The organism is Pseudomonas sp. CFBP13509 (genome assembly GCF_005233485.1).
GTDB lineage: Bacteria > Pseudomonadota > Gammaproteobacteria > Pseudomonadales > Pseudomonadaceae > Aquipseudomonas > Aquipseudomonas marginalis.
The window spans coordinates 1-56,298 of the sequence record NZ_QGAA01000026.1 but is presented as its reverse complement, the minus strand read 5'-3'; the positions used below and the strand labels follow the sequence as shown (position 1 = coordinate 56,298).

General features: G+C 62.1%; 47 protein-coding genes and 1 pseudogene (1 of these 48 only partly in view). 29 read left to right on the top strand and 19 right to left on the bottom strand.

Going from position 1 to position 56,298, the window contains the following annotated elements:
* The 8 genes in view from PspCFBP13509_RS28730 to PspCFBP13509_RS28695 are tightly spaced (at most 51 nt apart) and all read left to right on the top strand, a layout consistent with a single transcriptional unit that may run on beyond the window.
* A protein-coding gene (locus PspCFBP13509_RS28730; protein ID WP_065949048.1) for a DUF2341 domain-containing protein crosses the window boundary here: on the top strand, positions 1-1,192 show its 3' portion. 608 nt of this gene lie to the left of the window's left edge; 1,192 of the gene's 1,800 nt are visible here — the last part of the coding sequence; the start codon falls outside the window, past its left edge; it ends in the stop codon at positions 1,190-1,192.
* Between the two features lie 11 nt (positions 1,193-1,203).
* On the top strand, positions 1,204-1,629 hold the full coding sequence (locus PspCFBP13509_RS28725; protein WP_010211136.1) for an ExbD/TolR family protein: 426 nt from the start codon (positions 1,204-1,206) through the stop codon (positions 1,627-1,629).
* A 3-nt stretch (positions 1,630-1,632) separates the two neighbouring features.
* Positions 1,633-2,337 carry an energy transducer TonB family protein gene (locus PspCFBP13509_RS28720; protein ID WP_065924370.1) on the top strand — a complete coding sequence of 235 codons (705 nt, stop codon included), beginning with the start codon at positions 1,633-1,635 and terminating at the stop codon, positions 2,335-2,337.
* 47 nt (positions 2,338-2,384) lie between these two features.
* Positions 2,385-4,085 (top strand): putative porin, encoded by a 1,701-nt coding sequence (locus tag PspCFBP13509_RS28715; protein ID WP_074846269.1) that lies wholly within the window; start codon positions 2,385-2,387, stop codon positions 4,083-4,085.
* A gap of 18 nt (positions 4,086-4,103) precedes the next feature.
* Entirely contained in the window at positions 4,104-4,730 is a 627-nt protein-coding gene (locus PspCFBP13509_RS28710) for a DNA repair protein (RefSeq protein WP_065924372.1), read from the top strand.
* Between the two features lie 20 nt (positions 4,731-4,750).
* Positions 4,751-5,212: a YbjN domain-containing protein gene (locus PspCFBP13509_RS28705; protein WP_074846272.1), complete on the top strand. Its 462-nt coding sequence runs from the start codon at positions 4,751-4,753 to the stop codon at positions 5,210-5,212.
* Positions 5,209-6,150 (top strand): peptidylprolyl isomerase, encoded by a 942-nt coding sequence (locus PspCFBP13509_RS28700; protein ID WP_074846275.1) that lies wholly within the window; start codon positions 5,209-5,211, stop codon positions 6,148-6,150. Before PspCFBP13509_RS28705 ends, PspCFBP13509_RS28700 begins: the two co-directional genes overlap by 4 nt.
* 51 nt (positions 6,151-6,201) lie before the next feature.
* The gene (locus PspCFBP13509_RS28695; protein WP_065939816.1) at positions 6,202-7,182 is read left to right on the top strand and encodes a LysR family transcriptional regulator; all 981 of its coding nucleotides are present in this window, start codon (positions 6,202-6,204) and stop codon (positions 7,180-7,182) included.
* 92 nt (positions 7,183-7,274) lie between these two features.
* Here the strand turns inward: PspCFBP13509_RS28695 and PspCFBP13509_RS28690 are convergent, their stop codons facing one another.
* On the bottom strand, positions 7,275-12,335 hold the full coding sequence (locus PspCFBP13509_RS28690) for a dermonecrotic toxin domain-containing protein (RefSeq protein ID WP_137213017.1): 5,061 nt from the start codon (positions 12,333-12,335) through the stop codon (positions 7,275-7,277).
* A 165-nt stretch (positions 12,336-12,500) separates the two neighbouring features.
* Here PspCFBP13509_RS28690 and PspCFBP13509_RS28685 point away from each other — a divergent pair, with 165 nt between their 5' ends.
* Genes PspCFBP13509_RS28685 through PspCFBP13509_RS28675 form a run of 3 tightly spaced genes read left to right on the top strand, consistent with a single transcriptional unit; the run spans position 12,501 to position 14,587 of the window.
* On the top strand, positions 12,501-13,055 hold the full coding sequence (locus PspCFBP13509_RS28685) for a histidine phosphatase family protein (RefSeq protein WP_065924377.1): 555 nt from the start codon (positions 12,501-12,503) through the stop codon (positions 13,053-13,055).
* A gap of 45 nt (positions 13,056-13,100) precedes the next feature.
* Positions 13,101-13,856, top strand: a complete 756-nt coding sequence (cobF, locus tag PspCFBP13509_RS28680) for a precorrin-6A synthase (deacetylating) (RefSeq protein WP_065924378.1) — start codon at positions 13,101-13,103, stop codon at positions 13,854-13,856.
* Between the two features lie 11 nt (positions 13,857-13,867).
* On the top strand, positions 13,868-14,587 hold the full coding sequence (locus PspCFBP13509_RS28675) for an alpha/beta hydrolase (protein ID WP_074846284.1): 720 nt from the start codon (positions 13,868-13,870) through the stop codon (positions 14,585-14,587).
* Positions 14,588-14,822: 235 nt separating this feature from the next.
* Here PspCFBP13509_RS28675 and PspCFBP13509_RS28670 read toward each other — a convergent pair whose 3' ends face one another.
* From PspCFBP13509_RS28670 to PspCFBP13509_RS28660, 3 genes are all read right to left on the bottom strand, one after another.
* The gene (locus tag PspCFBP13509_RS28670; protein ID WP_065924380.1) at positions 14,823-15,377 is read right to left on the bottom strand and encodes a hypothetical protein; all 555 of its coding nucleotides are present in this window, start codon (positions 15,375-15,377) and stop codon (positions 14,823-14,825) included.
* Positions 15,378-15,449: 72 nt separating this feature from the next.
* Positions 15,450-17,258, bottom strand: coding sequence for a monovalent cation:proton antiporter-2 (CPA2) family protein (locus PspCFBP13509_RS28665; protein WP_065949041.1), 1,809 nt, complete (start codon positions 17,256-17,258; stop codon positions 15,450-15,452).
* Positions 17,259-17,384: 126 nt separating this feature from the next.
* Positions 17,385-18,242: an EamA family transporter gene (locus PspCFBP13509_RS28660; RefSeq protein ID WP_137213016.1), complete on the bottom strand. Its 858-nt coding sequence runs from the start codon at positions 18,240-18,242 to the stop codon at positions 17,385-17,387.
* A gap of 104 nt (positions 18,243-18,346) precedes the next feature.
* Here PspCFBP13509_RS28660 and PspCFBP13509_RS28655 point away from each other — a divergent pair, with 104 nt between their 5' ends.
* From PspCFBP13509_RS28655 to PspCFBP13509_RS28645, 3 genes are all read left to right on the top strand, one after another.
* The gene (locus PspCFBP13509_RS28655; protein WP_065924383.1) at positions 18,347-19,129 is read left to right on the top strand and encodes an AraC family transcriptional regulator; all 783 of its coding nucleotides are present in this window, start codon (positions 18,347-18,349) and stop codon (positions 19,127-19,129) included.
* Between the two features lie 93 nt (positions 19,130-19,222).
* Positions 19,223-20,776 carry a DUF726 domain-containing protein gene (locus PspCFBP13509_RS28650; protein WP_065924384.1) on the top strand — a complete coding sequence of 518 codons (1,554 nt, stop codon included), beginning with the start codon at positions 19,223-19,225 and terminating at the stop codon, positions 20,774-20,776.
* A gap of 41 nt (positions 20,777-20,817) precedes the next feature.
* Positions 20,818-22,137 carry an Nramp family divalent metal transporter gene (locus PspCFBP13509_RS28645; RefSeq protein ID WP_065924385.1) on the top strand — a complete coding sequence of 440 codons (1,320 nt, stop codon included), beginning with the start codon at positions 20,818-20,820 and terminating at the stop codon, positions 22,135-22,137.
* A gap of 21 nt (positions 22,138-22,158) precedes the next feature.
* Here the strand turns inward: PspCFBP13509_RS28645 and PspCFBP13509_RS28640 are convergent, their stop codons facing one another.
* The 3 genes from PspCFBP13509_RS28640 to PspCFBP13509_RS28630 form a co-directional block, all read right to left on the bottom strand.
* Entirely contained in the window at positions 22,159-22,536 is a 378-nt protein-coding gene (locus PspCFBP13509_RS28640; RefSeq protein WP_065924386.1) for a type II toxin-antitoxin system VapC family toxin, read from the bottom strand.
* Positions 22,533-22,892 carry a type II toxin-antitoxin system Phd/YefM family antitoxin gene (locus PspCFBP13509_RS28635; RefSeq protein WP_235865582.1) on the bottom strand — a complete coding sequence of 120 codons (360 nt, stop codon included), beginning with the start codon at positions 22,890-22,892 and terminating at the stop codon, positions 22,533-22,535. The genes PspCFBP13509_RS28640 and PspCFBP13509_RS28635 overlap by 4 nt, the downstream gene beginning before the upstream one ends.
* Before the next feature lie 116 nt (positions 22,893-23,008).
* Positions 23,009-23,941 carry a LysR family transcriptional regulator gene (locus PspCFBP13509_RS28630; protein ID WP_137213015.1) on the bottom strand — a complete coding sequence of 311 codons (933 nt, stop codon included), beginning with the start codon at positions 23,939-23,941 and terminating at the stop codon, positions 23,009-23,011.
* 117 nt (positions 23,942-24,058) lie between these two features.
* Between PspCFBP13509_RS28630 and PspCFBP13509_RS28625 the strand changes: the two genes are divergently transcribed.
* The 3 genes from PspCFBP13509_RS28625 (at position 24,059) to PspCFBP13509_RS28615 (ending at position 25,263) form a co-directional block, all read left to right on the top strand.
* Positions 24,059-24,547: a DMT family transporter gene (locus PspCFBP13509_RS28625; RefSeq protein ID WP_027607513.1), complete on the top strand. Its 489-nt coding sequence runs from the start codon at positions 24,059-24,061 to the stop codon at positions 24,545-24,547.
* Positions 24,548-24,551: 4 nt separating this feature from the next.
* Positions 24,552-25,004: a DMT family transporter gene (locus tag PspCFBP13509_RS28620; RefSeq protein WP_065924387.1), complete on the top strand. Its 453-nt coding sequence runs from the start codon at positions 24,552-24,554 to the stop codon at positions 25,002-25,004.
* Positions 25,005-25,092: 88 nt separating this feature from the next.
* Entirely contained in the window at positions 25,093-25,263 is a 171-nt protein-coding gene (locus PspCFBP13509_RS28615; RefSeq protein ID WP_074846300.1) for a metallothionein, read from the top strand.
* Positions 25,264-25,307: 44 nt separating this feature from the next.
* On the opposite strand, the gene PspCFBP13509_RS28610 is transcribed toward PspCFBP13509_RS28615, so the two are convergent.
* Together PspCFBP13509_RS28610 and PspCFBP13509_RS28605 are read right to left on the bottom strand one after the other, a co-directional pair.
* A complete protein-coding gene (locus tag PspCFBP13509_RS28610; RefSeq protein ID WP_027607511.1) occupies positions 25,308-25,571 on the bottom strand; it encodes a hypothetical protein in 264 nt (87 codons plus the stop codon).
* 16 nt (positions 25,572-25,587) lie between these two features.
* Positions 25,588-25,830 (bottom strand): DUF6555 family protein, encoded by a 243-nt coding sequence (locus PspCFBP13509_RS28605; protein ID WP_065924388.1) that lies wholly within the window; start codon positions 25,828-25,830, stop codon positions 25,588-25,590.
* Positions 25,831-25,946: 116 nt separating this feature from the next.
* On the opposite strand from PspCFBP13509_RS28605, the gene PspCFBP13509_RS28600 reads away from it, so the two are divergent.
* The 3 genes from PspCFBP13509_RS28600 to PspCFBP13509_RS28590 all read left to right on the top strand — a co-directional run bounded on the left by PspCFBP13509_RS28600 (position 25,947) and on the right by PspCFBP13509_RS28590 (position 27,956).
* Positions 25,947-26,723 (top strand): AraC family transcriptional regulator, encoded by a 777-nt coding sequence (locus PspCFBP13509_RS28600; RefSeq protein ID WP_065924389.1) that lies wholly within the window; start codon positions 25,947-25,949, stop codon positions 26,721-26,723.
* A gap of 69 nt (positions 26,724-26,792) precedes the next feature.
* Positions 26,793-26,966 (top strand): DUF1427 family protein, encoded by a 174-nt coding sequence (locus tag PspCFBP13509_RS28595; protein WP_017849167.1) that lies wholly within the window; start codon positions 26,793-26,795, stop codon positions 26,964-26,966.
* 30 nt (positions 26,967-26,996) lie between these two features.
* Positions 26,997-27,956 (top strand): quinone oxidoreductase family protein, encoded by a 960-nt coding sequence (locus tag PspCFBP13509_RS28590; RefSeq protein ID WP_065949038.1) that lies wholly within the window; start codon positions 26,997-26,999, stop codon positions 27,954-27,956.
* Positions 27,957-27,972: 16 nt separating this feature from the next.
* On the opposite strand, the gene PspCFBP13509_RS28585 is transcribed toward PspCFBP13509_RS28590, so the two are convergent.
* The 3 genes from PspCFBP13509_RS28585 to PspCFBP13509_RS28575 form a co-directional block, all read right to left on the bottom strand.
* Entirely contained in the window at positions 27,973-29,001 is a 1,029-nt protein-coding gene (locus PspCFBP13509_RS28585; RefSeq protein ID WP_065949037.1) for a purine-nucleoside phosphorylase, read from the bottom strand.
* Positions 29,002-29,015: 14 nt separating this feature from the next.
* Entirely contained in the window at positions 29,016-29,963 is a 948-nt protein-coding gene (locus PspCFBP13509_RS28580) for a nucleoside-specific channel-forming protein Tsx (RefSeq protein ID WP_065949036.1), read from the bottom strand.
* A 155-nt stretch (positions 29,964-30,118) separates the two neighbouring features.
* Positions 30,119-31,057, bottom strand: coding sequence for an AraC family transcriptional regulator (locus PspCFBP13509_RS28575; RefSeq protein ID WP_065924393.1), 939 nt, complete (start codon positions 31,055-31,057; stop codon positions 30,119-30,121).
* Between the two features lie 210 nt (positions 31,058-31,267).
* Here PspCFBP13509_RS28575 and PspCFBP13509_RS28570 point away from each other — a divergent pair, with 210 nt between their 5' ends.
* Both PspCFBP13509_RS28570 and PspCFBP13509_RS28565 read left to right on the top strand, forming a co-directional pair.
* Complete coding sequence (locus PspCFBP13509_RS28570) at positions 31,268-32,578, top strand: ABC transporter substrate-binding protein (RefSeq protein ID WP_065924394.1); 1,311 nt, start codon at positions 31,268-31,270, stop codon at positions 32,576-32,578.
* A gap of 22 nt (positions 32,579-32,600) precedes the next feature.
* On the top strand, positions 32,601-33,374 hold the full coding sequence (locus PspCFBP13509_RS28565; RefSeq protein WP_137213014.1) for an L-iditol 2-dehydrogenase: 774 nt from the start codon (positions 32,601-32,603) through the stop codon (positions 33,372-33,374).
* Positions 33,375-33,539: 165 nt separating this feature from the next.
* Here PspCFBP13509_RS28565 and PspCFBP13509_RS28560 read toward each other — a convergent pair whose 3' ends face one another.
* Complete coding sequence (locus PspCFBP13509_RS28560; RefSeq protein ID WP_083381361.1) at positions 33,540-34,166, bottom strand: DUF1349 domain-containing protein; 627 nt, start codon at positions 34,164-34,166, stop codon at positions 33,540-33,542.
* 282 nt (positions 34,167-34,448) lie between these two features.
* Here PspCFBP13509_RS28560 and PspCFBP13509_RS28555 point away from each other — a divergent pair, with 282 nt between their 5' ends.
* Positions 34,449-35,231: a DUF4253 domain-containing protein gene (locus PspCFBP13509_RS28555; RefSeq protein WP_074846311.1), complete on the top strand. Its 783-nt coding sequence runs from the start codon at positions 34,449-34,451 to the stop codon at positions 35,229-35,231.
* On the opposite strand, the gene PspCFBP13509_RS28550 is transcribed toward PspCFBP13509_RS28555, so the two are convergent.
* Positions 35,157-35,387: an alpha/beta fold hydrolase gene (locus PspCFBP13509_RS28550; protein ID WP_137213013.1), complete on the bottom strand. Its 231-nt coding sequence runs from the start codon at positions 35,385-35,387 to the stop codon at positions 35,157-35,159. The two genes, PspCFBP13509_RS28555 and PspCFBP13509_RS28550, sit on opposite strands and share 75 nt — an antisense overlap.
* Positions 35,388-35,418: 31 nt before the next feature.
* Complete coding sequence (locus PspCFBP13509_RS28545; RefSeq protein ID WP_065949033.1) at positions 35,419-36,111, bottom strand: NUDIX hydrolase; 693 nt, start codon at positions 36,109-36,111, stop codon at positions 35,419-35,421.
* Between the two features lie 146 nt (positions 36,112-36,257).
* On the opposite strand from PspCFBP13509_RS28545, the gene PspCFBP13509_RS28540 reads away from it, so the two are divergent.
* Genes PspCFBP13509_RS28540 through nadE form a run of 3 tightly spaced genes read left to right on the top strand, consistent with a single transcriptional unit; the run spans position 36,258 to position 38,942 of the window.
* Positions 36,258-36,905 (top strand): nicotinamidase, encoded by a 648-nt coding sequence (locus PspCFBP13509_RS28540; protein WP_065924397.1) that lies wholly within the window; start codon positions 36,258-36,260, stop codon positions 36,903-36,905.
* A gap of 11 nt (positions 36,906-36,916) precedes the next feature.
* Positions 36,917-38,134 carry a nicotinate phosphoribosyltransferase gene (gene pncB / locus PspCFBP13509_RS28535; protein ID WP_065949032.1) on the top strand — a complete coding sequence of 406 codons (1,218 nt, stop codon included), beginning with the start codon at positions 36,917-36,919 and terminating at the stop codon, positions 38,132-38,134.
* A 1-nt stretch (position 38,135) separates the two neighbouring features.
* Positions 38,136-38,942, top strand: a complete 807-nt coding sequence (gene nadE / locus PspCFBP13509_RS28530; protein WP_137213012.1) for an ammonia-dependent NAD(+) synthetase — start codon at positions 38,136-38,138, stop codon at positions 38,940-38,942.
* 31 nt (positions 38,943-38,973) lie between these two features.
* Here the strand turns inward: nadE and PspCFBP13509_RS28525 are convergent.
* Positions 38,974-39,249: pseudogene (locus PspCFBP13509_RS28525) on the bottom strand (ABC transporter substrate-binding protein); the annotation flags it as partial.
* Positions 39,250-39,370: 121 nt separating this feature from the next.
* On the opposite strand from PspCFBP13509_RS28525, the gene PspCFBP13509_RS28520 reads away from it, so the two are divergent.
* Positions 39,371-40,726 (top strand): MATE family efflux transporter, encoded by a 1,356-nt coding sequence (locus PspCFBP13509_RS28520; protein WP_065924401.1) that lies wholly within the window; start codon positions 39,371-39,373, stop codon positions 40,724-40,726.
* Here the strand turns inward: PspCFBP13509_RS28520 and PspCFBP13509_RS28515 are convergent.
* Positions 40,710-41,297, bottom strand: coding sequence for a TetR/AcrR family transcriptional regulator (locus PspCFBP13509_RS28515; protein WP_065949029.1), 588 nt, complete (start codon positions 41,295-41,297; stop codon positions 40,710-40,712). The genes PspCFBP13509_RS28520 and PspCFBP13509_RS28515 overlap by 17 nt on opposite strands.
* Before the next feature lie 141 nt (positions 41,298-41,438).
* On the opposite strand from PspCFBP13509_RS28515, the gene PspCFBP13509_RS28510 reads away from it, so the two are divergent.
* The gene (locus tag PspCFBP13509_RS28510) at positions 41,439-42,611 is read left to right on the top strand and encodes an MFS transporter (protein ID WP_065949028.1); all 1,173 of its coding nucleotides are present in this window, start codon (positions 41,439-41,441) and stop codon (positions 42,609-42,611) included.
* 23 nt (positions 42,612-42,634) lie between these two features.
* Here PspCFBP13509_RS28510 and PspCFBP13509_RS28505 read toward each other — a convergent pair whose 3' ends face one another.
* Complete coding sequence (locus PspCFBP13509_RS28505; RefSeq protein ID WP_137213011.1) at positions 42,635-43,000, bottom strand: type II toxin-antitoxin system HicB family antitoxin; 366 nt, start codon at positions 42,998-43,000, stop codon at positions 42,635-42,637.
* Positions 42,997-43,248 (bottom strand): type II toxin-antitoxin system HicA family toxin, encoded by a 252-nt coding sequence (locus PspCFBP13509_RS28500; RefSeq protein WP_038846635.1) that lies wholly within the window; start codon positions 43,246-43,248, stop codon positions 42,997-42,999. Before PspCFBP13509_RS28500 ends, PspCFBP13509_RS28505 begins: the two co-directional genes overlap by 4 nt.
* A gap of 209 nt (positions 43,249-43,457) precedes the next feature.
* Here PspCFBP13509_RS28500 and PspCFBP13509_RS28495 point away from each other — a divergent pair.
* Positions 43,458-56,298 (top strand): non-ribosomal peptide synthase/polyketide synthase (locus tag PspCFBP13509_RS28495; RefSeq protein ID WP_137213010.1); only part of this gene is annotated, 12,841 nt, incomplete at its 3' end.

Here is a 56,298-nt window from a genome sequence, read left to right as displayed (position 1 = left end):
CACCTTCAGCGCCTGGCTGCGCCTGGACCAGGCCAGCGGTGAGCAAATCGTACTGGCCCGACGTGACGGTGCCCACAGCCTGTTGCTGGGCCTGAACCAGGGCTCGCCGTTTGTGGAGATCGACGGCCAGCGCGCGGTGTCGACCCAACCGCTGAACCCTGGCCAATGGCAGCACCTGGCGTTCACCGCCGAGGGCGACAAGGTCACGCTGTATGTGAATGGCCGTGAAAGCGCCACGCTCGCCGTGGCCATGCCTGGGTTCAACACGCAGCTGGCGGTCGGCGCCGACCTGCCGGAAGCCGGCAGCGCGCACCTGCCGTTCGCCGGGGCCATGGATGAGCTGCGCCTGTCCAAGGTGGCGCGCCCGGCCGCGCTGTTGCTGGCCGATGCGAGTGCCCAGGGCGCCGAGTCGAAACTGGTGGCCTACGGCGTGGATGAAGAACAGTCCGGCTTCGGCTTCGGCAGCCTGGGCTTTTTGCTCAACGCCGTGCCGGTGGACGCCTGGGTGATCATCCTGGTGCTGGTGGCGATGATGTTCCAGTCGTGGGTCATCATGCTGCGCAAGAACCGCCAGGTCAGCCGCCTCAGCAGTGCCAACGAAGTATTCCGCGAGCACTTCGCCCAGATCGGCACGCGCCTGGAGATGTATGCCGACGACGCGCAGTTGGCTGAGCGCCTGACCCACTCTTCGCTGTGGCGCCTGTACCTGGTGGCGGTCAAGGAGATCCGTACCCGGCGTGCCCAGGGCGCCGACACCTCGTCGGTGTCGGCGGCGACCATCGAAGCGATCCGTTGCTCCATGGACGGTGTGCGCACCCGTGAGAACCAGGCCCTGAGTTCCAAATTGTCGACCCTGTCCAACGCCATCGCCGGCGGCCCGTACATCGGCCTGCTCGGTACGGTGCTGGGGATCATGGTGGTGTTCCTCGGCACGGCCATGGCCGGCGACGTGAACATCAACGCCATCGCTCCGGGCATGGCGGCGGCGTTGCTGGCCACGGCCATGGGCCTGTTCGTCGCGATCCCCGCGTTGTTTGGCTACAACCGCCTGATCACGCGCAACAAGGAAGTCAGCGCCGACATGCGCGTATTCGTCGACGAGTTCATCACCCGCCTGGCGGAGATGCACGGCGAGAGCCAGCACAGTGAAACCGCGCACCGCCGCGACCATCACGCATCGGTTCCGGCCTGAGGAGAATCGCCATGGCTTCCGTAAATGCCTCCCACGACGATGACGATGATGCCGCCGTCGACAGCATCAACATCACGCCCCTGGTGGACGTGCTGATGGTGGTGCTGGTGATGTTTATCCTCACCGCCACCGCCCAGGTCTCGGGGATCCAGATCCACCTGCCCAAGGCCAGCGCCTCGGTGTCGCTGTCGGAGGCCAAGACCAAGGCCATCTCCGTGAATGACGGCGGCCAGGTGTTCCTCGACGCGTACCCGGTGACCCTCGGCGAACTGGAAGAACGCCTGCGCATCGAGAAAGCGCTGAACCCGGACTTCCCGGTGATCGTGCGCGGCGATGCGATGGTGCAGTACCAGAAAGTCATCGAGGTGCTCGACCTGCTGCGCCGGCTGGAGCTGTCCCAGGTCGGCCTGGTCACCGGCAAACCGAGCCAGGGCTGAGTGATGACCGCACAGATCCCGATCGCGCCATTGCCGGTGAAGAACAAACCGCCGTTGCGCCCATTGAAATGGGGCGCCGGCCTGTTGCTGGGCGCCGTGGCGGCCTGGTTTCTCTGGCAGTGGGCCAATGACATGAGTGGCGTACGCCGTGAAGCGCCGAAGGTGCCGACGATTATTCCGTTGCCGCCACCGCCGCCGCCACCCCCGGAAAAACCCAAGGAGCCCGAGCCCCAGGTTGAAGAGAAAGTCCCGGAACCGGTGCCCAGCCCTGAACCCGAAGAGGTCAAGCCGGCCGAGGAAGCACCGCCTTCACCGAATGAAGACCTGGCCAACCCGATGCAGATCGACGGCGATGCGCAGTCCGGTAACGACGGTTTCAATATCGGCGCCGGCAAGGGCGGCGGCATGGCCGGCAGTGGCGGCGGCGGGTTGGGGACCGGCACGTACAAGCAGTACCTGGCCGGTACCTATCAGCGCCTGATGCGCGAAGACCCGGAGCTGCGCAAGAAGGCCTTTGCGATACAGATAGACCTGTGGCTGGGCGCCGACGGCCAGGTGACGAAGGCGCTGGTGGCCAAGTCCAGCGGGGATGCCGACACCGACGCGCAGATGCTGGCGCTGATCCGTGCGCCGCGCGCCACCCAGAAACCTCCGGCGTCGCTGACGCTGCCCATGCGCCTGTCCCTCAAGGGCCGGCGTCCGGATTGATTGCACGAAACCTCTTACCTACGGTTTTTTACAGGAGTTGCGTACACATGATTTCCCCCGTGAATCGACTGACCCTGGCGGTTGGCATGGTCATCGCGACCCTGGTCGGGCAAGCCGCGGCAGCCCCGGTTGCGCCTTCGGAAAACGTCACCATCAACCTGATTCGCCTGCTGGTGCAGCAAGGTGTGCTGACCCAGGACACCGCCAATGGGCTGATCGCCCAGGCCGAAAAGGAAGCCCAGCAGGCCCGCCAGGCCAACGCCGCGCCGGTGGTTGCCAGCGGCCCGGCGACCGCGCCTGGGGATGTGCGCGTGCAGTACGTGCCGCAGGCGGTGCGCGACCAGATCCGCGACCAGGTCAAAGCCGAAGTCATGTCCACCGCCAAGCAGGAAAACTGGGCGCAGCCCAATACGTTCCCCGACTGGATCTCGCGCATCAGCTTTGATGGCGATATTCGTCTGCGCGACGAGTCGCGCTATTTCTCGGGCAACAACAGCAACAACATCACCGACTTCGCCAAGCTCAATGACACCGGCCCGTACGACGTCAACAAAAACTCCAACACCAAGTTCCCACCGCTGATCAACACCCGCGAGGACCGCGAGAACCTGTTCCGCCTGCGTGCACGCCTGGGCATGAAAGCGGTGATTTCGCCGGAATGGACCGCCGGCATTCGCATCGCCACCGGCTCCGACAATAACCCGGTGTCCACCACCCAGACCCTGGGCGGCGGCTTCGGCAAAAAGGACATCTGGCTCGACCAGGGTTACCTGAGCTGGAAAACCACCGACTACATGACGTTGACCGCCGGGCGCATCGGCAACCCGTTCTATTCCACCGACATGATGTATTCCAACGACCTCAACTTCGACGGCGTGGCGGCGATCTTCAACCACAGCCTCAACAGCGAGTGGGGCCTGTTCGGTACCCTCGGCGCCTTCCCGGTGGAGTACACCTCCGACACCGCCAGCACCAATGGTATCGACAAGGAAGACAGCGACACCAAATGGCTGTTTGGCGGGCAGATCGGCGCGGATTGGAAGATCAACCGCAGCAACCGCCTCAAACTCGCCGCGGCTTACTACCAGTTCCAGGACATCGAAGGCGAGCGCTCCAGCCCTTGCTCCACCTGGCAGGGCGCGGCAGGTTGCGACACCGACGGCACGCGCGTGGCCTTCATGCAGAAAGGCAACACGGTATTCAACCTGCGCAACAACACCACCAACCCGGCGGATCCTGCGCGCACACCCGACCCGCAGTACGTAGGCCTGGCGTCCAAGTTCGATGTGCTGGACCTCAACCTGGTCTGGGACAGCGAACTGCCCAGCGACTTCAAGCTGCGCAGCCAGGCCAACTTCATCCACAACCTGGCCTACGACAAGGGCGAGATGCTCAAGCGCAGCGAAGGCGAGATCGTCAACAACATCAACAGCAACGGCCAGTTTGAAAGTGGCGGCAATGCGCTGATGGTCTCGTTCACCCTCGGCAGCGCCCTGGAGATGCGCAAGCGCGGCGACTGGAATGTGTTGGCCGGCTACAAGTACATCCAGCCCGACGCCTTGCCCGATGGCTTCAACGACTCGTCGTTCCACCTGGGCGGCACCAACGCCAAGGGCTATTTCATTGGCGGCAACTACGGTATCGACAAGAACATCTACGCCAGTGCGCGTTGGTTGAGCGCCTCCGAAGTGTATGGCCAGCCGTTCGAAGTCGATGTGATGCAACTGGAACTCAACACGCGCTTTTGATGCGCAGGGAGATGCCACATGAATACACGAATCTGCGCGCTGTTACTGCTGCTGGTGAGTACCGGCGCGTCGGCCGAAGGCATGGAGGAGCGCCTGCGTACGCAACTGCGCAGCACCACCCAGCAATTGCAGGCGCTGCAAAGCGAACAGGCCCAGGCCAGTGCCGCACGGCTGGCCGCCGAAAACCAGGCCAAACAGGCCCAGGCGCACATCAAGCAATTGACCGCCGAGCTGGAAAAGGCCCGTGGCATGGCTGAGCAACTGGCCGGCCAGCAACAGAGCCTGCACAGCCAGGCGCAGGCCCAGGTGGCGGCGAGCAACGAGCAGATCGGCAAGTTCAAGAAGGCCTATGACGAATTGCTGGTGCTGGCCAAGGGTAAAGAAGTCGAGCGCGCGCGCCTGCAGGCGGCCTTAAGCGAACGTGACACACAAGTGCAGCAATGTTCAGTCAAGAATCAACAGATGTACGGCGTGGCCCAGCAGTTGCTCGCGGCCTACGAAAAAATCGATGTGGCCGAGGTGATGAGCATTCGCCAGCCGTTCGCCAGCAGCGCACGGGTCAAGTTCGAGGAACTGGCCCAGGGTTTTGGCGACGATCTGTACAAGAGCCGTTTTGATGCGCCCCAGGCAGCCGCCAATCACTGATAGACAAGGAAGAGATCACCATGAGCGAATTGATCACCAGCGTCACCGTCCAGAGCCTCACCGACCTGTTGCAGGGCGCCGGCTACCGGGTTAACCAGAGCGAACAGAACGGCATCGTGCAGTTGCTCAGCGCCAGCCAGGGCATCGGCTTTGCCGTGCGCTTCGGTAACCCGGCGGCGGAGCAGGGCAGCTATGTGGACTTCACCTACAGCTGCGCGCTGCGGGTACAGGGCGAGTTGCCCGAGGGCCTGGCCCCGGTATGGAACGCCTCGCGGCGCTTTGCACGGTTGTCGGTGCAGGGCGAGTTCCTGTTGATGGAAATGGACGTGGTGGTGGCCGGCGTTGGCGTCACGCACCTGCGCAGCCAGCTGGAATTGTGGGATCGCCTGTTGCAGGAGTTTATCGTCTACCTGCGTGAGTACAGCCAGCAGGCCGCGCAGTTGCAGGCTGCCGCGGTGGGTGAAGAGGCGGCGGTGCTGTGAAAAAGCCAACCCTGATGCTCGGCGCGGGGGCGCTGGCTGTGCTGGTGGTGGCCGTGGCGTTGAGCCTGCGACCGGGCAGCGACCCGGTGGCGGCGCAGCAACCGGCGCCGGTGATCAATCCCGCGCCGAGCGGGCCAGCGGTGGCGCGCCTGGGCAACCAGCAGATCGACCTGGTGGAGCTGAAAAGCGTGCTGGCCAGCCTGCCGGCCGAATCCCGCGAGCAACTGCGCGGCAACCGTGGCGCCCTGGAAACCTGGATCCGCTCACGCCTGGCGCAAAAAGCCGTGCTTGAACAGGCCGATGCCCAGGGCTGGCGCCAGCGCCCGGAGGTGGAGCAGCAGACCCGCGCCGCCGCCGAGCAGATCGTGTTTCGCGACTACATGCTGTCGGTCAGCCAGGTACCGGCCGACTACCCCAGCGCCGCCGAGTTGCAACAGGCCTACGACAGCGGCAAGGCGCAATGGGTGACGCCGCCGTTGTACCAGGTGAGCCAGATTTTCCTCGCGGTGAATGACCCGCAAAACCTCGATGCCGTACGGCGCCAGGCCCAGGAACTGAGCCGCAAGGCCCAGGCCGCACCGGCTGATTTTGCCGCCCTGGCCACGCAGTTTTCCCAGGACCCCGACAGCGCCGCGCGCGGTGGCGATTCGGGGATGCAGCCGTTGCAGCAACTGGTGCCGGAGGTGCGCGGCGCGGTGGCGCGGCTCAAGGTCGGTGCGGTCTCGGACGTGGTGCAGAGCCCGGCCGGGTTTCATGTGCTCAAGCTCATCGGCCAGCAACCGGCGCGCACCGCCACCCTGGACGAGCTGCGTGAACGCCTGACCCAGGCCCTGCGCGCCCAGCGCCAGGAACAGATCGCCAAGGCCTACCTGGAAGGCATGCTCAACACCGCGACCTTGAGTATCGACGGCGCCGAGTTGAACAAAGTGCTGGAGTAACACGCCTCAACCCGCATTGGATGCACAGACCAACCAGACAGGGAGTCTCCCATGGCATTTCTCGAACCGTCTGCCCCACAGGGGCCCACTGCTTACCGTGCACCTACCGAGCCACGCAGTGCCTGGCTGGCCCTGGCCAGCGAGATCGACCCGGAGGTGGCCCGCTACTTTCTGGTGAGTGCGCGCTGCGGCTGTTTCATGCAGGCCGCGCGCAGCCTGAATATCAAGGCAACCCTGTTGCGCAAGCGCCTGGCCCAGCTGGAGGAGCACCTGCGCCATGCGCTGTTCAGCTACCAGGGCAACGGCCTGGTGCTCAGCCGCGACGGCCAGCAATTGCAGGCCCAACTGATCGCCCTGGCCCATGAACGGCGCCTGCCGGTACTGGAACAGCCGCTGATTCGCCTGGCGGTGGCCGAGCCGATCCTGCACGACATCCTCGGCCGCGACCTGATCGCCTTGCTGCGCCGCAATGCCAGCGTGCGCCTGGAGATCATCTCCCTCGACAGCCACCTGTCCCTGCAGGCGGTGGACGTGGATGTGGTGCTGTGGCTGGCGGACACCGACGGCCCGGTGCCCGGCCCGAGCTTTGTCACCGAACCGCCGCGGGCGCTGGCGCGATTGCGGTACCTGCCGCATATCGCCAAGCGCTATTCACGCCTGACCACGCGCCCGGACAGCGTGGAAGACCTGGCTGACTACATGCTGGTGCAATGGCAGCCGGACGCCCAGGTCGAGGCGCTGCAGCCGTGGAACCAGGTGGTGCAACAACGCCAGGCGGCGGTGGTGCAGGTGCATGCCTATTCGCTGATGCTGGAGATGATCCGCTGCGGCGCCTGCATCGGTTTGCTGCCGCACTACATGAGCAGCTTCGACCGGGGGCTGGTGGCGTTGCCGGGGTTGTTGGCCGAGGACAGCATGCAGCGCCAGGTGTGGCTGGCGGTGAATGCGCAGGTGCGCCACCCCGAGGCGGTGCAGATGATCGTCGAGTTGATCGTCGGTACGTTCGAGGGGCGGCGGGAGTGGTTTGATTAGTGGAAACAGCTTTGCAAATCGAGCCGTTCACTGCTCTGGGAGGCTGGGCGGGCTGCCGCCACCGTTAAGGCGGCGACGGCCGTGCGCACCCCTCACTCGGGTGTGAAGGTTTTCCACTCGTTTACCGCTGGCTCCACTTCACTTCGAGAATCGCGCATCAGCCAGTACCTGCCTTCTGTGACTTCAAAGAAAGGGACGTTACCCATGGGAGCCTCTACGGTCAGGCCAGTGGCATTGGCCAGCTTCTGGGGGAAGGCCGTCTGGGCAGCCTTATCGACGAGCAATCTAAGTGAGGTGGATTTTGTTTTGTCGCGCACCGGGGCGATCAGTGTGGCAAGGCTTTCCGGCGTCTGAGAGGTGGCTTCATTCAAGGACCCTTCAAATGTGTCTAGGGTGACTTCACTCCCCACGATATTTAATCGGTTATTTGGATTTTTGCCCGATCCATCAATGAAAAATTCAAATTGTTTATTTTCAGACGGGATCATCAGAATACTCTGGGCCTTCTGTTCGGGCGCTGATAGTTTTTCAAAGTCTCGGAAGTCATCGTAGCTGCGTATCGTCGCATCTTGTCGCGTGGGGATGAAGCTGGGATCGCTGGGGGATAGTTTGACTTTTGGTGGCCCGAAACGAGAAGGTTTGTAATTTGTCTCGACTGTCGCAACCACGGGTTCTTCAGTGGTTCCGATATTTATCTGTATCGGCTTGCCGTGTGGCTTGCTCGCCGTGGCGCTGGTGTAGTCTTGGACATATTTTTGTTGCATCGTAAGGCCTGCGAGTGTGTCGACTTCATCTTTAGATAGTGCAGGAAACTCTTTTGTAAAGTCAGTTACAAAATCATTGAATACGTCTTGGGGGTGAGTGCCCAGTGCAAAGCCTGAGTACACTTTTCCTTCAAAGCCTTTGAACGGTACGCCTGTAACTTCATGTAGATCGGTAGCGAGAGCTTTATCACCTCCATTTGCGGAGTAGCAGGTGAGGATACGCGCTGCTTTATAGTCTTTAATGTCGATGCCTCGGCTCAAGAGCTCAAAATATATGTCGCTGGCTGATAGTTTTCTTCCACCTTCGCCCATTAGTTTTGTCGGTTCGCCCGGTTCTGGCTCATATCCATGCCCGATAATATTTATGCGTTTTTCACCGTTGTAGACATCTTCAAAAGTTTGAACGCCACCATCGATGGCCTTGACGTTTTCGATGCGCCCTCCCAACGCCACGATATTGTTCGTTATTGGCGATCGCGCAACTTCGGGCAACATGCCGACGGTATTGCTTGAGTTTGAATGTGCCGCAGATGCTGAGCCTGGAGAGCGTGTACGTAAGTGAAGTACCAGTATTGCGAGGTTGGTCAACAGATCGGTAACGGCGGCTTCCTTGTGGCCGTCCTTTTCATTGGCCAGGGTTTCGATATCGCCAAGGATTCCCTGAGTTTGCAACGCCAGGCCGATGACGGCTGCGGGGCCGCGAAGGGCGGGCAAGACGGCGTTGAGGACGAGAAACCCACCTTCTTTCAGGGTTGCCCAGCGACTTTCCGCGTTTGACACCGTTTGCTGTTCGGCCAGCGTTGTCACGGTCTTGGCGTTAGCCTCGTACAGGTGGCTCATCAGTTGCCCGGCTTGCAGTTTTGCCCCTATGTCATCAATCCCGGCGCCGGTGGTGGCGAGTGTGGGGGCCGCCGGTGTGCTCGGTATAGTGAAGTCATCAATAAACACTCTGTTACGGTGCAGGTGAGGTTCGCTGAAACCACCGTGGGCATAGACTGTGCGGGTCGTTTCATCGGGCATCCAGGCCAGAATATCGTTTTGTAACTTTCCGGGTTTCTGGATGGCCTCCATCAATGCCTTGCGAGAAGGAAACTGCATCAGTGGAGCATCGGCCATCAGCGGGCGATAGAGAACATGCGGACCGACGGTGCTGTCCTTGGGTTCGATCAGGTACATGTTCTCGACGATGTCAGGCGATGCGCCAGGTTCGGGCACGAATGCCAATGGGCGCATCGTGATTTCATTGCCATTGACGGACTTGGTACCGGGAGTGGGGTCAAGTACCGCTTGAAGGTAACGAAACCCCATGGCGTTATCGAAACCAGACGCGCCTTTGGCGGTCAACTCCAGCGCCTTCATCTTTAGTTCAATCGGTACTTGTTGCACAAAACGTAGCTGACGTTCTGCTTTTTTTGCAGGGTCATCCAGCAACTCGCGTTTAAGCAAGTCTGGGTAGTTCTTTCCGACGTTGACTTTTTCAATCAACGCTTTGAGGGCGCCTTCTTTGCCCAGCGCCGGTATCAGCGTTCCCGTTGGTTTGTGGCGGACCTCTATGCTACCGCCAGGTAATCCAGCAAGGTTCTGGATGAACGCGTCGCTCAGGGCCATTTTAGTGGTCTGGATGGCTCCGAATCCGAACCCGGCCCCCGTGCCGCCATACGGCGTGTGAAACAGCACTTCTACATCATTGATGTCATAAGGGACGGGGGGCGGTGACAGCGCATTCAGTTGGTTCTGGGTATACGTGCGGATATCCGGGATACCGCTGTTATAGGTGTGTTCGTTGTTGCGATGCATGTAGCCCGCCAGTTCCATGGTGAGCTCATGCAGGATGAAGCGGTTGGCATCGGAGGTATTTTTTATCCAGTCGGACATCTTGTTCTGGGGCTGCCCAGGAGGCTGCGAGTCGAGCAGTGTGGAGTCGGTGGTGACTGCATCCGCTGCTTTGCTGTTGATAATAATGCTTGCTTGGATGTAGAACGCATTCACGTCCAATTGGGTGAGGGCGGTGCTGAACGTTGTGGTCGGCTGTTGTGTTTTCAGGTTTTGGTCCCAGGCCTGTTTGACTGCGGCCAACGAGGCATAGGGGGTTACCTTGCCGCTTGGCTCGCACACCAGCACGATCGTACGTCCCGCCACCTTACGTTCCATGACCAGGTTGGGGGTTAGATATTGCGGGGTATCGGGACGACTACTGTCAGTGCTGGAGAACCTATACACGATCACTTCGGAGCCGTCAGCCAATTTGGGACGTGTCGATCCTTGGGGATACCTTACCGCCATGTCGAGGGTTTCGCGTTGCAAGTCATCCAGCCCAGGGTGTTTCAGGCTGGCCAGGCGCAGGTTGCTACGTATCAGTTCACTGAGCATCAACCGACGATCTCCGGCGAAAATGGGCGTGACACTCACCGCCGTGTCGGCGCCTAAACCAGGGGCCGGTTCGTTGAAAGGTGGCTTGCCCCAATAATCGAGTTTGGCTGTCTGAAGCGCTTCGTTCAGCTTGCCGGGTAACTGGCTGATCGCCTGTTGGAGCGCTGATTTATCGATGTCAAGCGCGGTGCCCGCAGGATCGCCTGTACGTGCCTGCACGTCCGCACGAGTGTCGACAAACTTGCCGTCACTGCTGAACACGGGAGCGTCAGCGCCGGCGATGTGGTTAATCGCCAGTTCCATCAGGGGTATTTCCAGGTATTGACCGGGATTTGCCGGGTCGGGGACGGCGAAGGCCAACTGCTGGACATCCACATTCAATGAGGGGGATGCCTTATTGATGGCGTCCTTGAGCAATCCGGCTACCACTGCTTGCATGTTCGGTTCCCCTTCAAACAGACGCTGGCCGATGGTGTTCACGGGCCCAACGGTCGGCGGGGCGGGCGGCGTGGGTATGGCCGCATCGACCAGGTTGCGTCTGAACGGCGGTGTGGGAGTGGCGAAGCTGGGAACTGGGAGTCCTTCCCTGCGCGCCACGCGCTGTTTGGCTACCTGTTGGCGTTCGCGAACCACAAGGGAGGCGGCGTCGTTCGGAGGATTGTCTTTGAGCAGGGCGGGGAAACCGTCGCGAATGAGCCCCGCGTTTTGTTCGGCCCACTGCGGTGAGCCGTAATGTTCGCGTACGCCGTAAAATTCCATAATGCCCGCTATCGGGTAGAGATAGTCTCCGTAGTTGTAGTTCGGCAAGGCCATCGGCCCGCTACCTCCTATCTCGCGGGCCACTTTCAAGATGGCAGGTTGAAGGGCTGCCCACTGTTTATGTTCAGCGGGAAGTGTGAGCCATTTGATGCGTCCGTCTGAGTCTGGCCCCCAGGCAGACAGACGCCCATCCGAATGGATCACTACACTTTCGATATCCAGGTTGTGTGCTTGCATGAAGCGCTTGAACGCGTCGCTGGAGAGCGCCTCTTTATAGGCTTGTGCTGCCTGTACATAGGACGAATCTTCAGGGGTACCGATGAGGACCCCCTTGGTCGCGTCGGCGCGGGGGTTCATGGCTTTGATTGTCACCAGCCTGCTGAGCATGCGCGCCAGTTCCCGGTCGGCTTCCTCGACACGTTCCGAAGGTGTCGGTGTGCGGTTTGCGTCAGCTACCCCCCTGGTGTGGTTATAGGTTGCCATGGCGATGGCGTTCTCTACTTCGGCTTGTGCCGTCCTGACGCGCGTGGCTTGCGGCGTAAGTGGGCCGTTTAAGGGCATCAGGGTTTTGAATTTATTGTTGTACTGCAAGTCGCGTATCGCACTGGGCAGGTCGTTTGGAAAGTTCGAGAAGGCTTCGCCATAGAAGTTGCTCACCACGTCAATGGGCGCGTTGCGTGCGCCGGTGTACCGAAACGATTCAAGTCGACCGGCGGCTACTTCTTTTGCCGCCGCTGCAACACCTGCGCTGGCTTCTTTCCAGCCGGGCGTATGGCTCGAGAAGAGTTGAATTTTGCCATTGATACTGCATTCCATATCATCCGCGTGGGGGAACCATCTGATCGTGGAAATATCGATGTTATTTTCCTTGGCATAGCGTGCAAACGGCTCTTGAGTGAGTGCTTGAGCGAAGAGTGCCCACGCCTGGCCGAAGGTGGAAAATGGTGGAATGTCAGTGATCGTTGGAAGTTGACCACCGTTTTTTATCACGGACTTTTTGCGACTTTCCAGCAACATCAATGCGGCGCAATACTGGCTTGCCATTTCACTGTCGCTTTTCTCCACAAGGTGTTTGCTTTGTTTCTGGATGCGTTGAAAACGTGCATCCGTTGGGGAGGGCTGCGGATTCACAGGCCACTGTGTGACAGTTTGAGTAAGTGATCGTTTGGCTCTTGGATGTTCTGACGCGCCATTGTTCTGACCGGCCTCCTGTGAGACCGGGTGCGGCTGTACGACAATCGCCTGGGGCGTGATAATCATGAGGTTTTCTCGTAATGGGCAGGGAAATAACGACACCGTAATTGCACTTTGCTGCGTCCGACGTATGACGCGTGGCTTGTAGGGAGTGGTATGGTTAAACTCGGCGGTTCCGCACGTGTGTATCAGGTTTATACGAGGCGCTATCCCGATGCAGAGTGAGCAGTGATGCAGGCCTCCCGCTTGAGCCTCATTTGCCATGCCGCCACACCCGCTCAAAAGTACGGGCGTTTTCCCGATAACGAGTCCGTGGTCATGGATTGGCAAGCGGCGGCGCTGTCCCTGGCCGGGCGCTATAAGAAGAAAACGCGTCTGCTGTGCGCGCCCGAGGCACGCGCCTGGCAAACGGCAGGATTGTTCGGCAGTCAGGCGGTGATTGAAGAGGCCTTGCGCGATGGCGACTTTGGCGACTGGAAGGGCCAGGCCATCAGTCAGTTACGCAGCGATGCGTTAATGGACTGGATGACCCACAGCACCCGTGCGCCCCACGGTGGCGAGTCGGTCGAGCAGATTTGCGCGCGGGTCGCGGCGTGGATGAAAACGCTTGAGGCGCAACCCGGGCACGTGGTGGCCATTACCCATCCCTTTGTGATCCGCGCGGCGATGTTGCACGTCATGCAGTTTCCGGTGTCGATGTTCTATCGGATCGATGTCGAGCCCCTGTCCGCTACCGAACTGCGCTTCAACACGGTGTGGCGCTTGCGCCTGGAAACTCACGCCTGAGTGCGTGAACATGGCAAAATCCACGCCCCGCAATGAGAGCAACCCATGAAACGCATCCTGATCATCGGCATTGGCGCCGGCAACCCTGACTACATCACGATGCAGGCCGTGAAAGCGCTGAACCGCACCGACGTGTTTTTCCTGATGGACAAGGGCCAGAGCAAGGACAAGTTGATCGACCTTCGCCGCGAGATCTGCGAGACCTACATCACCGAACCTGGCTACCGCTTTGTCGAGGCCGAGTGCCCCGAGCGCGTACGTGGCGAGATCGACTACACGACTGCTGTGCAGGACCTCAACCGCGACAAGCAGGCAACTTTCGAGCGCATGATCAACGAGGAAATGGCCGACGGTGAAGTCGGTGCGTTCCTGGCCTGGGGCGACCCGGCGCTGTACGACAGCACTATCCGCATCTTGCAGGCGATCCTGGCCAGTGGCCGCTGCGCCTTTGAATTCGAAGTGATCCCCGGTATCACCAGCGTGCAGGCCCTGGCGGCCCAGCATAAGGTGGCGTTGAACCGTATCGGCAAGTCCATCGAGATCACCACCGGGCGTCGATTGGCGGCGGGGCAGGCCAGCGATGCCGATACCCTGGTGGTCATGCTCGATGCGGAAGATTCCTACCGTACGGTGGCCGATCAGGACCTGGATATTTACTGGGGTGCTTACCTGGGCACGCCAGACGAGATCCTGATCAGCGGCAAAGTCAGTGAAGTGGCTGAAGAGATCGAACGGGTGCGCAAGGCGGCGCGCCTGGAGAATGGCTGGATCATGGACACTTACTTGTTGCGCAAACCCTGAGGTAACGTCCCATGCTCAAACTGCTTGCCCTCGCACTGACCCTGGTGGCCGGCGTTGCCCACGCTGATTCCGAGCTGCACACCGATTTGCCGCTGGCGTACCTGGAACAGACCCAGGGCGATGCGCGCAACGAGCCGCTGGTGATTTTCCTGCACGGGTTCGGTAGCAATGAGGAAGATCTGTTTGGCATCAAGGACGCGCTGCCGTCCACCTGGACCTACCTGTCGGCCCGTGCGCCGACGCCGGTGCAGCCGAATGGCTTTCGCTGGTTTACCAAGGCGCCGGGTGACGGTGACTACGATGGTGTGACCGCTGATTTGCAGAGCAGCGCCAAGCTGATCAAGGACTTTGTCGGCAAAGCCACCGCCAAGTATCACACCCGGCCTGACCGGGTGTTCCTGGTGGGGTTCAGCCAGGGCGCGATCATGTCGTATGAGGTGGCCTTGCGCGACCCGCAGCTGGTGCGCGGCATTGCGGCATTGAGTGGCAGCGTGCTGCCGGTGCTCAAGGCTGAGCTGAAGCCGGATGAGCGCTTGAACAAATTGGCGATCTTTATCGGCCACGGCACCCTGGACCAGGCACTGCCGTATGCGTCGGCGACGCGGGCGAATGAGGTGTTGGTGGGGCTTGGGTTGAAGCCGGAGTTTCATGGCTATCCGGGGATGAACCACACGGTCAGTGAGGCGGAAGTGCAGGACTTGAAAGCGTGGCTGGAAACAAATTTGAAGTGAGCGCGCTGAATGAAGGTGGGAGGGGGCTTGCCCTAATGCCAGTCAGCTAAGGCTTTTTGTAGGAGCGAGCTTGCTCGCGAAAAACTCACAGACGCCGCGTTCATTCAGGAAGCACGCGTTATCGTTGACGTTTTTCGCGAGCAAGCTCGCTCCTACAGGAGGCGATGTACGCTTAACTGACTGGCATTAGGGCAAGCCCCCTCCCACATTTGATGGGCGTTGTCAGGACTCTTTGTTATTTGCCGCCGGTAATCTGCTTCACCAGCTCTGCATGCCCCTTCGTATCATCGGCCCGCGAGATCGCCTGGATTACCAGCAAGTGGTTGCCGGAGCCGCCGAGAAACGTGGAGTTCAAGGTCTTGCCACCGCCCTGGGTGGCGGTGCTGTCCACCTGGCGCAGGCCGAGGCCCTTGAAGGTCAGTTTCTTCTCGCTCAGCTTCTTGAAGTCGGGCAGGGCAGCGCTCTGGTCCTTGACGAAGCCGGCCACGGCGCCATCGAGGAACTGCGGGTCGTTGTCCTTGATGCTCACCCCGTCGTTACGCACGGTTTCGGCGACGATCACCACGCTTTTCGTGGTCTGGTTGGCGTACATCGTGCCTTGGGTATCAGCGGTGCCGTCCTCGGCCTTGCCGGCCGGGAGGGTGTCGGCGGCGTAAGCCTTGGGCAGATTGAAGTTGAACTTACCGCCCAAGGTGGAAATGGTTTGCGTGGCCGGCTTGGCGGCGGCGAAGACGCTGCCGGCGGTCAGCGCGAGGGCCAGCAGGATAGCGGTCTTGGTGAACGTGGCCATGAAGCGCTCCAGGGGTGAACGAGATTGCGGCACATTCTGTCAGAAAATTCGCAATATCGTTCGCCCTTAGCCTCACACCTTGTCGGACTCTTCCTCAAGCCGATCCATCTCAAACAGTCGCGCCAGTTCCGCCCGGGCTTCCTGGGCGGTTTGCATCACCTTGGCCGCATCGTCGTACACCGCGTGCTGGGCGGCGAGCACTTGCAGGTCGTGGTGCTTGAAGCGGGTGATGCGGGCATCGGCCTGGGCCTGGGTCAACCCAAGGCCCACCAGGGTGCGACGGCTCATTTCCAGGCTGGAGTAGAAGGTCTCGCGAACCGGCGAGGCGTCGAGGTCCACCAGGCGGTGCACGTGCTGGCGGTTACGCGCACGGGCGATGATCTGCATGTGCGGGTAGAGGTTGCGCACCAGTTCGGCGGTCTTGATGTTGATCTCCGGGTCGTCCATGGCGATCACGAAGAACTCGGCCTGGTCGACCTTGGCGGCGTGCAGGATCTCCGGACGTTGCGGATCACCGTAGAACACCGGCATGCCGCCGAAACTGCGGGTCAGCTCGATGGTTTCCACCGAGGTGTCGAGGGCGATGAAGGAGATGTTCTGCGCGCGCAGGATCCGCGCGACGATCTGGCCCATACGGCCCATGCCGGCGATCACCACGCGCGGCGCATCGCTTTCGATGGTGCGGTATTCCTCCGGTACTTCCACCGGCTTGACCTTGGGCTTGAACAGCTTGGGGCAGACCAGCAGCAACAGCGGGGTGACGGCCATGGACAGGGTGATGGTCAGCACTAGCACGTCGTAGAGGTGCGGTTCGAACAGGCCCTGGTCGCGGCCGATCTTGAACACCACAAAGGCGAACTCACCGCCCGCCGCCAGCACCACACCCAGGCGCAGGGCGCTTTCGCGGTTGAGATCACCTACCATGCGGCCCACGGCGTACAGCAGCGGCAGCTTCAAACCGATCAACAGCAGGGTCAGGCCGATCACCACCAGCGGTGAGCTGAGCAGCAGGCTGAGGTTGGCGCCCATGCCCACGCTGATAAAGAACAGCCCCAGCAGCAGGCCCTTGAACGGCTCGATCTGGGATTCCAGTTCGTGGCGGTACTCCGAGTCCGCCAGCAGCAGGCCGGCGAGGAAGGCGCCGAGGGCCATGGACACACCCACCAGTTCCATCAGCCAGGCGGTGCCGATCACCACCAACAGGGCGGTGGCGGTGGACACTTCGCGCAGGCCGGTCTTGGCGACGATGCGAAACACCGGCCGCAGAAGGTAGCGGCCGCCGATGATCACCACGGCAATACTGCCGAGGATCTGCAGGACGTGTTGCAGGCCCTGGGCTTCGGTGGTCGGATGATCGCTGCCGGCCAGCAGCGGCACCATGGCAATCAACGGGATCGCGGCGATGTCCTGGAACAGCAGGATCGCAAACGCCAGGCGCCCGTGGGGCTGGTTCAGCTCCTTGCGCTCGGCCAGGCTTTGCAGGCCGAACGCGGTGGACGACAGCGCCAGGCCAAGGCCGAGCACGATTGCGCTGTTCCACGACTGGCCAAACAACCACAACGCCACCGCTCCCATGACCAGGCCGGTGAGCAGCACCTGGGCCAGGCCGACGCCAAATACCGCCTTGCGCATCACCCATAAACGCTTGGGCGACAGCTCCAGGCCGATGATAAACAGCAGCAACACCACGCCCAGTTCGGAGAACTGCGCGACGCTTTGCGGGTTGCCAATCAGGCCCAACACCGACGGACCGATGATCACGCCGGCAAAGAGATAGCCCAGCACCGCGCCCAATTGCAGGCGCTTGGCCAGGGGCACGGTCAGCACGGCGGCGAGCAGGAACACCACGGCTGCTTGTAACAGATTGCCTTCATGGGGCATTGCGAACTCCAGGATCTTTAAAACCAATCGACAGGAGGGTATTAGAGCGCTTTTTACCTTTCGAAAATTGTGTTTTTGCTGCGTTTGAGGGGACAACACGCCAGTGTGTGTCTGGCGGCGGGCGGTTCACACCGGCTTGCGGTATAAACCCACGGCCAGGCCGACGATGATGATCGCAATCGAGATCAGGTCTGGCGCGGGAACGCGCTCGCCAATCAGCAGCATCGAACTGCTGATCCCGAACACCGGAATCAACAACGACAGTGGCGCCACCGTGGACACCGGGTACAGCTTGAGCAGCGAGTTCCAGCCCCAGTAGGCAAAGTGCGTCGCCAGGTACACCTGAAACAGAATGGACAGGATCGCAATGATGTCGAGGCTGGATTGCAAGCCTTCGAACGGCGCGCTGCCATGCATCAGCCAAGCCATGAGAAATAACGGGATCGGCGGAAACAGGCTGGCCCACACCATGAACGAGAAGACCTCAGTGACCCCCGACTTCTTGATGATGACGTTACCCACGCTCCAGGCCAGCGCACTGAGTACGATCAACATCACACCCAGCACTGCGTGGCTGCCTTCTCGGGTGGAGATGATAGCTGCCAGGCCGATCAGGGCCATAAATGCACCCGCCATTTGCGTCCCGCGGAGTGTTTCCCTGAACAACACGCAACCCCAGCCCATTGTGAAAAATACGCTGAGTTGAATGATCAATGACGCGATGCCGGGGCTCACACCCCTCTCGATGCCATAGTTGATCACGCCCCACATGCCCAGCCCGAAGATGACGCCGTAGGCGGCCACGTAGCTGAATTTGACGGCGGGGCGCTTGATGAAGAACACCAGCGGCAGGGCGGCGAGGGAAAAGCGGATGCCCGTGAGGACAAAAGGGTCGACCGAGCGCAGGCCGAGTTTGGTGATGGGGAAATTCACCCCCCATACCAGGGTGACGAGCACGGCTAGCGCCAGGTGTTTTTTCAGCATGGAATGTTCCCTTGGTCATGACGCTTTTTCGAGGGCGTTGATGTTAGGGGAGTGGCGGGTTGGCCCGCTTGCTATGCAAGGCCATCTTTTGACAGAATCGGGCCATGATTCCGACCTTTGATTCCGCCAGCCCAGAAGCCGTGGTAACGCTGCGCGAATACCCTTGCGGCACCGTCTTTGAGCGGCACACGCACTCACGTGGGCAGTTCGCCTATGCCTCCACCGGCGCGCTGAAAATGTTCACCGATCTCGGCAACTGGGTGGTACCGCCGCAACGGGCGATCTGGGTGCCGGGTGGTGTGCCCCATGAAATGCATATGCGCGGGGATGTGGTGATGCTCAATACCTACCTGGACACCGATGCCGCTAAGCGGGCGCGGTTGCAGGACCGCTGCCAGGTGTTTGAAGTGTCGCCCCTGCTCAGGCATTTACTGGAGGCGGCGCTGGCTATCGACTCCTCGGCATTACCCAGCGTGAGGCATCACTGCGTGCTGACGCTGTTGATTGATGAAATCGGAGCCATGCCCGAGCTGCCACTCAGCGCGCCATTGCCGTGCGAGCCGCGGCTGGCACGAGCGTGTCAGCGCTTCCTGGATGCGCCCACGCAGAAAATCACCCTCGACGAGATGGCTGATTGGTCGAACATGAGTCGGCGCACCTTCACCCGCCATTTCTACGAGGGCACGGGGATGACGTTCGTGTCCTGGCGCCAGCAGGTGTGCCTATTGGAAGCCACCGCACGGCTAAGCCATGGCACGTCCATCACCGATGTCGCGTTCGAATTGGGGTTCAGCAGTTCCAGTGCATTCACCTCCGTGTTCCGGCGCAACCTGGGGGATTCGCCGGCGCGCTACCTGGCCAAATCAAAGGCTGCGGCGCAGTTCTGAGCCTTCGCGACCGCCACGCCGGTCAGGATTCACCGTTCTACAGGCCTCCCTTTGTTATTATCGCCGTCCCTCGTTACCAGGAGTCACCGGCCCATGCAGCACCAGTGGGATGAAATGCACCGCACCCGCAAGCCCACGTTCGTATTGTGCGGCGAGCCTCAGGGCGATGTGCTCAATCTCTATGTTCACGGTTACTCGGCGTTCTTTAACCGGCAACAGCTGGGCAATTTCAAGCAACAGCTGGCGGGTATCGAGGGTTCGACCAACCTGATGCTGTTCTGGCCGGCGGGGCATTTTCTGGAAAACCTGTTTGCGCCCTTCAAGGAGGTGATCGCCGCGATGCTGGGTGGTGGCAGCATCGGTGCCGCGACCGTCGGCGTGGGCAAGGCGATTGCCTATTTTCTCGACCACTACAAAAGCGTCGAGGCGCGGGTGGAGGAAGTGGCCAGGAGCTTACTGCCGGAGCTGGCCAGCTACCTGCATGGCGAGGCGCTGCAGGTGCGGCGTATCAACCTGATCGGGCATTCCCTGGGGGCGCGGATTCTGGTCAAGAGCCTGCTTGCCAGCCCGGATACCGCACGGGAACTGCCGTTGGACAACCTGCTGTTGATGGGCGGAGCGATCTGTACGTCCAGCCCTTGGGATGAGGTGTGTGCGCCGCTCAAGGGGCGGGTGATCAATTGCCACTCCAGCAAGGACTGGGCCCTGGCCATGAAGCCGGACACCGAGCGGTGCATCGGCCGGTATGCGATCCCGGTGACGCCGGCACTCAAGGCCAAGGTTACCAATGTGCACCTGGCTACCTTTGATCATGCCGCGTACTGGCCGCAGTTGCAGACCGTGGTGCAGTACACCGACCTCTTGCATGAGCGGCGCGGCGTGATCCGCGCCGACCAGCGCAGTAGCGAGGTACGCTTTGCCGAAGAGGACACCGACTTGCTTGCGGCCCTGGTGCAGGCGCGGCCGGAGGAGCTGGCGTTCCTGGCCGAATTGATGGCGCAAAAGCGCAGTGCGTCGATTGACGCCACGGTACGCGAGCCGCTCAAGCTGGCCATCGAGTTGCAGCGCATGGGCGGCGACAGCTTTATGAACCTTGCCCGTGGCCATGGCGTGAACTATCGGCAGATTGCCGAAGAGGTGGCGCAGCGACTGGGAATCAAGTTTGCCGAGCCCGTTGAAACGGTGGCACTGGCTGACCTCGAAGCCCAGGTCGCGGAAAAACTGCTCGAGCAGTACAAGGACAAACTCAGCCACGCCGACCGCCAGGTATTCGACGCTGAACTCAAGGCGGCGGCGCAAAAGGAGCTGGGTCTGTTCAGCCGTTTCGATGTCGGCCGAACAGCCACTACGGCGTTGAGCGGCACGGCGCTGGCCGGGTTGACCGGGTTTATCCTGCGTCGTGGTGCGGCCTCCGCGATCCCGGTGGTCGGCCAGGCGTTGGCGGCGGCGATGTTGCTGGTGAGCGGTGTACGGGCGTTTTCCGGCCCGGCGTACTCGATCACCACCCTGGCCGTGCTGGTGATCGGGGTGATTCGCCAGCGCATGGAGCGTGAAGCCTTGAACCAGGAGATGGACCTGGTGGTACAGGTCGTGGAGGCGTTTGACCTGCCTCGGGAGACGGTGATGCGCACGGTTGCGTCCGACTGATAAGCTGAGCCCCTGTCGAGTATGTTTGCCTGGGATACCGCGTGAAATTCAGCCTGCCGAAAATCGCTACCGCTCCATTCTGCCCGCCGGAAGTGGCCGGCTCCGTTGCCGTTGACCCCAAGGCGTCCTTCTTCAAGCGCATCCTGATGTTCGCCGGCCCCGGCCTGCTGATCTCCATCGGCTACATGGACCCAGGCAACTGGGCCACGGCCATCGAAGCCGGGTCGCGCTACGGCTACAGCCTGTTGTTCGTGGTATTGCTCGCCAGCCTGGCGGGGATGGCGGTGCAGTGCCTGTGCTCGCGGTTGGGTATCGCTACCGGCAAGGACTTGGCGCAACTGTGCCGTGAGCGCTACAGCAAACGCTCCGCACGCACCCAGTGGGTGCTGGCGGAAATCTCCATCATCGCCACCGACCTCGCCGAAGTACTCGGCTGCGCCCTGGCGTTTCACCTGCTGCTGGGCGTTTCCCTGACCACCGGTATTGTCATCACCGCCTTCGATACGCTGTTGGTCCTGGCCCTGCAAAACCGTGGTTTTCGCCGCCTGGAGGCGATCATGCTGGCGCTGGTGGCGACCATCGGCGTGTGTTTCTTCATTGAGCTGGTGCTGATCAAACCGTATTGGCCGGATGTGTTCAGTGGCTTCACCCCATCCCTGTCGGCCATCAGCGATGCCGCGCCGTTGTACCTGGCCATCGGTATTCTCGGCGCCACGGTGATGCCCCATAACCTCTACCTGCACAGCTCGATCGTGCAAACCCGCCTGATCGGCAAAGACCTCGCCAGCAAACAGGACGCGGTCAAGCTGGCCCGGATCGACACCATTGGCTCCCTGGCCCTGGCACTGCTGGTCAACGCCGCGATCCTGATACTCGCCGCCTCCGCCTTCTACAAGACGGGGCACACTGAGGTGGTGGAGATCCAGGACGCCTACCGCTTGCTCGACCCGCTGGTGGGCGGCGCCTTTGCCAGCATCCTGTTCGGCATCGCCTTGCTGGCGTCCGGGCAAAGCTCGACCTTTACCGGCACCATCGCCGGGCAAGTGATCATGGAGGGCTACCTCAACCTGCGCATTCCCTGCTGGCAACGCCGCCTGATCACCCGTGGGCTGGCGCTGATCCCGGCGTTTCTCGGGGTGTGGTTGATGGGCGACCAGGCCATTGGCAAGCTGCTGATCCTCAGCCAGGTGGTGCTCAGCCTGCAGTTGCCGTTTGCGTTGTACCCGTTGATCCGCATGACCGGCGACAAGCAGCTGATGGGGCCGTTCGTCAATCGCCTGCACACTCGGGTGTTGGCGTGGTTTCTGTTTGCGCTGATCAGTGGCGCCAATGCGTGGTTGATTGGGCAGTGGGTGTTCTGAGTTCCAGGCCGTGGGTGCGGGCTATACCAGGATTGCCAAGGATGTGTACTGGGCAATCTGCGTGTCGGCGGTCAATAGTCTCATCGGTTCACTGATGGCTGTCGCTACGATAAGCCGATCAAAAGGGTCTTTGTGATGAGGCTCAAGATCCTTGACGGCAATCGCGTGTTCCGAGGTGATGGGCAGTTCGACGAAACCGCTTTCAAGGCAGTATTCCCGGATTTCGTCCAGGTCTGCATCGAGTTTTCCAAGGCCGACCTTGATCGCCATTTCCCAGAAGGTTGCCGCGCTGACGTAGATCTCTGCGGCATTCTCGATCAGTCGTCGGGCTTTGCTGGATAGCTTCGGGTCGTCAGTCAGTGCCCAGAGCAGAACATGGGTATCCAGCAGCACCCTCATGGATGGCTGCCCTCAAACGCATCCAGCAGATCGGCTGGCAGGGGCGCATCAAAGTCCTCGGGGACAACGAGCTTTCCTTTCATCGCGCCAATTCGCTGACCTTTGGATTTCCCCACGGGGACGAGTTGCGCCATCGCACGTCCATGCTTGGCAATGGTGATAATTTTGCCGGCGGCGGCGTCATCCACCAGTTTTGACAGGTTATTCTTTGCTTCGCCCAAGGGTACGGTAATCATGAGGTGCTCCGCGTATTTTGGCCAAATATAGCCAAAACTGGGTGAGCTATCCAAGACGAGCCGACCGCTGGTTGCCGCCACACGTTCAGCGCGCGACGGCTTTGGGTACATGAAAACCATGGCATCTCTCCAAAAAGACATCGCCAAAGTCTGCCCCAATGCACCCGGTCCAAAATAGAGTGGCCCGTTAAATCAGACCGAGCCTACTTTTACTACTCGGAAAATTCCTCAACCGCTCATCGATCCCAATACGGCACCGTCCCAAAACACTCCACAAAATAATCGATCACCGTGCGCACCTTCAGGGACAGTCGTCGGCTCCCCGGCCACAGCGCAGCGATCTGCTGCGGCTCCAGCGTGGTCGCCACTTCATATTCCGTCAGTACCGCTTGCAGGGTGCCAGCACGCAGGCCTTCGCCGATCAGCCAGGACGGAAACACCACCAGGCCCAGGCCTTGTTCGGCGGCGTGGGTGAGGGTGTCGGCGTGGTTGCCGGTGATCGGGCCCTTGACGCTGTAGGGTGTCCAGTCGCCCTGGCCTTTGCGGAAGAACCAGCGTTGCTGGCCGGTGATGCCCTTGTAGGCCAGGCACTGGTGATGGAGCAGTTCCTCGGGGTGCTGGGGCGTGCCCTGGCGGGCCAGGTAGGCGGGGCTGGCGGCGAGGCGAAAGCGCTGGGGGGCGAAGATGCGTGCCTGCATGCTGGAGTCGTTGAGCACGCCGATACGGAACAGCAGGTCGGTGCCGTCTTGCAGCGGGTCGACGAAGGTGTCGGTTTGCTGGATGTCCAGTTGCAGCTTCGGGTAGCGCCGGCATAACTCGCCCAGCCACGGTGACAGGTGACGCTGGCCGAACACCATCGGCGCGTTGATGCGCACCAGGCCGCTGGGTTCGCTTTCCTGTTCCTGCAGGGCCTGGCCGGCGGCTTCCAGCTGTTCGAGCATCAAGCGCGCGTGTCGCCCCAGCAGGCGCCCGGCTTCGGTGGGGCTCACCGCGCGGGTGTGGCGGTAGAGCAACTGCTGGCCGAGGGCCTGTTCCATCAGTTGGATCTGCCGGGAGATGGAGGAGGGCGCCAGGCCTTCGCGGCGAGCCACTTCGGAAAAGCTGCAGTGATCCAGCACCGCGACGAACAGGCGCAGCGCCTTGAAACTCAATTCATTCAAGCCCTGCATCAGGCCTCCGGGTTGTGCGTAGTGCGCAAAGGTGTTGTCGGCATACTCCCATTTATCGCACAGGCAGGCCACCGGATAATGCGCGCCATGTTTCCTTTATTGACGCGCAGGTGATGTATGCAGGCCAGTTCTATCGAGGGTGTGGCGCAAGCCAGGCCAAAAAACAGCCTTTTACGGTTGCTGTTGTTGCCGCTGGTGATCCTGGCGGGCATGGGCCTGTCGGTGGAGGCCGGGTTGCTCGGGCCATTGGGCGTCCAGGTGGGACATTTATGGGCAACCTTGAGCATCTTCGGCGTCGGCTCGGCGATTCTGTTTTTGCTGCTGCTGTTCAGCGGCCCGCAGAAGGGCCCGGCGTTGTCCGAGTTGCCGCGCTGGCAACTGATCGGTGGGTTCCTGGGGCCGATGTATGTGGTGGTGCTGACCCTGGCCACGCCGCACATCGGTATTGCCATGACCATGATCGCGATTTTGTCCGGCCAGGTGGGCAAGAGCGTGCTGATCGACCATTTCGGCTGGTTCGGCACCGCACGCAAACGGGTCAATGGCGAGCGCTGGATAGCCCTGGCGTTGATTGTGGCGGCACTTGTTCTGATTGCACGAGGGTAAGGCGATGAATCTGATTCTGTTATTGGTGCTGGTGATTGCTGCCGGTGCGGTGCTGAGTGTGCAGGCGGCAATCAATGGTCGTCTCGGCCAGGCGGTGGGCGTGTTGCGCAGCAGTCTGCTGACGTTCGCAGTGGGCGCGCTCACCACCGCGTTGCTGATTTTCTTCTTCGAACCGGCCCAGGTCCTCAGCCTGCTGGACGTGCCCAAATGGCAACTGACCGGTGCATTGTTCGGCGTGGTGTACATGATGGTGATGGTCGGGGCCGTGCCGGTGGTCGGTACTGCAGTGGCAACCGTGGCCGTGATCACAGGGCAATTGGGCATGGGCATGCTGATCGATAACTTCGGTTGGCTGGGCAACCCGGCTGTCGAACTGTCGAGCAGCCGCATCCTGGCGATGGTGTGTCTGGCTCTGGCCTTGGTGTTCATGTACCGCAGCAATACGCGCACCGACTGATGGTTTGAACCATCGCCGAGGCCTGGCAGTCACTGCTTAAGGTGCCGGCAACCGCCGCACCGGACGACCATGAAGAAGGAGTCTGGCCATGCCTGATCAAACCTGTGCCTGCCCACATTGCAAGTGTGTGCTGGGCGTCGATGCGGTAATGAAGGACGGTAAGGGCTATTGCTGCCAGGGCTGCGCCGAGCACCATGCCCATGGCGAGCCTTGTGCGGCGGCGACGGGGTGCGAGTGCGCCAAGTCGGCTAAAGGCTGAATACGTTCGCAGGGAGCCTGAATAGCGGGCTCCCTGCGTATCGATTACTGGGGTTCCAGCTCCAGGCGCAGGCTGTGGTCGGACAAGCGCCGGCTGTCTTTTACCACGCCGCTGGTTCGTCGACCTTCGAGGGCCAGCACCAGGGTCTGCGCATCATGCAAATCGTCCGGCAGCGGCTGGAACACCTTCAGCACCAGCCAGCCGGGCTTATGCTGCACGCTCACCTGGCACTCGACATGCTTGGCCAATGGCCCGAACAACGTGTCCCGGGTGTAATCGATGCGCGCCTTGCCGTTGATTGAATCCATGCTCATTTCTCCTTGATCAAGCCTGGGCGCGCGCATCCGAGCGGCGCCATTGAACGTTTTTTATGCCGAATTTCTCGGCCTGTTCCTGGCTGGTTTTCTTCACCCGCTCGCGGGCGAAACGGCCGATACGGCCCACGCCGGCGTCACAGCTTGCCCAATGCCAGGCCTCCAAGGTATCCAGCTTTTCCAGACGAATAATGAATGACTTGGCTTCCTCATGAAGGGTGTAGTCGATCACAAACAGTTTTGCGTTATTCATTGGCCCCTCAACCCTGGTGGTGTAAGCAAGTGATCGCCCTCGGCGGCAAAAATTCACTCGGATTGTCCGGCGGTGGTCATTACCATGGCGGCTGACTCCCGATAGATGTGCTCCCCATGGCCCTGGCCGCACCCCCCGACCTCAGTGATCATGCCGTCCCCGTGCAACCCTTGGCGCGCACCTACCCGCGTGGCCTGTACGTGGAGCCCCATCGCCACGACTGGGGCCAATTGCTCTATGCCATGAGCGGCGTGATGTGGGTCGAGACGCCTCGTGAAGCCCTGGTGGTACCGCCCCAGCGCGCGGTCTGGCTGCCGCCGGGCGTGGAGCACGGCATCCGGGTGGTGTCGGATTTGCAGATGCGCAATATCTACTTGCGTCCGGCCTTGGCGGCGACATTGGACAGCCAGGTGCAAGTGATTGAAGTCGGTGGGCTGCTGCGTGAGTTGATCGTCACGCTGGTGGAACAGGGCGACAGCGGTGACGAGGGATATTACGCCGCCTTGGTCGGCCTGGCCCTGCTGGAGTTGCAACGGGCACGCCGCTCGCAGATCCGTATCGCCATGCCGGTGGAGGCCGATCGCCGGCTGATCAGCGCGTGCCAGGCGGTCATGGCGGCGCCGTCCCTGGAGATTCCTTTCGAGCAGCATGCGGAAGCGGCAGGTGCCAGCGTGCGCACCTTGGCGCGACTGTTCCAGCACCACCTGGGCATGGGCTTTGCCGAATGGCGCCGCCAGGTGCAATTGGCCACGGCGGTGGCCGAGCTGATCCAGGGCCAGTCGGTCAGTGCTGTCGCGCGTTCCCTGGGCTATTCGCCGAGCAGTTTCAGCGACATGTTCCGGCGTGAACTGGGGATGGCGCCTTCCCAGTACGTGAGTTGGCCGAAATCCTGAAGCCCTTGGCCGATGCTGCCGGGATGGGCTCCCTACACTAAGCCCATCAACCCAACAGGCGTCGCCCCCATGAGTTACCTGATCTCCCTTGCCATTGGCCTCTTTGTCGGCGTGATCTACGGCGCGCTGGACTTCCGTTCGCCCGCACCGCCTGCCATTGCGCTGGTGGGCCTGATGGGCATGCTGCTCGGCGAAAAACTCTGGCCCATGGGCCGGCAGTTGGTCAGCGGTTGGTTGTCCTGATTCCTTTTCTCCCTTCGATGGATACTGGCAATGAAAGCACTGCAATTTTCCACCACTGGCGACCTTGCCGCCCTGAGCTTCGTCGACGTCGCGACGCCGGTGCCGGCCGCCGATCAAGTGCTGGTACGGATCAAGGCGGCGGGCCTCAACCCCAGCGACGTGAAGAACGTACTCGGGCGTTTCCCCTACACCACCGTGCCGCGCATACCTGGCCGCGACTTCGCCGGCGTGGTGGTGCAAGGTCCGCAGGCGCTGGTGGGGCAGGAGGTCTGGGGCACCGGTCGCGACCTGGGCTTTTTCGCCGACGGTTCCCACGCCCAATACCTCACCGTGTCGGCCAAAGGCGTGGCGCACAAACCTGCCCACCTGAGTTTTGCCCAGGCCGCCAGCCTGGGTGTGCCCTACACCACGGCCTGGGATGCGCTGCAGCGCAGTGGCGTGGACAAAGGCACGTGCTTGCTGGTGATCGGCGCCAATGGGGCGGTGGGCAGCGCGGCATTAGCCTTGGGGAGGGTCCTGGGTGCGCAGGTGTTGGCAGCGGTGCGCAAGGCTGATCAGGTCGAGGTATTGCAGGGGCAAGGGTTCGACGCGATTGCGTTGGGCAAGCCCGAGGCGCTGGGCGCGCAGGTCAATGCGGTGTTCAAGGGCGGCGCCGATGTGATCTTCGACACCACCGGTTTCTGGCTGCCGGCGGCCGTGGCAGGCCTGGCGCCGTTCGGTCGCATCGCGATCATTGCCGCGCCGGTGGACGGTCACGTACAACTGCCGGCCCTGGCCCTGTATCGCAAGGGCGGCTCGGTGGTGGGGATCAATTCATTGCTCTACAACTGTGAGCAGTGCGCGGTGATGCTGGAGCAGTTCGGACGTTTTTTCGACGAAGGCTTGTTGCCGCTGCCCACCGGCCTGCGCGAGGTGGCGCTGGTCGATGGGGTGCAATGCTATGGGGAGGTGAACCAAGGCAGCGCGGACAAAATCATCTTCCTGCCTTGACACTTTTTGAGCGGCACTAGGCTTCTGGAACGCCTTTTTTCCAGGCCGACCAGTTGTTGAGGATCGCCTGTACCAGCGGGTTCCCCGTGCGGTACAGGTTTTCCAGCGCCGGTACGAACCCGCCCTGGTCGGCGTATTTGAGCAGGTTGTCGACTTCGCTGTAGCCGGGGTATGGGCGGTCGAAGTCCGAACCGGCACGTACGACGGCCAGGCGCTGGATGTCCACCAACCCCTCGCGACTGGCGCGCAGCAAGGCTTCGTACGTGGAGTTGTCTTCCTGTTGGGTGGTGCAGTACTCGCCTTTGTTATCCGTGAGCAACTTGGTCCACACCTCGGCGCGTTCGCTCAGGCGCGTACCGGAGAACCAGGTATTGCCCGCCAGGGTGTCGCAGCGGGTGACTTGCGGCGGCTGGTTGGCGGGCGCGGCGGGGTAGTGTTTGCGCCAGGCGGCGGACTCTTTGCTTTCCGTAAGTTCGACTGTGTGCGACAGGGCGAACGCCTTGGCCTGCAGCTTGGGGTTCAGTTCAAACACTTCGGTCTTGTAGTCCAGCGGCGGCTTTTCGTTGGGCCCCTTGGTGTTGATACCAAGGTAGCCGGTCGGCCAATCCTTGGGCGCATCCCGCGAATCCAGCTCCCACTGGGTGCCGAACTCCACCAGGTAGTGGGCCCAGGCGGCAGTGCCGATGGTGCCGTGTTTCGGGCTGATCCCGGCAATCCCGGCAATCAGGAAATAGCTCTGGCGCAGGTCGAACTTGGGCGACAACGCCAGGGCCAGGGTGGACGCGGCGGCGTTGGTCTGGCCCATGCCGGTCACCAGCAGGCACACGTCCCGGGTGTTGCAGCGGATCACCGGGTATTCGGCGGACAGGCCCGGCACGCGCACTTCTTGCTTGAGTTCCAGGCGGTCGATCCAGGTTTGCGCCTCGGGGGCGAACATGGTGATCAGCATCACCTTGGGCTTGATGGGGGCAGCAGAATCAGCCAGCACTACATGGGGCAGCAGGGCAAGGCCGACGGCCAGCGAAAGACGGGTAAATGTATTCATCTAATACTCCTTGATCAGAATTGGTAGCCCACGCCGGCGTAATAACCCCAGCCGTCGGAGCGGGCGCGGAAGTTACCCTCGCCGAAGTTCAACTCACTGCCATCTTCCCAGTTGCCGCCGTTATGAAAATAACGACCGACCAGGGTGAAGCGCAGGTGGGTGAAGGAATACAGCAGCACGTTGGTTGCCACCAGGGCGTTGGCGGTGCGCGCCGGGTTGTCCTTGTGCAGGTCCGAGCCGAAATCGTAGTTGGTGAAACCGATATAGGTCAGCGACGCACCGTTGTCGAACTTGCCGATGGGCACGATGTATTTCATCTGCGCGCGGTAGCCATCCCAGGAATACTCATTGCTGGCGCCGTAGTTTTCCCACTGGTAACGCCCGTAGAAGTTCGCCGACAAGTTGACTCGCGAATGGGTGTCGATGTCCGTACCGAGGCCGCTGTACAGGGTGTTGGCGCGGTTGGCTTTATTGCTGCCGTGGTCGTAGATCCAGTCGAACGCCACATACCATTCCTTGAACGGGCCGATGGCCAGGCTGCGTCCGGCCAGGTAGTCGATGGAGATACGCGGCTCGTGCTCCATGAAGACCGGCGAGCCATGGTCCCACGCGCCTTTGTCGTTACTGTTGCCGATGCCGAGGATCTTCGGCACGTCGATGTAGCCGTACAACTCGAAGGGCCCCTTGCGGCCGAAGTACTCGTATTCCAGGTAGACATCATCCTGGGGCTTGGGGCCGAAGCTGATGTCTTTACTGCCGATCAGTGTCAGATCCTGGTTGAACCATTCCGACAGATAGACGCCTTTTTTCGCCGGGCTGGCCTCAGGGCTCAGGGTTTCGCCCTGTGCTGAGTCATCCACGGATTTTTCCTGCGCCAAAATGGGCGCGCTGAGTACTCCCGTTACGGCGGCCAGTAGCAAGGAAACACCAAAGCAGGCACGGGGCTTTGAGGTGGGGTGCATTGAAAGTCCCTATTCGTACGCGGTTTGAACCCGATTCATCGGGTCGTGGTGAACTTGGCGGTCAAGTTCGTACCGCAAACGGTTGCACAGGCTGTACCAACTTTGCTTAATGGATTGAATGTCATGGAAAAAAGCCGAATTACTCGACCTTTTGATCAGAAATGACTGGGTGTCATTTTCTCGATGGGGTTGAACAGGTGTATCGGCGGTTCGCGGCGATATTCACTGGGCGTCTGGTGCATCTCGATCCGAAAGTGCCGGTTGAAGTTGGACAGGTTGGCGTAGCCCACTTCAAAACAAATATCCGCCACCGACATCTCGCTTTGCAGCAATAACCGACAGGCGCGTTGCACGCGGAATTTGCGCATCAGGTCGATAAACCCATGGCCCGTGTTGCGCTTGAAGAAACGTGAGAAGCCCGGTTCGCTCATGTCCAACTGTTGGGCGATGACCGAGAGGCGCACGTCGCCGGTGAGTTCGCGCATCAGGTAGTCGAAGGCCTTGTTGATGCGCTCGGCGCTGCGTGCGTCCAGGGTCGGGGCGTAACAGGGGCTGGCCAGGGCCTTTACCTGCTGCGCCGGAGCGTTTTTCAGGCTGTCGAGCAGTTGCAGGAACAGGGTCAGCCGTTGCAGGCCGTGGGCGTTGCCGATGGCCTCCATCAAGCGTGCGGCCTGCACGGCGGTGTCGCCGCTGAATTCCAGGCCGCGCCGGGCCTGTTCGAACAGCGCGTGCAAGTCGCCGAGTTCCGGCAGGGTGTCGCGCAGGGCGAGGAGGGCGGCGCCGTCGAATTGCAGCACCACGTCACGGCCGGCCAGGTGTTCGCCGGGCGCCAGTTCGCCGATCCAGTCGTGGGGCAGGTCCGGGCCGATCAGCGCCACATGCCCGGCACTGAACGCACCGATATAGTCGCCCGCCACCAACTTGCCGCTGCCCTGGCGAATCAGGTGGATTTCGAATTCGGGGTGGTGGTTCCAGCGCGCCAGATCGTAAGGGTAGTCGTGCTCGAACCAGCGAAAGCAGTGCTGCGGCTCGGGCAGGATCACCTCAAGCTCGGCGGGGCGGTGTTCGAACAGCTTGGCGCGACTGACGGGCATGGTGATGCCTCTTCTATGGGTGCAGTCGCCTCAAAATACGCGGGTGGCACTACCTGCGCTACCCCCGGTTTCGCCCGGCACTGATACTTTTTTGATCCTGAGCCAGCGGTTAAAAAAGTATCAGCCGCGCATGCGCCATGCGTTTGTGAGGGCTAGGCCCAAGCTGCTGTAATCGGCCCTCAACAACAAAAACAACAGGTGGAAACCGCTATGTCCAAGATTCCGCAAGCGTTGTTCCTGCTTTCCGGCCTGGCCTTGGCTTTGCCCAGCCAGGCAGCCGACACCGTGACCATCGCTACTGTCAATAACAGCGACATGATCCGCATGCAACGCCTCTCCAAGGTGTTCGAGCAGCAGCACCCGGACATCCAGCTCAACTGGGTGGTGCTGGAAGAAAACGTGCTGCGCCAGCGCCTCACCACCGATATCGCCACCCAGGGCGGCCAGTTCGATGTGCTCACCATCGGCACCTACGAAACCCCGCTGTGGGGCGCCAAGCGCTGGCTGGAACCACTGACCCAATTGCCGGCCGATTACGACGCCGACGATATCTTCCCCTCGGTGCGCCAGGGCCTGTCGGTCAACGGCACCCTGTATGCCTTGCCGTTCTACGGGGAAAGCACCGTCACCTACTACCGCACCGACCTGTTCAAGCAGGCCGGCCTGAGCATGCCGGCGCACCCGACCTGGACGCAGCTCGGTGAATTCGCCGCCAAGCTCACCGACAAGAACAACGGCCAATACGGCATGTGCCTGCGCGGCAAGGCCGGTTGGGGCGAGAACATCGCGTTGCTGAGCACCATGGCCAACGCCTTCGGTGCGCGTTGGTTCGATGAGCAGTGGAAGCCTGAGTTGACCAGTCCCGAATGGACCGCCGCCGCCAACTTCTACGTCAACACCCTCAAGCAATACGGCCCGCCCGGCGTGTCCAGCAACGGCTTCAACGAAACCCTGGCGTTGTTCAACAGCGGCAAGTGCGCGATCTGGGTCGATGCCAGCGTCGCCGGCTCCTTCACCACCGACAAGAGCCAGAGCAAGGTCGCCGACAGCGTAGGCTTCGCCGCGGCCCCCACCGAAGTCACCGACAAAGGCTCCTCCTGGCTGTACGCCTGGTCGCTGGCCATCCCGGCCACGTCCACGCACAAGGACGCCGCCAAGGCCTTTATCGCCTGGGCCACGTCCAAGGACTACATCCAGTTGGTCGCCGATAAAGAAGGCATCACCAACGTACCGCCTGGCACCCGCCAGTCCACCTATAACGCGTCGTACCTCCAGGCCGCACCGTTTGCCCAGGTGACCCTGGAGATGATGCGGCATGCCGACCCCGCGCACCCGTCGGCCAAACCCGTGCCGTACGTGGGCATCCAGTACGTGACCATCCCCGAGTTCCAGGCCATCGGCACGTCCGTCGGCAAGCTGTTCTCGGCGGCGTTGACGGGCGGCATGTCGGTCGAGCAGGCGTTGCTCCAGGCGCAGTCCACCACCGAGCGCGAAATGAAACGCGCCGGCTATCCCAAATAATGTTCAAAGGACACCCTGCCTTATGAAACGACTCGAAGGTAAGAGCGCGCTGATCACCGGCTCGGCGCGCGGGATTGGCCGCGCGTTTGCCCAGGCCTATCTCCATGAAGGCGCGACCGTCGCCATCGCCGACATCAACCTGCAGCGGGCCCAGGCCACCGCCGCCGAACTTGGCCCGCAGGCCTACGCGGTGGCGATGGACGTCACCGACCAGGCCTCCATCGACAGCGCGATTGCCGCCGTGGTCGCCCAGGTCGGCAAGCTCGACATCCTGGTCAACAACGCGGCGCTGTTCGACCTGGCGCCCATCGTCGATATCACCCGCGACAGCTTTGATCGGCTGTTCTCGATCAATGTCGCCGGCACGCTGTTCACCCTGCAAGCCGCCGCCCGGCAGATGGTCTGCCAGGGTCACGGCGGCAAGATCATCAACATGGCCAGCCAGGCCGGGCGGCGTGGCGAGCCGTTGGTGGCGATCTACTGCGCGACCAAGGCGGCAGTGATCAGCCTGACGCAATCGGCGGGGCTCAACCTGATCAAGCAGGGCATCAACGTCAACGCCATTGCCCCGGGCGTGGTGGATGGAGAGCATTGGGACGGGGTGGATGCGTTGTTCGCCAGGCATGAAGGCCTGGCGCCTGGCGAGAAGAAGCGGCGGGTGGGGGCGGAGGTGCCGTTCGGGCGGATGGGGACGGCCGAGGATTTGACCGGGATGGCGATTTTCCTGGCGTCGAAGGAGGCTGATTATGTGGTGGCCCAGACCTACAACGTCGACGGCGGCAACTGGATGAGCTGAAGTCATTCCCCAATCAAAACTGTGGGAGGGGGCTTGCCCCGGTACAGACCGCAGACACCTTTACATGTATGAATCATGGCCAGGAGGTAACTGGCCATGTCATGGAATCGAGAGTCCCCGATGGATCAAAAAGTCATCTGCTTGATTGCCTGCTCGACATACTGGCTAGCTCAAATCATGCAGGTCTCGCCCGATGGGCTGACTCAAAGACCATTCAGAAAACTTTACCCTCAACCCTTGCCGTTCCGGTGTGCAGCACATAGGGCCAACCGTATAGCTTTCCGCCTCTGGAAAGGGTGCAAGCCTGAGCAATGGCCAAGTCACGCCGTCCGTTGAGTACTGCAAGCGTAGTGCTCCATCGGAAATGGTTAAACGAAGCCAGAAATCATTTGGGTTACCGGTGAAGCAGCTAGGCGCCCAATCCGACCGGCCTTGGGTCAGCACGCTGCTGATCATTGGCATTCCATCGTTATATTCTATCCCCGCCTTGAGCCAAGTCTCCTCATTGAGCCTGACCATAATTCCGGCTTGATCATAGAGCTCGCGAAAATCGGCGTTAACTCTGACCTGAGCAGTAAAGCTTCCTGAGGTTGAAAACCCTAAGAAATGTCCGCTGTCGCGTATGAATCCGTAGTGCGTTTCACGCCAGAAGTCGGTTTGGGCGTCGGTAACCATCTCCAAGGTGCCGTCAGTAAAGACTTGGCAAAGGCTCGGTTTATTCAGCCAATTAGCAGTTCGCCAAATTGACGCTTCAATGTCCTGATTGACCTCTGCAGTCTGCTTTCTGTCCATCCTGTTACCTCCACAATTTATTGGGTGGATCTGCGTTGCAAGCCAGTGCCAACGCTGCGCTTTCTTCCCTGAGTCGATTAGAAATTGCATGGTAAGCCAGTTTTGCACATCAACATGACCTTGGAGTACGAACGTCAACGTTAGCGTAGCGTGCTGCTCTGTGATGGCAGGGGAGTCAAACCAAGTCCTGTTGTCGCTTGGAGGCAGATCTTCATATGATGATCCTGGAACGCTTAGGATTACTCACTCAATTCAGTAACAGCCTGGAGGAGGCCACGGTTTATGGATATCGAATTTCGCGGTAATGGTATGCGTGATAATCCGTCTGTAGGTACATGCGATGAGTACGGCGTGAGCGCAATTACCAGCGTTGACGATCTGACCGAAGCTCGTCGTAAGATTGCTGTGGCGCACCCAGGCTTTAAACCTCTGTTCTCGCTCGATGATCTGCACCAAGCCCGCTACACCTCGGGGCATGCGCGCAACAATTTAGGGATGGACGATGCATCGGAGCAGGACATAGCGGGCTTACCTCCAGAGTGCTTCGAGAATGGTGAATACATAGGCTATCCGACTACGAAAGCGGAGTTTGCAATCTGCTATCGCAATTTCATGAACTTGGCTGCAGTCACATCTTTCGAAGATGCTTGCGCTCATGGTTTGACACTCGATGAGCAGGCCCTGCAAGAGTGGATCGCTTACCAGAACGACCCTGTCTCTCTTCTAGAGCAGCCTCTTTCAGCGCTCCTGGTGCCCGTTCAGCAGTCTTGCCAGGCACTCGCGGCTTTCCCGAATGGCTATTTCACGTCCGACCTGGATCCTGCGAAAAACTTTGCGGTTGCGCGTCACTTTTCAGAAGCACATGGCTATGAGTTGATGGGCGTAGGTGCTTCTTACATCGGCTTCATTCGTGCTGAACCGCCTGATACATCCCTTGCTAACGTCGTAGCCAAAGACTTCTGTGCGCTCTACAACACCAGCGATGAAGACCTACAGACACGCATTTGTGCAGTCGCACAGGCGATCTCCGGCCGGACGCATTTGTGGCTCCGTTACGTGGAATGAGCTCCGTGCGTATGGGTGCATCACTTTCCCCATACCACGAGGATCGACCGCAATGACTCGATAAGCAGCGTCCACCAGTTGGGGCATTACATAGCGCCCTGCATACCAGCTCTGCGGCCAGCCAGGAATCAGCAAGATAGGCGGGCCCCCTCCCACATTTGAACGTCATCGTCCTTGAAAAGGGCGCCTAGTCGGCAAAACTGCGATCAAAGAAGTAAACCGCCCCAGGCTTCAGGTTCTCCACCGTCGCCTGGGGCCTGCCGCCTTCACCCTGCTTCTTGCGCCCCGTCTCGCGCAAATATCCCGCTTCCGTCAGCTTCAACAAGCGCTGGCGAATACTGGTCTTGAGCACCGGCCGCTCCAGCACCAGGGAAAAGATCGTGGTCGCCTCCGGCGCGCTGAACTCATTGCCCAGGAACATCAGCGGCAAGCTGCTGTACAGCGACTTGGAAAACAGGCGTTCCTGCACGGCCGCGACGATGCTGTTGTGATCGAACGGCAACTTGATGCTGCCATCGGCCACCGCCTGCAGCGGGAACCAGCCTTGATGCTCACTCGGCGCCACCTCATCCGCGACGATCGCCAGGTAGTACGTTGACGACGACCAGCAACGCGGGTCGCGAAACGCATCACCCACCGTGCCCACTTGCTCGCTCCAGGCCAGCTCCAGGCCGACCTTGCTGCTGGCGCGCAAGCGTTCCACCGCATCCTGGAGGCTCAGATCTTGCACGCCGCCATTCACCACCACCCCCGGCAACGCCCAATGCCCGGCGAAGGGCTCGGCTTCGCGCTTGTTCAGCAACAACTGGAGTTCCCCGGCGGCGCGGCAGTAGCACAGCACGCACAGGTCGACGGTATGGAGGTAGGGGCTAAGGGGCATGTGACGTCCTTCTGAACAGCGGTGGGGCACAGTCTAACGGATCGAACAGATATGTCATGTACCTGCGTCAGGATAGATAAATAAATGTTTCTTGCAATGAAAGTACATGACGTGTACTTTTGTTTCCAGGCCACAGGAGAACCGCCATGACCCTTGCGAAAACTGCCATTGCTTCATTCGACGTCGATGCCCAGAAGAGCTTCACGCCGCTGTGCCCCAACGAGTTGCCGGTGGCCGGCGGTGACCGGATCGGTGCCGAACTCAACTACATGGCCAGCCTCGCCGGCCACCGCGTCGGCAGCAAGGACGCCCACACTCCGCATGCACCCTGGGTGGTCGCCCAGCACAGCGAGATGCTCCAGCCCACCGGCCTGGTACACGCCGATGTGACCTGGGTCAGCCACTGCGTGCCGGGCACCGAAGGCTTTACCTTGCTCGACGAGCTGCCCACGCCCTATGACTACGACTACTTCATCTGGAAAGGCGTCGAACCCGACCTGCACCCCTATGGCGCCTGCTATCACGACCTGCACGACAAACTCTCCACTGGCGTGATCGAGTACCTCAAGGCCCAGGGCGTCACTCGCGTGATCGTCGGCGGCCTGGCCCTGGACTACTGCGTCAAGACCACCGCCTTGCAACTGCTCAAGGCCGGCCTGGAGGTGGTCCTGCACCTGCCGGCGTGCCGGGGGATCAGTGAGGAGGGCGGTGTACAGGCCGTCAATGAGTTGCTCAAGGCCGGTGCCGTCATCAGCAGCACCCGCGAAGAACTGGCCGCGATGGCCACGCGTTAAGGAGATACACCATGGAAAGTGCCTACGACTACGAAGCCCCGGTGATCCAGGGCTTGCTCGACACCGACTACTACACCTTCACCATGATGCAGGCGGTGTTGCACCAGCACCCGAATGTCGATGTGGAATACAACTTCATCGTGCGCGCCAAGGAAAAGCTCGGTCACCTGATCCCCGAGTTGCGCGCCGAGCTTGAGAACATGGCCGGCCTGCAGATGCGCGAGGGCGAATTGCGCTTTCTGTTCAACCCACGCTTTCGCGAATACCTGACCCCCGACTACGAACGCTTCCTCGGCCTGTTCCGCTTCAACCTGCGCTATATCCACGTCAGCGAAGTCGACGGCCAACTGAACATCCGTGTGGTCGGGCCGATGCTGCACTGCATCATGTTCGAACAACCGGTACTGGCGCTGGTCAGCGAGCTGCGCAACCGCGCCAAATACCCCGACGTGACCCTGGAAGACGTCACCCGCAAGCTCTACCAGAAGTTCGACTGGCTGGAGAAAAACCTCAGCCGCGAGGAGTTGGCCGACCTGCGCGTCTCCGATTTCTCCACGCGCCGGCGCCTGTCGTTCAAGGCCCAGCGCGAAGTGGTGGACATCATGCGCCGCGACTTCCCCGGCCAGTTCGTCGGCACCAGCAATGCGCACCTGGCTTACGAATTCGACCTGCCGCTGATCGGCACCATGGCTCACCAGTGGATGATGGTGCATCAGCAACTGGGGCGGTTGCGCGAAAGCCAGAACGCCGGCCTGGAAAACTGGGTGCGTGAATACCGCGGCCGCCTGGGCATTGCCTTGACCGACACCATCAGCACCGATTTTTTCCTCAAGGATTTCGACCTGTACTTCGCCAAGCTCTATGACGGCCTGCGCCAGGACTCCGGTGATCCCATCGCCTGGGCCGACAAGGTGCTGGCCCGCTACAAACAGCTGGGTATCGACCCGATGACCAAGGACCTGATGTTCTCCGACGGCCTGAACTTCGAAAAGTGCCTGCCGATCCTGCGGCACATCCGTGGCAAGGCCAGGTTCGGTTTCGGCATGGGCACCAGCCTGGCCTGTGATGTGGACGGCGTTGAGCCGCTGAGCATCGTCATGAAGCTGGTGCGCGTACACGGCGAACCGGTGGTGAAGTTCTCCGATGACCCGGTGAAGAACGTCTGCGAAGACCCCTCGTTTTTGCAGTACGCAGCGAAGGTATTCAATGTCGGCAACGTGGAGGTGTGACATGCAGGAACGTATCGCGCAGGAACTCAACATCGATCGCACATTGGTGAAGGGCGGTGAAGCCCAGGAAATCCAACGGCGCCTTGACTTCATCAAGACCACCTTGCGCCATTCAGGCTGCAAGGCCCTGGTACTGGGCATCAGCGGTGGCGTCGACTCCCTCACCGCTGGGCGCCTGTGCCAACTGGCGGTGGAGCAACTGCGGGCCGAGGACTACGCCGCGCGCTTTATCGCCATGCGCCTGCCCTACAAGACCCAGGCCGATGAGAGCGATGCCCAGGCCTCGCTGGATTTCATCACCCCGGACCACATCGACACCCTGAACATCGCCGCCAGCGTCGACGGCCTGATGGCCAGCCTCAGCGCCACCGAAGCCAGCGCCGCCCAGGTGGATTTCATCAAGGGCAACGTCAAGGCCCGCACCCGCATGATCGCCCAGTACGCCGTGGCCAACCTGCACAACGGTCTGGTGGTCGGCACCGACCATGGCGCCGAAGCATTGATGGGCTTCTTCACCAAATTCGGCGACGGCGCCTGCGACCTGGCCCCGCTGTCGGGCCTGACCAAGACCCAGGTGCGCCTGCTGGCCGGTGCCCTCGGCGCCCCGGCGAACCTGGTGCACAAGCAGCCCACGGCCGACCTCGAAGAGCTGGCGCCGGGCAAGCTGGATGAACAGGCCTATGGCTGCACGTACGAGGAGATCGATGCGTACCTGATGGGTGAGCCGGTGAGTGAGCGGGTGAGGGACATCGTGGAACGCGCCTACCTAAAGACCGCCCACAAACGTGCGTTACCCATCGCCCCATGATCGTTCCCACGTAGCGTGGGAATGATCAACTCGCCGTCTGCAAGTAACTGTGCATCGCGTCCACCCGTGCTCGGGTCTTGTCGGTGGTCGGCGTAGTCGGGCTCGACGGAATCTGGTCGCCTTCTTCCAATGCCGGTGCCTGAGCCTCGGCGGCCAGAAACAAGGCGTTGAGTTTCTGCGCCCGTTCCGGCAGGTCATTGCGTGCGGCCACGTTGAGCAGCACCGCGCCTTCCTTGGACTGTGCATATTCCATCGGCACGCCGAGCCGTTTTTGAGTGGCGACCTGAGTCGGGGTGACGCTGAAGATCCAATGTGGGCATCGGAACCAGCGAGTGTTGGCGCCCCATCCATCATGCAAAGCACAGGAAGATAGGATCCAATTACGGTATAACCCTCGGACGCTTTAGTTTTCCGAGGCCCCGTTTTTCATGCAAAGCCCTTTGCAACGCCCGCTGTGGCAGGTCTACCTGATCTTTCTGGCACCGATGGTGCTGTCCAATTTCCTGCAAAGCTTTTCCGGCACCCTCAACGGTATTTATGTCGGGCAGATGCTCGGCACCCAGGCGCTGGCGGCGGTGTCGGGGATGTTCCCCATCGTGTTCTTCTTCATTGCCCTGGTGATCGGCCTGGGGGCCGGCGCTTCGGTGCTGATTGGCCAGGCCTGGGGCGCCCAGGAAACCGGGATGGTCAAGGCGATTACCGGTGCCACCCTGACCCTCGGCGCGCTGGTGGGCCTGATCGCAGCGGTGCTGGGCAGCCTGTTTGCGCGCCCGGCGTTGCAGGCATTGGGTACGCCTGCGGATGTGCTCGACGATGCCGTGGGCTATGCCCAGATGATGATGCTGATCATGCCGCTGTTGCTGGTATTTATCCTCTATACCCAGCTGTTGCGCGGGGTCAGCGACACGATCTCGCCGCTGCTGGCGCTGATGGTCTCGACCCTGGTCGGCCTGCTGTTGACCCCGGCGCTGATTCGCGGCTGGATTGGCCTGCCGCCCCTGGGGATCCAGAGCGCGGTGTACGCAGGCCTGGTGGGGAATGCCTCGGCGATGCTGTTTCTGATCCTGCGCCTGCGCCATAAAAACCATGTGATGGCGCCGGACCGCGAACTGCTCGCGGCCTTGCGCCTGGACCGCGTCATCCTCGGCAAAGTCCTGCGCATCGGCTTGCCTACAGGCTTGCAGATGGTGGTGTTGTCGCTGTCGGAGTTGGTCATCCTTGCCTTGGTCAATGGCCATGGGTCCCAGGCCACGGCGGCCTATGGGGCGGTGACGCAGATCGTCAACTACGTGCAGTTTCCGGCCCTGTCGATTGCCATCACTGCTTCGATCCTCGGGGCCCAGGCGATTGGGGCCGGGCGGCTGGAGCGTATCGGGCCGATCCTGCGTACCGGGCTGTTGATCAATACGTGCCTGACCGGTGGCCTGATCGTGCTGGGCTATCTGTTGTCGCACTGGTTGCTCGGGTTGTTCATCACCGATGACGCCGCACGCGTGAATGCCGAGCACCTGCTGCACATCATGTTGTGGAGCATCCTCGTGTTCGGCTTCCAGGCCGTGATCGGCGGGATCATGCGCGCCAGCGGCGTGGTGCTGATGCCGGTGGCGATCTCGATCTTCTGCGTGCTGTGTGTCGAGCTACCGATGGCGTACCTGTTGAATGCGCACTTCGGCCTGGAAGGCGTCTGGATGGCGTTCCCGGTAACGTACCTGGCGATGCTGGGGTTGCAGGCCGCGTACTACCGGCTGGTGTGGCGGCATAAGCAGATCAAGCGGTTGGTGTGAGTTTCAGGCCGCGCAGCAGGAGTTCCAGGCCCTGCAAACCTTGCTCCAGACGCTCATCCGGATGTTCTGACCGGGCGATCCACAGGGCGGTGTTGACCAGGCTGCCATTGATCAACTGCGCCAGCGCCAGGCTCGGTGCGCCAGGGACGATGCCCGCCTGCATCAGGGCTTCCAGCAGTTGGCGCAACGACTCGACACAGTGTTGCTGGGAGCCGGTATCGCCCAATACAGCCGGCGCATCCTGCAGCACAACGCGTTGGATTTCGCCGTCCTGGGCCATGCGCAAATAAGCGCGGCAGCGTTCGCAAAAACCGCTCCATGGGTCTTGGGCTTCGTCTGAGATACGCTGCAAACATGCGTCCATCTCACGATCGAGTTGAGCAACCACGGCGGCCAGCAGCCCCTTCTTGTCGCCAAAGTGGTGGTACAGCGCGCCGCGTGTCAGGCCGACGTGGGCGGTGAAATCGTCCATCGATGTATTGGCATAGCCTTGGGTGGCGAAGGCCTGCCGTGCGCTGGCGAGCAGTCGGGCGCGGGTGTCTTCGATCATTTCGGCACGGGCTCGGCTCATGGGCAGGACTCACAATGGGCAAGTGAAAGATTGACATACGCTGCGTATGTTACGCATGATTCGCCACATACGCACCGTATGTATTTTGCCTTGATCACTGCGGATAGCAAGTTCCAGGGCATCAGGAAGAGGTTGAGCAGGATGGCAAACCCTTACGCCGAGTTGTTCCAGGTTCCCGGCTCGCGGGCCTTCGTATTGGCCGGCATGCTGGCACGCATGCCGGTGTCCATGGCAGGTATTGGCTTGATCACCATGCTTTCCCTGGTGCACGGCGGTTATGGCCTGGCCGGTTCGGTGGCGGCGGTGTTCGCCCTGGCCACTGCGTTTTGCGCGCCGCAGGTGTCACGGTTGGTGGACCGGTACAGCCAAGGCCGGGTGCTGCCGGTTGCTGCCTTGATCGGCGGCGGGGCGCTGTTGATGCTGTTGCTGTGCACGCGGTTGCAGGCACCGACCTGGACGCTGTTCCTGTTTGCTGCCCTGGCGGGATGCATGCCGAATATGTCGGCCATGGTGCGGGCGCGCTGGACCGAGCTGTACCGCGGCCAGCCCAGGCTGCAAACCGCCTTTGCCCTGGAATCGGTGCTGGATGAGGTGTGCTTCATCATCGGCCCACCGATTTCGGTGGGCTTGAGCGTGGTGCTGTTTCCCGAAGCCGGGCCTCTGGTGGCCGCGTTGCTGCTGGCGGTTGGGGTTACCACGTTTGTGCTGCAACGCGCGACCGAACCCCCGGTGCATGAGCACCACGCTCACCATCAGGGCTGGCTGATCGCCTCACCGTCGGTGCTGATCCTGATGATCCTGCTGCTGGCCATGGGGGTGATCGTGGGTGTGGTGGATGTGGTCAGCGTGGCCTTTGCCCAGCACCAGGGCCAACCGGCGGCGGCAAGCATCGTGCTTTCGGTGTACGCCATCGGCTCGTGCCTGGCGGGGTTGGCCTTTGGCACCCTAAAACTCAAGGCGCCGCTGCCCCGGCAGTTCCTGTTCTGCGGCGCGGCCACGGCGTTGACCACCTTGCCGTTGCTGATGGTCAGCAACATTCCGGGTCTGGCGGTGGCCATCTTCATTTCCGGACTGTTCTTCGCCCCCACCCTGATCGTTTCCATGGCCCTCGTGGAAAAGAGCGTGCCCGCGAGCCGCCTGACCGAGGGCATGACCTGGCTGATCACCGGCCTGAGCATCGGCGTGGCCATCGGTGCCGCCAGCTCCGGCTGGATGATCGACCATTTTGGCGCCGCCAGCGGGTTCTGGGTGGCGTTGGCGGCGGGGGCGGTGGTGATGGGGTCAGCGGTGTTGGGGTATCGGCGGTTGGGTTGAGCATCACAACCCACAATCAAACGTCAGCCAGTCACGGGGCAGGAATCCCCTCGGTGATGTTGCAGGAATTCGTTCAGCGCCTGGCGCGTCAGGTCGTTCAGGGTCACCTTTTTACGTGTCGCTTCAAGGGCGGCGGCAAGATGAAGATCGTGGCCGACCCGCACGTTAAAAGAGCCTTTGCACGGCTTCTCCGGTGTTTGCCCAAGGGCCTGGCAGGTAGTGAGGTAGTCGTCCACAGCTTCGCGAAATGCAGCGTCCAGTTCGGCGACGGTTTTGCCTTCGTAGCTCACCAGTGCCTTGATGAACAGGATCTTGCCGAACAGGCAGTTGTCTTCGAGGCTGGCTTCGATAGAGCCGACGTAGCCATTGTGTTTCAGTTGGTTATTCACTGAATCAGTTCTCCTGATTTCAATTGTTCGATGATCTGGCGTCGAATGTAGTGTTTCAGTTCGTTGCCGGGATGGGGCTTGTGCAAGGTGATCATTGCACTCGGATCGCCAATGTCGAACTTGACGCGGCTTCCAGCCCCCTCAATCTGTGTGTAGCCAAGACGACGCAGCAGCGTGACGAGCTCGGGCCAGGTAAATGCCATGTGCTCGTTGAGCAGTTTGGCGAGCAGCTTTTCATTTTTGGACACGGCGTTCCCTGCGTGTAACTAAATGTAGTTGCAAAAGATGGTGTCCGTCAATGCTAGCTGGGGTTCGTGTGTCGTTCCCGGGATTGATGTAACCCTTGATGACAGCTCGCTCTGCGCCTCCCATCCCCCGCTAATTTTTCCCTCTCCGGTTCGTTTTATAGGGACGACGTGCCTTTGTGCTTCCTGCCTATTGCTCCGGACTCCAACAAATGAATGCTGAAGACTCCTTGAAACTTGCTCGCCGGTTTATCGGGTTGCCCCTGGAAAAACGCCAGCTGTTCCTGCAGGCATTGCAGAAAGAAGGGGTGGATTTTTCGCGGTTTCCGATTCCGGCCGGCGTGGAGGCAGAGGACCGCCAGGCGCTGTCCTACGCGCAACAGCGCATGTGGTTTCTCTGGCAACTGGACCCGAACAGCGGCGCCTACAACCTGCCGGGCGCCGTGCGCCTCAAGGGTGCGCTGAACCTTGGCGCCATGGAGCAGGCGTTCGCCAGTCTGGTGGCCCGGCACGAAACCCTGCGTACGGTGTTCCAGCGCCAGGCCGATGAGCGCCTGATGCAGGTGGCCGTACAGCCGTCGCTGGCCATTGAGCAACTGGACCTGACGGCGTTGGCCGCGGCCGAACGCGAACACGCCGTCAACGACGCGGCCAGCCGCCAATCGTTGCTGCCGTTCGACCTGGAACACGGCCCGCTGCTGCGCGTGCAACTGCTCAAGCTCGATGCCCAGGAGCACGTGCTGCTGCTGACCCTGCACCATATCGTTTCCGATGGCTGGTCGATGAACGTGCTGATCGACGAGTTCATCCGTTTTTACGACGCCCACGAGCGCAACGAAGCGCCGCAATTGCCGGCGCTGCCGATCCAGTACAGCGACTACGCCTTGTGGCAGCGCCGCTGGCTGGAAGCGGGGGAACAGGCCCGTCAATTGGAATACTGGCAGGCGCGGCTGGGTGATGAGCATCCGGTGCTGGAACTGCCAACGGACCACCCGCGCCCAGCCATGCCCAGCTATCAGGGCACCCGCCACAACTTCGCGATTGACCCGGCGCTGGCCGCGCAGTTGCGCACCTACGCGCAACAGCACAACGTCACCCTGTTCATGCTGCTGCTCGGCGCCTTCAATGTGTTGCTGCATCGCTACACCGGCCAGGGCGATATCCGCGTCGGCGTGCCGATCGCCAACCGCAACCGTACGGAAGTCGAGGGGTTGATCGGCTTCTTCGTCAACACGCAAGTCCTGCGTACTGAGCTGAGCGGGCAAACCCGCGTCGCCGAGTTGCTGCAAGGTATCAAGGAGCACGCCCTTGGCGCCCAGGCGCACCAGGAATTGCCCTTCGAGCGCCTGGTGGAAGCCCTGAAGGTCGAGCGCAGCCTGAGCCATACGCCGCTGTTCCAGGTGATGTACAACCATCAGCCGGTGGTGGCCGACATCGCCTCGGTCAGCACCGCCTCCGGCCTGGAGCTGGCCCTGGTGGAGTGGCAAGGCCGCACCACCCAGTTCGACCTGACCCTCGACACCTATGAAAAATCCGGCACCTTGCACGCCGCGCTGACCTACGCCAATGACCTGTTCGACGCGCCATCCATCGCGCGGATGGCGCGCCACTGGATCAGCCTGTTGCAGGCCATGGTGGCCGATGGCGAACAGCGCATCGGCGAGTTGCCGATGCTGGCCGTCGATGAGCAACAGAGGCTGGTGCACGCCTGGAACCAGACCGCGCAAACGTATCCGAGCGAGCGGGGCATTCATCACCTGATCGAAGACCAGGTACAGCGCACCCCGGATGCGCCGGCGCTGGTGTTCGGCGCGACCATGCTGACCTATGCGCAACTCGACGCCCGTGCCAACCAACTGGCCCATGCCTTGCGCGACCACGGGGTCGGTCCTGATGCGCTGGTGGGTATCTGCGTTGGGCGTTCCATCGAGATGGTCATCGGCCTGCTGGCTGTGCTCAAGGCCGGCGGCGCCTACGTCCCCCTCGATCCCGAATATCCCCAGGAACGCCTGGCCTACATGATCGAAGACAGCGGCATCCAGCTGCTGCTCAGCCAGCACAGCCTGCTGCCACTGCTGCCTGTCGAAGGCATTCGGGTGATGCGCCTCGACCAGGCGCCCGGCTGGCTCGACGCTTACAGCGTCGCAGCGCCCGCCGTCGACATCCACGCGCTGAACCTGGCCTATGTGATCTACACCTCCGGTTCCACCGGCAAGCCCAAGGGCGCCGGCAACAGCCATCGCGCACTGGTCAACCGCCTGTGCTGGATGCAGCAGGCCTACGGCCTGGATGCCAGTGACGCGGTGCTGCAGAAAACCCCGTTCAGCTTTGATGTGTCGGTGTGGGAGTTCTTCTGGCCGTTGATGACCGGCGCCCGCCTGGTGGTCGCCGCCCCTGGGGAACACCGCGAGCCGGCGCGCCTGATCGAGACCATCGGCGAGCACGGGATCACCACCTTGCACTTCGTGCCGTCCATGCTCCAGGCGTTTATCCATGAGCCGGGCGTGCCGCGCTGCGCCAGCCTCAAGCGTATTGTGTGCAGCGGCGAAGCCTTGCCCCTGGACGCGCAACTGCAGGTGTTCGCCAAGCTGCCCCAGGCTGGTTTGTTCAACCTCTATGGCCCGACGGAAGCGGCCATCGATGTGACCCACTGGACCTGCATCGACGAAGGCCGTGACGCCGTGCCCATCGGCCGCCCGATCGCCAACCTCGGCACCTACGTGCTCGACGCGCAGCTCAACCCGGTGCCTGCCGGCGTGGCCGGCGAGTTGTACCTCGGCGGCACCGGCCTGGCGCGCAGCTACCACCGCCGTCCGGCACTGACCGCCGAACGTTTTGTGCCCAGCCCCTTCGGTGACGGCGCGCGCCTGTACCGTACTGGCGACCGGGTGCGCCAGCGTGATGACGGTGTGATCGACTACCTTGGCCGTCTCGACCACCAGGTCAAGCTGCGCGGCTTGCGCATCGAATTGGGTGAAATCGAGACACGCCTGATGCAACACCCAGCGGTGCGTGAGGCGGTGGTGCTGGTGCACGGCGGCAAACAACTGGTGGCCTACCTGGTGCTGGAGGGCGAGGCGCCCACCGACCTCAAGGCCTGGCTGCTCGGTAGCCTGCCGGAATACATGGTGCCGACCCATATGGTGCCCCTGGCCAAGCTGCCGGTGACCGCCAACGGCAAGCTCGACCGCAAGGCCCTGCCGTTACCGGATGCAACGCCGCAACAGGCCTATATCGCGCCGCAAGACGACCTGCAAAAAGCCCTGGCGGCGATCTGGAGCGATGTGCTCGGCGTCGAGCAGGTGGGCCTGGACGACAACTTTTTCGAACTGGGCGGCGATTCGATCATCTCCATCCAGGTGGTCAGCCGCGCGCGCCAGGCGGGGATTCGCCTCAGCCCGCGCGACCTGTTCCAGTACCAGAGCGTGCGCAGCCTGGCGTTGGTGGCCGGCTTCGAGCACTCCACCGTGATCGACCAAGGCCCTGCCAGCGGCGAGGTGATCCTGACCCCGGTGCAGCAAGGCTTTTTCGCCCAGGCGATCCCCGCGCGTCACCACTGGAACCAATCGTTGTTGTTGACCCCGCGCGAGCGCTTGGAACCGGCACGCCTGGAAGCCGCCCTGACCCAGGTGATCAACCATCACGACGCCTTGCGCCTGCGCTTTGTGCAACAGGCCGACACCTGGCAGCAAGCCTACGCCGCGCCGGTCACCGCGCCGGGCCTGTGGCAGACCCACGCCGGCAGCGACGATGAACTGGCGGCGCTGTGCGATGAGGCCCAGCGTAGCCTCGACCTGACGCAAGGCCCGCTGCTGCGTGCCGCGTTAGTGAGCATGGCCGATGGCAGCCAGCGCCTTCTGCTGGTGATCCATCACCTGGCGGTCGATGGCGTCTCCTGGCGCATCGTCCTGGAAGACCTGCAACAGGCCTACCGCCAGGCAGCGTTGCCGACCAAGACCAGCGCCTACCAGCTGTGGGCCGAACAGTTGCAAGCCCATGCCCGCGCGCTGGACGACCAACTGCCGTACTGGCAGGCGCAGTCGGCCGACGCGGACTTGCCGTGCGACAACCCCCAGGGCGGCCTGCAAAACCGCTTGGGCAGCAAGCTCGAAATCCGCCTTGACGCCGAGCACACCCGTCAACTGCTCCAGGACGCGCCAGCGGCCTACCGCACCCAGGTCAATGACCTGCTGCTGACGGCCCTGGCGCGGGTGGTCAGCCGTTGGAGCGGCCAGAACGCCGCACTGATCCAGCTGGAAGGCCATGGCCGCGAAGACCTGTTCGACGGTGTCGACCTGACCCGCACCGTGGGCTGGTTCACCAGCCTGTTCCCGGTACGCCTGCAAGCCTGCGGCGAGCTGTCGGCTGCGATCAAGGCGGTCAAGGAGCAACTGCGTGCCGTGCCCGCCAAAGGCATCGGCTACGGTCTGCTGCGCTACCTCGGCCCGCCTGCGGCCCGCGAAGCCCTGGCGAACCTGGCCGCGCCACGCATTACCTTCAACTACCTGGGCCAGTTCGACCGCCAGTTCAACGAGTCCGTGTTGTTTGTACCGTCTACCCAGGGCAGCGGCCAGGCCCAGGATGCCGAGGCACCGCTGGCCAACTGGTTGACCGTGGAAGGGCAGGTGTACGGCGGTGAGCTGGCGCTGCAATGGGGGTTCAGCCGCGAGATGTTCGAGGCGTCGACGGTGCAGCAGTTGGCGGATGACTACGCGGCAGAGCTCAAGGCCTTGATCGAGCATTGCCGAGCCACCCCGGCAGGGCAGGTTACCCCTTCGGACTTCCCACTGGCGCGCTTGACCCAACAGCAACTGGACGCGTTGCCCGTGGCGGGGCCGGCGATTGCCGACCTTTATCCGCTGTCGCCGATGCAGCAGGGCATGTTGTTCCATACCCTCTACGCGCCAGAAGCCCAGGCGTACATCAACCAGTTGCGCGTGGATATCGACGGCCTCGACCTGCTGGCGTTCGGCCGCGCCTGGCAGGCGGCACTGGACCGCCATGACATTCTGCGCAGCAGCTTCCACTGGCTGGGCCTGGACAGTGCCCATCAAGTCATCCAGCGTCAGGTCGACGTGCAGTTGCACGTGATCGAAGACATCGATGCCGACTTCGATGCGCTTGCCGAGGCTGAACGCGAGAAGGGCTTCGCGCTTAATGCCGCGCCGCTGTTTCGCCTGATGCTGGTGCGGGGCGCCGGTAACGCCTGGCATCTGATCTTCACCAGTCACCACATCCTCATGGACGGTTGGAGTAACGCCCAGTTGCTGGGTGAAGTCATCGCCCACTATGCCGGCCAGGCCTTGCCCGCGCCGCTGGGGCAGTTCCGCGATTACCTGGGCTGGCTGCAACAGCAAGCGTCGGGTGAGACGTTCTGGAAAGCCGCCCTGGCGCCGTTGCAAACACCCACCTTGCTCGCGCAAGCGCTGCGCGCGCCGGTCGATGGCCTGGGCACGGCTGAGCATCAATTGATCCTTGAGGGCGAGTTCACACAGGCCCTCGGCGAGTTCGCCCGTCGCCAGAAAATCACTCTCAATACCGTGCTGCAAGGAGCGTGGAGCCTGTTGCTGCAGCGCTACACCGGTCAGGATTGCGTGGCCTTTGGCGCGACCGTCGCCGGGCGTTCGGCACCGCTGCCGGGGATCGAGCAGCAACTGGGCCTATTCATCAACACGCTGCCTATCGTCACTACGCCTTCGCCAGCCCAACCGGCCGCCCAATGGCTCAACGAGTTGCAAACCCTGAATCTCAGCCTGCGTGACCACGAGCATGTGCCGCTGTACGACATACAAGGCTGGGCTGGTCAGCAGGGCGCATTGTTCGACACTTTGCTGGTGTTCGAAAACTTCCCTGTGGCCGAGGCCCTGAAGCAGGGCGCACCCGCAGGCCTGGCGTTTGGCCATATTCACAACCATGAACGCACCCATTACCCTTTGACCTTGGGCATTGAGTTGGGGGCCAGCCTGCGCCTGGAGTTCAGTTACGACCGGGCGCGGTTCAGCGCTGAACAGGTCGCACGCTTGAGCGCCAACCTGCACCACCTGCTGGTGCAGTTGCTCGCGGATGCCCAGGCGCCCCTTGGCAACCTGCAATTGCTTGACTCCACCGCACAACGCGACGTGCTTGCACTGAGCCAGTCGCCGGGCGCTGCCCAACGCCAACTGCGCGTGCACGAACGCATTGCGGCCCAGGCTGCTGCCACACCGGACGCGCTGGCGGTACAGGCTGGCGAAGCGCGCTTGAGCTATGCCCAGCTCAATGCCCATGCCAACCGGCTCTCCCATCGCCTGCTGGAACTGGGCGCGGGCCCGGGCCAGCGCGTGGGCCTGGCGTCGCGGCGCGGCCCGCAACTGATCGTCAGCCTGCTGGCCGTGCTCAAAAGCGGCGCGGCCTATGTGCCCCTGGACCCGAACTATCCCGCCGACCGCCTGGCCTACATGCTGGCGGACAGCCGCCTGGACCTGTTGCTCAGCGAAGCCGGGTTGCTGGCCGACCTGCCGCTGCCGCAAGGGCTGGCCCGTCTGGACTTCACCGTCTCCGGTACCGAGCTGGCCGGCTACCCTGCCAGCAACCCACTCACCCAGGCTGCCGCTGCCGATCTGGCGTACGTAATCTACACCTCGGGCTCCACCGGCCAACCCAAGGGCGTGGCCATCGACCATGCGGCCCTCGGCCAATTCTGCGACAGCGCCGAGGTCTACAGCCAACTGTGTGCAGAGGACCGCGTGCTGCAGTTCGCGACCTTCAGTTTCGACGGCTTTGTCGAACAGTGCTACCCGCCGCTGTGTGTGGGCGCCGCGCTGATCATGCGTGGCGATGAACTGTGGGATGCCGGGCAACTGGCACGGGAAATCGTCGAGCAGGGCGTGACCCTGGCTGACTTGCCGGCGGCCTACTGGTACCTGTTGGCCAAGGAGTGCGCGGCCGATGGTCGCGCCCTGGGTAACCTGCGCCAGGTGCATGTGGGCGGCGAGGCCATGTCGGTGGAAGGGCTGCGCGCCTGGCACGCGGCCGGCCTGGGCGGCGTGCGCCTGGTCAACACCTACGGGCCGACCGAGGCCACCGTGGTGTCCAGCGTGCATGAGTGCCAACTGGCGGATGCCAGTGATGCGTTCGGTGTGCCGATTGGCCGGGCGAGCGATGGTCGCTCGCTGTATGTACTCGACAGCGGTTTCGAGCTGTTGGCCACCGATGGCGTCGGCGAGCTGTGCATCGGTGCCGAGTTCGGCCTGGCCCAGCGTTACTTCGACCGCCCGGCGTTGACCGCCGAGCGCTTCCTGCCGGATCCGTTTTCGACGGTTCCCGGTGCGCGACTCTACCGCAGTGGCGACCTGGCCCGTTACAACGAGGCGGGCGCCTTGGAGTACGTGGGGCGTATCGACCATCAGGTGAAGATCCGCGGGTTCCGTATCGAAATGGGCGAAATCGAGGCCAGCCTGCAAGCCCTGCCGTGGGTGCGCGAAGCTGCCGTCGTTGCGCAGCCGAGTGCCACCGGTACGCAGTTGGTCGCGTACGTGGTCGCGGCCCACGGCCAACCACTGGATACCCAGGCGCTGGCGGCGGTCTTGCGCCAGTCCTTGCCGGATTACATGGTGCCGGGGCATTGGCTGGTGCTCGATGCCCTGCCGTTGAACAACAACGGCAAGCTTGACCGCCGCGCACTGCCGCTGCCGGACCTGAGCCAGGCGCGACACGTCTACCGCGCGCCGCAAAGCCCGCTGCACATGCAATTGGCGGCGATCTGGCAAACGGTGTTGCACGTCGAGCAGGTGGGGCTCGATGACCATTTCTTCGAACGCGGTGGCCATTCGTTGCTGGCCACTCAGGTGATCTCCCGCGTGCGTCACGACCTCAAGCTGGACGTGCCGTTGCGAGCGTTGTTCGAGCAGCCGACGCTGGAAGCGTTCGCGGCGGCCTGCGCAGGGGTGCAGGCCGGCACTGCCAGCCCGATGGTGGCGCTGGGGCGCGACCGTCCGTTGGCACTGTCCTTCGCCCAGGAACGCCAATGGTTCCTTTGGCAACTGGATCCCTGCAGTGCCGCCTACCACGTACCGACCGCATTGCACCTGCGCGGTGAGCTGGATATCCCGGCACTGGAGCACGCGTTCCAGGCCTTGGTGCAGCGTCATGAACCGCTGCGTACCACCTTCGTGGAAGAGGCTGAGCACACCTGGCAGGTCATCCAGCCCAACCTGGCGATGGTGATCCAACGCCAGCAGGTGCAAGACTCGGCCATCGAGCAGGCGGTCGCGCAAGAGATCCAACGCCCGTTCGACCTGCTCAACGGTCCGCTGATGCGCGTCATGCTGCTGGAGATCACGGCCGCGCACCATGTGCTGGTGATCACCCAGCACCACATCATCTCCGACGGCTGGTCGATGCAAGTGATGGTCGACGAACTGCTGGCGCTGTATCAAGGCCAGGCGCCGTTGCCGGCCTTACCGATCCAGTACGCCGACTATGCCGTATGGCAGCGCGATTGGATGGCGGCCGGGGAGAAACAACGCCAACTCGATTACTGGCGTGCGCGCCTGGGCACCGAACACGCGGTGCTGGAACTGCCCCTGGACCACCCGCGCCCGGCGGTGCAAAGCCAGCGCGGTGCGCGTCGGCGTGTACACCTGGATAACGCCCTGGTGGCCGAGCTCAAGGCACTCGCCCAGCGCCAGGACGTGACTTTGTTCATGCTCCTGCTGGCGTCGTTCCAGACGTTGCTGCACCGCTACAGCGGCCAGGCCGAGATCCGCGTCGGGGTGCCGATCGCCAACCGCAATCGCCTGGAAACCGAGCGTCTGGTTGGCTTCTTCGTCAACACCCAGGTGCTCAAGGCCGACCTGCACGGGCAGATGGCCTTTGACCAGTTACTGGCCCAGGTCAAGCAACGTGCCCTGGAAGCCCAGGCCCATCAGGACTTGCCGTTCGAACAACTGGTAGAAGCGCTGCAACCGGAACGCAGCCTCAGCCATAACCCGTTGTTCCAGGTGATGTTCAATCACCAGGACAACCTGCGCGCCGGCCCGGTGCAACTGCCTGGCCTGGCTCTGCAGCCGGTGGATTGGACCGGTCACACGACCCAGTTCGACCTCAACCTGGAAACCGAGGAGTCCGTCGACGGCCTTTGGGCATCCCTGACCTACGCCACCGACCTGTTCGACGCCGCCACCCTGGAGCGCCTGGCCGTGCACTGGCAGAACCTGCTGCGCGCAGTGGTCAACGATGCCTCCCAGGCCCTGGACGAACTGGCGATGCTCAGCCCATCGCAATGGCAGCAGATGGTCGAAGACTGGAACCACACGACCGTCGACTACCCACGCGAGCGCTGTGTCCACCAGTTGTTCGAAGCACAAGCCCTGACACAGCCGCACGCCATCGCGCTGCAATTTAATGGCGAGGCCGTGAGCTACAGCGAACTCAACCGCCGCGCCAACCGCCTGGCCCATCGCCTGATCGCGGCGGGCGTTGGCCCGGACGTGCGGGTTGCGGTGCATGTGGAGCGTTCCCTGCACATGGTGGTCGGCCTGCTTGCGACCCTCAAGGCCGGTGGCGCCTATGTGCCGCTGGACCCGCAATTCCCGGCGGAGCGCCTGGCCTTCATGCTCGAAGACAGCCGCGCCCAGGTGCTGCTGACTCAGTCGCCGCTGATTGGGCGCCTGGTGCAACCGCAAGGCCTGCAGGTGCTTTTGGTCGAGGACGCCGGCGGTGACGAACACAATCCGCAGGTCAGCGTCACGCCGCAACACCTGGCCTATGTGATCTACACCTCCGGCTCCACCGGCAAGCCCAAGGGCGTGATGGTGCCGCACCAGGCGCTGTGCAGCTTTACCTGCGGCATGGCCGGCACCCTGGACATCGGCGCGCAGGCGCGGGTGCTGTCGCTGACGACGTTCTCGTTCGACATCTTTGCCCTGGAGCTGTACGTGCCGCTGACAGTCGGCGCCACGGTGCTGCTGAGCGGTCAGGAACTGGCGCTGGACCCGGAGGCGATAATCGACCTGGTCACCGCCCAATCCGCCAGCGTACTGCAAGCCACGCCGTCCACCTGGCGTATGCTGCTGGAAAGCCCACGTGCCGATGTGCTGCGCGGTATCAAGTGCCTGTGCGGCGGCGAAGCGCTGCCGGCCGATCTGGCCCAGCGCATGCTCGACCTGCAAGGCCCGGTATGGAACCTCTATGGTCCCACCGAAACCACCATTTGGTCGGCGGCCCATCGCCTGCTGGAGGCGCAACCTTTGGTCGGGCGCCCGATCGCCAACACCGCGTTGTTCATCCTCAATGCCGGGCTCAGTCCATGCCCGGTGGGTGCGGCCGGTGAACTGCTGATCGGCGGCGTCGGCCTGGCACGCGGCTACCACGCGCGGCCAGCCCTCACCGCCGAGCGTTTCGTGCCCAACCCGTACGGCGCGCCGGGCGAGCGCCTGTACCGCACCGGCGACCTGGCACGCTACCGTGCCGACGGCGTGGTGGAGTACATCGGCCGGGTCGACCATCAGGTCAAGGTGCGCGGTTTCCGTATCGAACTGGGCGAAATCGAAGCCTGCCTGCGCGAGCATGAAGGCGTTCGCGAAGCCGTGGTGCTGGCCGACAACGACCGCTTGATCGCCTACCTGGTGACGTCTGCGGCACAGCCGGCGCAAGCCTACACAGCGGCCTTGCGTGAGCGCCTGCCGGACTACATGGTGCCGGCGCACGTGATGTTCCTCGACGGCCTGCCCTTGACCCCCAACGGCAAGCTCGACCGTAAGGCCTTGCCCAAGGTCGATACCCGCCTGTTGCTGAAAAGCCATGTGGCCGCCGTCACCCCGCGCGAACAACAGGTCGCGGCGATCTGGGCCGAGGTGCTGGGCGTGCCCCAGGTCGGCCTTGACGACCATTTCTTCGAGCTGGGCGGGCATTCGCTGCTGGCTACGCGGGTGGTATCGCGGGTGCGCCAGGCACTGGCGCTGGAAGTGGCGCTCAAGACCCTGTTCGAACACCCATTGCTGGGTGACTTCGTGGTGGCCCTGGGTGAGGAGGGCGTGGTCGCGCCGGCGCTGCTCAAGGCCGATCGCAGCCAGCCGTTGCTGCTGTCGTATGCCCAGGAACGCCAATGGTTCCTCTGGCAACTCGACCCCGAAAGCGCCGCGTACCACATCCCCAGCGCCCTGCGTTTGACAGGCCCGTTGGACCTGGCGGCGCTGCAACGCAGCTTCGACACCTTGCTGGCACGCCATGAAAGCCTGCGCACCCATTTGCGCCAGGACGCCGCCGGTACGGTCCAAGTGATTGAAGACTCGGGCCTGATTGAAATCGATTTGGTCGACACCGATGAAGCCAGCCTCAAGGCACGGGTGGCTGACGTCGTTGCGCAGCCATTCGACCTGCTGCGCGGGCCGTTGCTGCGGGCCCGGTTGCTGCGCCTGGCCGAGGACGAACATGTGCTGGTGCTGGTGCAGCACCATATCGTCTCCGATGGCTGGTCGATGCAACTGATGGTCGAGGAGCTGGTGCAACTGTACGCCGCCTTCAGCCACGGGCAGACGCCAGCCCTGCCGGCCTTGCCGATCCAGTACGCCGACTATGCCGTGTGGCAGCGCCAATGGATGGAGGCGGGAGAGAAGGCCCGTCAACTGGCCTACTGGCGTGAGCAGTTGGGCGGTGTGCAGCCTGTGCTGGAATTGCCTTTCGACTACCTGCGCCCGGCCGTGCAAAGCCATCGCGGCGCTCGCCTGGGCATCGAGTTGCAACCGCAGCTGCTGGCCGGTTTGCGTCGCCTGGCGCAGAGCGCCGGAGTGACTTTGCCGATGGTGCTGCTGGCGTCCTACCAGGCGTTGCTGCACCGCTACAGCGGTCAGGAAGACGTGCGTGTCGGGGTGCCGATTGCCAACCGCAATCGCCTGGAAACCGAGGGGCTGATCGGTTTCTTCGTCAATACCCAGGTGCTCAAGGCCGATATCCACGGGCAGATGAGCGTTGTGCAACTGCTGCAACAGGTACGCCAACGTTCCCTCGAAGCCCAGGCCCACCAGGACCTGCCGTTCGAGCAGTTGGTCGAAGCGCTGCAGCCCGAGCGCAGCATGAGCCTGAGCCCACTGTTCCAGGTGATGTTCAACCATCGCGTGACCTCGGCAGCCAATCACCTGCAGCGCCTCACCGAACTGGACGTCGAGGTGCTGAGCTGGGATGAAGGCGTGGCCCAGTTCGACCTGGCACTGGACGTGGAGGAAAGCCAGGCGACCCTGCGTGCCTCCCTGAGCTACGCCACCGATCTGTTTGCCCCAGCCACTATTGAGCGCATGGCCGGCCACTGGCAAAACCTGTTGCAGGCGATGGTTGCCGACCAACAGCAATCCATCAGCCAACTCAACCTGCTGGGCCAGGATGAGCAACGGCACATCCTGCAGCTGTGGAACCAGACTGACGCCGGCTTCTCGGCCGAGCGTCTGGTACACGAAATGGTTGCCGACCGCGCCGCCGAAAACCCCGCTGCGGTGGCGGTCAAGTTCGATGCGCAAACCCTGAGTTATGGCGAGCTGGACCGCCAGGCCAACCGCCTGGCCCATGCCTTGATCGCCCGTGGCATCGGCCCCGAAGTGCGCGTGGCAATTGCCATGCCGCGCAGTGCCGAGAGCCTGGTGGCGTTCCTCGCGGTGATGAAAGCCGGCGGCGTGTATGTGCCGCTGGATATCGAATACCCACGTGATCGCCTGCTGTACATGATGCAGGACAGCCGCGCGAAGTTGCTGCTGACCCACACCAGTGCGTTGCCGCAACTGCCGATTCCCGAGGGCCTGGACAGCCTGGCCATCGATCGCACCGAGGCGTGGGCCGACTACAGCGACACCGCGCCGGAGATAAAACTGCACGGCGACAACCTTGCCTACGTGATCTACACCTCCGGCTCCACCGGCCTGCCCAAGGGCGTGGCGGTGTCCCACGGCCCGTTGGTGGCGCACATCATCGCTACCGGCGAGCGTTATGAGACATCGCCGGCCGATTGCGAACTGCACTTCATGTCGTTCGCCTTCGACGGCTCCCACGAAGGCTGGATGCACCCGCTGATCAACGGCGCCAGCG

What these genes read in the sequence shown, in the direction of transcription:
- PspCFBP13509_RS28540 (WP_065924397.1), top strand. Translation starts at nt 36,258, where the DNA reads ATGACCCTTGCGAAAACTGCCATTGCTTCATTCGACGTCGATGCCCAG.
- PspCFBP13509_RS28595 (WP_017849167.1), top strand. Translation starts at nt 26,793, where the DNA reads ATGAGTTACCTGATCTCCCTTGCCATTGGCCTCTTTGTCGGCGTGATC.
- PspCFBP13509_RS28580 (WP_065949036.1), bottom strand. Translation starts at nt 29,963, where the DNA reads ATGCACCCCACCTCAAAGCCCCGTGCCTGCTTTGGTGTTTCCTTGCTA.
- PspCFBP13509_RS28635 (WP_235865582.1), bottom strand. Translation starts at nt 22,892, where the DNA reads ATGGTTTTCATGTACCCAAAGCCGTCGCGCGCTGAACGTGTGGCGGCA.
- PspCFBP13509_RS28615 (WP_074846300.1), top strand. Translation starts at nt 25,093, where the DNA reads ATGCCTGATCAAACCTGTGCCTGCCCACATTGCAAGTGTGTGCTGGGC.
- nadE (WP_137213012.1), top strand. Translation starts at nt 38,136, where the DNA reads ATGCAGGAACGTATCGCGCAGGAACTCAACATCGATCGCACATTGGTG.
- PspCFBP13509_RS28655 (WP_065924383.1), top strand. Translation starts at nt 18,347, where the DNA reads ATGATTCCGACCTTTGATTCCGCCAGCCCAGAAGCCGTGGTAACGCTG.
- PspCFBP13509_RS28695 (WP_065939816.1), top strand. Translation starts at nt 6,202, where the DNA reads ATGGCATTTCTCGAACCGTCTGCCCCACAGGGGCCCACTGCTTACCGT.
- PspCFBP13509_RS28570 (WP_065924394.1), top strand. Translation starts at nt 31,268, where the DNA reads ATGTCCAAGATTCCGCAAGCGTTGTTCCTGCTTTCCGGCCTGGCCTTG.
- PspCFBP13509_RS28640 (WP_065924386.1), bottom strand. Translation starts at nt 22,536, where the DNA reads ATGAGGGTGCTGCTGGATACCCATGTTCTGCTCTGGGCACTGACTGAC.
- PspCFBP13509_RS28560 (WP_083381361.1), bottom strand. Translation starts at nt 34,166, where the DNA reads ATGGACAGAAAGCAGACTGCAGAGGTCAATCAGGACATTGAAGCGTCA.
- PspCFBP13509_RS28590 (WP_065949038.1), top strand. Translation starts at nt 26,997, where the DNA reads ATGAAAGCACTGCAATTTTCCACCACTGGCGACCTTGCCGCCCTGAGC.
- PspCFBP13509_RS28675 (WP_074846284.1), top strand. Translation starts at nt 13,868, where the DNA reads ATGCTCAAACTGCTTGCCCTCGCACTGACCCTGGTGGCCGGCGTTGCC.
- PspCFBP13509_RS28510 (WP_065949028.1), top strand. Translation starts at nt 41,439, where the DNA reads ATGGCAAACCCTTACGCCGAGTTGTTCCAGGTTCCCGGCTCGCGGGCC.
- PspCFBP13509_RS28600 (WP_065924389.1), top strand. Translation starts at nt 25,947, where the DNA reads ATGGCCCTGGCCGCACCCCCCGACCTCAGTGATCATGCCGTCCCCGTG.
- PspCFBP13509_RS28650 (WP_065924384.1), top strand. Translation starts at nt 19,223, where the DNA reads ATGCAGCACCAGTGGGATGAAATGCACCGCACCCGCAAGCCCACGTTC.
- PspCFBP13509_RS28565 (WP_137213014.1), top strand. Translation starts at nt 32,601, where the DNA reads ATGAAACGACTCGAAGGTAAGAGCGCGCTGATCACCGGCTCGGCGCGC.
- PspCFBP13509_RS28610 (WP_027607511.1), bottom strand. Translation starts at nt 25,571, where the DNA reads ATGGATTCAATCAACGGCAAGGCGCGCATCGATTACACCCGGGACACG.
- PspCFBP13509_RS28660 (WP_137213016.1), bottom strand. Translation starts at nt 18,242, where the DNA reads ATGCTGAAAAAACACCTGGCGCTAGCCGTGCTCGTCACCCTGGTATGG.
- PspCFBP13509_RS28720 (WP_065924370.1), top strand. Translation starts at nt 1,633, where the DNA reads ATGACCGCACAGATCCCGATCGCGCCATTGCCGGTGAAGAACAAACCG.
- PspCFBP13509_RS28605 (WP_065924388.1), bottom strand. Translation starts at nt 25,830, where the DNA reads ATGAATAACGCAAAACTGTTTGTGATCGACTACACCCTTCATGAGGAA.
- PspCFBP13509_RS28725 (WP_010211136.1), top strand. Translation starts at nt 1,204, where the DNA reads ATGGCTTCCGTAAATGCCTCCCACGACGATGACGATGATGCCGCCGTC.
- PspCFBP13509_RS28705 (WP_074846272.1), top strand. Translation starts at nt 4,751, where the DNA reads ATGAGCGAATTGATCACCAGCGTCACCGTCCAGAGCCTCACCGACCTG.
- PspCFBP13509_RS28715 (WP_074846269.1), top strand. Translation starts at nt 2,385, where the DNA reads ATGATTTCCCCCGTGAATCGACTGACCCTGGCGGTTGGCATGGTCATC.
- PspCFBP13509_RS28710 (WP_065924372.1), top strand. Translation starts at nt 4,104, where the DNA reads ATGAATACACGAATCTGCGCGCTGTTACTGCTGCTGGTGAGTACCGGC.
- PspCFBP13509_RS28630 (WP_137213015.1), bottom strand. Translation starts at nt 23,941, where the DNA reads ATGCAGGGCTTGAATGAATTGAGTTTCAAGGCGCTGCGCCTGTTCGTC.
- PspCFBP13509_RS28520 (WP_065924401.1), top strand. Translation starts at nt 39,371, where the DNA reads ATGCAAAGCCCTTTGCAACGCCCGCTGTGGCAGGTCTACCTGATCTTT.
- PspCFBP13509_RS28625 (WP_027607513.1), top strand. Translation starts at nt 24,059, where the DNA reads ATGCAGGCCAGTTCTATCGAGGGTGTGGCGCAAGCCAGGCCAAAAAAC.
- PspCFBP13509_RS28555 (WP_074846311.1), top strand. Translation starts at nt 34,449, where the DNA reads ATGGATATCGAATTTCGCGGTAATGGTATGCGTGATAATCCGTCTGTA.
- cobF (WP_065924378.1), top strand. Translation starts at nt 13,101, where the DNA reads ATGAAACGCATCCTGATCATCGGCATTGGCGCCGGCAACCCTGACTAC.
- PspCFBP13509_RS28585 (WP_065949037.1), bottom strand. Translation starts at nt 29,001, where the DNA reads ATGAATACATTTACCCGTCTTTCGCTGGCCGTCGGCCTTGCCCTGCTG.
- PspCFBP13509_RS28670 (WP_065924380.1), bottom strand. Translation starts at nt 15,377, where the DNA reads ATGGCCACGTTCACCAAGACCGCTATCCTGCTGGCCCTCGCGCTGACC.
- PspCFBP13509_RS28685 (WP_065924377.1), top strand. Translation starts at nt 12,501, where the DNA reads ATGCAGGCCTCCCGCTTGAGCCTCATTTGCCATGCCGCCACACCCGCT.
- PspCFBP13509_RS28690 (WP_137213017.1), bottom strand. Translation starts at nt 12,335, where the DNA reads ATGATTATCACGCCCCAGGCGATTGTCGTACAGCCGCACCCGGTCTCA.
- PspCFBP13509_RS28545 (WP_065949033.1), bottom strand. Translation starts at nt 36,111, where the DNA reads ATGCCCCTTAGCCCCTACCTCCATACCGTCGACCTGTGCGTGCTGTGC.
- PspCFBP13509_RS28620 (WP_065924387.1), top strand. Translation starts at nt 24,552, where the DNA reads ATGAATCTGATTCTGTTATTGGTGCTGGTGATTGCTGCCGGTGCGGTG.
- pncB (WP_065949032.1), top strand. Translation starts at nt 36,917, where the DNA reads ATGGAAAGTGCCTACGACTACGAAGCCCCGGTGATCCAGGGCTTGCTC.
- PspCFBP13509_RS28575 (WP_065924393.1), bottom strand. Translation starts at nt 31,057, where the DNA reads ATGCCCGTCAGTCGCGCCAAGCTGTTCGAACACCGCCCCGCCGAGCTT.
- PspCFBP13509_RS28515 (WP_065949029.1), bottom strand. Translation starts at nt 41,297, where the DNA reads ATGAGCCGAGCCCGTGCCGAAATGATCGAAGACACCCGCGCCCGACTG.
- PspCFBP13509_RS28665 (WP_065949041.1), bottom strand. Translation starts at nt 17,258, where the DNA reads ATGCCCCATGAAGGCAATCTGTTACAAGCAGCCGTGGTGTTCCTGCTC.